Origin of the sequence: Streptomyces sp. x-80 (genome assembly GCF_046549095.1) — a bacterium.
Classification (GTDB): domain Bacteria; phylum Actinomycetota; class Actinomycetes; order Streptomycetales; family Streptomycetaceae; genus Streptomyces; species Streptomyces celluloflavus.
The window spans coordinates 230687-288357 of the sequence record NZ_JAJPWM010000011.1; the positions used below are offsets into that span (position 1 = coordinate 230687).

Below are 57671 nucleotides of genomic sequence, written 5' to 3' on the forward strand. Positions count from 1 at the left end.
GGTCCGCCGCATCGAACTCGGGGCGGCCGAGAACCCCGACCAGATCACCGAGGCGGCGGTCGCGATGGTCCTCCGAGGCGTTCGCGGCTGACTCTGGGGGCTTCCCCCCCGCCCCACCCTCCCCCTCCGACGCTCGTTGGCTACGCAGCCCGCAGCCCGCAGCCCGCAGCCCGCAGCCCGCAGCCCGCAGCCCGCAGCCCGCAGCCCGCAGCCCGCAGCCCGCAGCCCGCAGCCCGCAGCCCGCAGCCCGCAGCCCGCAGCCCGCAGCCCGCAGCCTGCTAGTGCCCCGAGGCTCAGCCACCTCGTTGTGAGGGCACGTGCCACCTCCCACCCAGGGGACGGAATCGATGTGCGCGGAAGCCGTACGAGCGACAGCCGCGGCGAAGAGAGCGGACTTCTCGGAATCGGCCTGACCCACAGCGCCGTGCCGGCCGCACCGGAGAGAGACGGCCGAGAGCCCAGAGCGCAGCGGCGGCCAGAGCGGCCGCGCCCACGAGCGCTGTCGGCGTCGGGACCGTCGGGGACTGGCGGGCTGCGAGAGCCGGCCTGGCTGGACTCGTGGCTCCTGGGGGTTCCGGGATGTCGATGACCGGGAGGAGGCGGGACGGACCGCCTCGGAGCAGGGATGGGGGCAGCAGCGAGAGCGGGTCGAGGTAGGTCTCGCCCCGGAGCAGGCCCCAGTGGAGGCACGGCGCCCGGCAGTGGAACGGACCGCGTTGGAGGACGGCGACCTGCTGCCCCGCCAAGACGCGGTCCCCCTTCCGGGCAGAGGGACTCACCGGTTCGTACGTGGTGCGTAACGGAGGACGGCCCGAGCGGGACAACTCGATGGTGAGGACTCCCTGCCCGGCGACGGTCCCGGCGAAGGTCACCGTGCCGGGCGCGGCTGCGCGCACCGGGGCCCCGACGGAGGCTGCCACGTCTACGCCGCGGTGGCCCGCTGCGTAGGGGGAAGGAGGCGGTTCCCAGCCGCGCAGCACCGTGGGCGGCAGACCCGCCGGCCCGTCCACCGGCCAGGAACGGTCTGCTGCCGGTGTCTCGGTGCCTTCGGCGACGTGTCCCCGTACGTCTCCCGTGATGCGTTCTGTATCCCGTTCCGACGCGTGGCCCGGAAGGTGTGCCGAGGCGGCGGCGGGAGGTGCGGTGAGGGCGAGCGCTGTCGCGGCGCCCAGCATCGGTACCGGTCCCGTGAGGAAGGCCGCGGCGGCCATCGCGACCGTTGCCGGGGCGCGCACCGTGCGTGCCGGGAAGAAGCAGCTCGGGCTATACCAGGACGGTGTCCCGTCGGATGACGGGAGTGACGGTGGGGGCGGCCAGGCGGGAAAGGACGGGCGTGGCTTCGGCCGCCGTCGCCACCAGCCGCGCAGTCGTCCGCCGGCCGGGGACGGCGAACGGGACGAGGCGGCTGTCGCAGACGTGGCGGATGCGGCAGCCGCGGTCGACACGGCTCGTGAGGCAGATGAGGCTCGTGAGGTGGTCTCGCCGGGCGAGGCGCGCAGTGCCCGCGCCGCGCCCATGGCACGCACCAGGGCCGTCATGCCGTGTCGATCACGGATGGCACGCAGGGCACGGGGGTGAAGAGCCGGATCCATACCGGAGACTCGTCGCAGGTGCCGCAGGTGTCGTTGCAGATTTCGTCGCAGGTCTCGTCGCATGTCTCGACGGTGGCGCAGCCGGCCAGGGCGTGGGGATCTTGGTCTGAATCTGTGGGTGACCGGCCATTTGTGGATAACGGTGTCACCTGTCCCGGGCGCAAAAAGGCGCGTGTCGCCCACGGCATCGGCCGTCCCGTACACTTCTTTGTGGCGATCCGGGTCACCGGGTCGACTTCGCACGCCCCGCCATCAGTGCACCAGTCCCCTTCGGGCAGCACGATGGCCGCGCCCCTCGGTCCTCGGACGGTTCCGCAAGGTTCCTTCCCCGGCAGGCGCGTCGGGGCGTCAGGCACCGCGGCCGACCGGTCGCAGTGGAACCGAGAACACAAGGAGTACGGCCATGGCCGTCGTCACGATGCGGGAGCTGCTGGAGAGCGGCGTCCACTTCGGGCACCAGACCCGTCGCTGGAACCCGAAGATGAAGCGCTTCATCTTCACCGAGCGCAACGGCATCTACATCATCGACCTGCTCCAGTCGCTGTCGTACATCGACCGCGCCTACGAGTTCGTCAAGGAGACCGTTGCCCACGGCGGCTCCGTCATGTTCGTCGGTACGAAGAAGCAGGCCCAGGAGGCCATTGCCGAGCAGGCGACTCGCGTGGGCATGCCCTACGTGAACCAGCGCTGGCTCGGCGGCATGCTGACCAACTTCTCGACCGTCTACAAGCGCCTCCAGCGCCTGAAGGAGCTTGAGCAGATCGACTTCGAGGATGTGGCCGCCTCCGGCCTCACCAAGAAGGAGCTGCTCGTCCTCTCCCGCGAGAAGGCCAAGCTGGAGAAGACCCTCGGCGGTATCCGCGAGATGCAGAAGGTGCCCAGCGCCGTCTGGATCGTGGACACCAAGAAGGAGCACATCGCCGTCGGCGAGGCGCGCAAGCTCAACATCCCGGTCGTCGCGATCCTCGACACCAACTGCGACCCGGACGAGGTCGACTACAAGATCCCGGGCAACGACGACGCGATCCGCTCCGTCACCCTGCTCACCCGCGTGATCGCCGACGCCGTCGCCGAGGGCCTCATCGCCCGCTCCGGTGCCGCCACCGGCGACCAGAAGCCCGGCGACAAGGCTGCCGCCGAGCCGCTGGCCGAGTGGGAGCGCGACCTGCTCGAGGGCGAGAAGAAGGCCGACTCCGAGGACGCGGCCGAGAAGCCCGCCGAGGAGGCTGCTGCCCCCGAGGCTGCTGCCGCTGAGGCTGCTGCCCCCGAGGCCGAGAAGCCGGCCACGGACGAGCAGGCCTGACCCTCAGAACCGGTTGACGACGGCGGGGGCGGGCGCCACAAGCGCCGCCCCCGCCGTCCACCCGTAGATCTTTCGACTTTCGAGAAGAGATTCACAGACCATGGCGAACTACACCGCCGCTGACGTCAAGAAGCTCCGCGAGCTCACCGGCGCCGGCATGATGGACTGCAAGAAGGCGATCGACGAGGCCGAGGGCAACGTCGACAAGGCCGTCGAGATCCTCCGCGTCAAGGGCCAGAAGGGCGTCGCCAAGCGCGAGAGCCGTTCGGCCGAGAACGGCGCCGTCGTCTCGCTCATCGCCGACGACAAGTCCTCCGGCGTCCTCCTTGAGCTCAAGTGCGAGACCGACTTCGTAGCCAAGGGTGACAAGTTCCTGGCCGTCGCCGACGCGCTCGCCGCGCACGTCGCCAAGACCTCCCCGGCCGACCTCGAAGCGCTGCTCGCCTCCGAGATCGAGGCCGGCAAGACCGTCCAGGCGTACGTCGACGAGGCCAACGCCACCCTGGGCGAGAAGATCGTCCTGGACCGCTTCGCGCAGTTCTCCGGCGGCTACGTCGCCGCTTACATGCACCGCACCATGCCCGACCTCCCGCCGCAGGTCGGCGTCCTGGTCGAGCTGGACAAGGAGAACGCCCAGGTCGCGAAGGACGTCGCGCAGCACATCGCCGCCTTCTCGCCGAAGTACGTCTCCCGCGAGGACGTCCCGGCCGACGTCGTCGAGAACGAGCGCCGCGTCGCCGAGGCCACCGCGAAGGAGGAGGGCAAGCCCGAGGCCGCCCTTCCGAAGATCGTCGAGGGTCGCGTCAACGGCTTCTTCAAGGAGCACGCGCTGCTGGACCAGGCGTTCGCCAAGGACAACAAGAAGACCGTCCAGAAGATCCTGGACGAGGCGGGTGTCTCGCTGAAGCGCTTCGCGCGCATCCGCGTCGGCGCCTGAGCCTGCCGCGAAGGCAGCGAATGACCTGCGACCCCGCTAGGGTCGTACGCAGTCGGCCGCTCACCGGCCGGCCGCAGATGTGACGAGGAGGCCATTGCCGCACAGGGATCTGACCCAGACCCACGGCAATGGCCTTCTTCGTATGTGCACGAGGAGAGCTCAATGAATCACGGTGCCGACGGCGCGGACACAGACAATGCCGGCCACGGCGGGAGGCGGCGCTTCCTGCTGAAGCTGTCGGGCGAGGCGTTCGCCGGCGGCGGTGGACTCGGCGTGGACCCCGATGTCGTGCACGCCATGGCCCGCGAGATCGCCGCCGTGGTACGCGACGGCTACGAGATCGCCATCGTGATCGGCGGCGGCAACTTCTTCCGCGGTGCCGAACTCCAGCAACGCGGTATGGACCGGGCCCGCTCCGACTACATGGGCATGCTCGGCACGGTCATGAACTGCCTCGCCCTCCAGGACTTCCTGGAGAAGGAAGGCATCGACTCCCGCGTCCAGACCGCCATCACCATGGGCCAGGTCGCGGAGCCGTACATTCCACTGCGCGCGGTGCGCCACCTGGAGAAGGGCCGGGTCGTCATCTTCGGCGCCGGCATGGGCATGCCGTACTTCTCCACCGACACCACCGCCGCCCAGCGCGCCCTGGAGATCGATGCCGAGGCGATGCTGATGGGCAAGAACGGCGTGGACGGGGTCTACGACTCCGACCCCAAGAAGAACCCCGACGCGGTCAAGTTCGACGCCCTCGAATACGGTGAGGTCATCACCCGCGACCTGAAGATCGCCGACGCCACGGCCATCACACTGTGCCGCGACAACAAGCTTCCGATCCTCGTCTTCGAACTGCTCGCCGAGGGCAACATCGCGCGCGCGGTGAAGGGTGAGAAGATCGGCACGCTCGTCAGCGATCAGGGCACCCGGGCCTGACGGCCCCAACTGCCGCGATGGCGTACGGGCATCGGCCTGTACGGGCGGCAGCTCCCGGCCGGGGGTGGACCTCGGCACGGGGATGGACAACCGCCTGCCGGTCGGACACCGTGCAGGAGTAGACGCGCGGCAGGGGCGAGGCTCTGCTTCTTACCGAAAAGACCAGGAGCAAGTGGTGATCGAAGAGATCCTCCTCGAAGCCGAGGAGAAGATGGAGAAGGCCGTCGTCGTCGCCAAGGAGGACTTCGCCGCGATCCGCACCGGGCGTGCGCACCCGGCGATGTTCAACAAGATCGTGGCGGACTACTACGGCGCATTGACGCCGATCAACCAGCTGGCGTCGTTCTCGGTGCCGGAACCGCGGATGGCCGTGGTGACCCCGTTCGACAAGAGCGCGCTGCGCAACATCGAGCAGGCGATCCGCGACTCCGACCTCGGCGTCAACCCGAGCAACGACGGCAACATCATCCGCGTGCACTTCCCGGAGCTCACCGAGGAGCGCCGCCGGGAATACATCAAGGTCGCCAAGACCAAGGCCGAGGACTCGAAGATCTCGATCCGGAGCATCCGCCGCAAGGCCAAGGAAACCCTCGACAAGCTCGTCAAGGACAAGGAGTCCGGCGAGGACGAGGTGCGCCGCGCGGAGAAGGAGCTCGACGACACCACCGCGAAGTACGTCGCGCAGGTGGACGAGCTCCTCAAGCACAAGGAATCCGAGCTCCTAGAGGTCTGATGAACCAGTCATCCTGGGGAGCCCCGCCCGGCGCCGGTCAATGGGGACCACCCGACCAGGGACCGGCCTCCGCGCTCCGCGGGGCGGCGCCCCCCGCCTCGGCAGGCCCCGTGCCCCACGAGGGCGACATGGCGCAGACCCGGCCCATGCCCATCGTGCCCGGCCCAGGCGGACACCAGGACGACCACCGGGACCACCGGGGGGCTGCTCGCCGGAGCGGCCCCCTGTTCCGCGACGAAAAGCCGCAGGAGCCCATGTCCACCTCTTTCCCCGGGCCCGACAGCTCGCAGGACTCAGAGAAGCCGAAGAAGAAGAGCGCGGGACGCAATCTGCGCGCCGCCATAGGGGTCGGCGTCGGCCTCGGCGTGATCATCATCGCCTCGCTCTTCGTCTACAAGCCCGTCTTCATCGGCGTGATAACGATCGCCGTCGTCGTGGGCCTGTGGGAGCTGACCTCGCGGCTGGCGGAGCGCAAGGACATCCAGGTACCCCTGGTGCCGCTCGCCGTCGGCGGCACCGCCATGGTGGTCGCCGGATATGTGCGCGGCACCGAAGGCGCATGGGTGGCGATGGCGCTCACGGCGCTCGCCGTCCTCGTCTGGCGGATGACCGAAGCGCCCGAGAACTATCTGCGGGACGTCACGGCTGGCGTCTTCGCCGCGTTCTACGTGCCGTTCCTCGCGACGTTCGTGGCGCTGATGCTCGCGGCCGAGGCCGACGGACCGCAGCGGGTACTGACATTCCTGCTGCTGACCGTCGTCAGCGACACCGGGGCGTACGCGGTCGGCTGGCGGTTCGGCAAGCACAAGCTCGCGCCACGGATCAGCCCCGGCAAGACCCGTGAGGGCCTGGTCGGCGCGGTGCTGTTCGCGATGGTCGCCGGAGCGCTGTGCATGGAGTTCCTGATCAAGAACGGCGCCTGGTGGCAGGGGCTGCTGCTCGGCCTTGCGGTCGCGGCCAGCGCCACCCTCGGCGACCTGGGCGAATCCATGATCAAGCGTGACCTCGGCATCAAGGACATGGGCACCCTGCTCCCCGGCCACGGCGGCATCATGGACCGGCTCGACTCGCTGCTGCCGACCGCTCCCGTGGTCTGGCTGCTGTTCGTGATCTTCGTGGGCTCGGGCTGAGCCACTGGCCCGCTCGCACGACGGCTCCGCCGCCCCGGGACTCCGCGCGAATTCCCTGCGTACAAGGGGTGCACGACGGCCCAGAGGGGTCTGCCGCATGACGTGGCAGGCCCCTCTTCGCGCGTCTGCGACACTGGTATGACCATGCCTGCACCCGGAGAACTCACTTTTGTCGCGCCGCGCGGGGCCAAGAAGCCCCCGCGGCACCTTGCCGATCTCACCCCCGTAGAGCGCCGCGAAGCGGTGGCCGCGATCGGCGAGAAGCCGTTCCGCGCCAAGCAGCTCTCGCAGCACTACTTCGCCCGTTACGCGCACGACCCGGCGCAATGGACCGACATCCCGGCGGCGGCGCGCGAGAAGCTGGCGGCGGAGCTGCTGCCGGACCTGATGAACGTGGTGCGGCACATCTCCTGTGACAACGACACCACCCGCAAGACTCTGTGGAAGCTGCACGACGGCACGCTCGTCGAGTCGGTGCTGATGCGCTACCCGGACCGGGTCACCATGTGCATCTCCTCGCAGGCCGGCTGCGGAATGAACTGTCCGTTCTGCGCCACCGGACAGGCGGGCCTGGACCGCAACCTCTCCACCGCCGAGATCGTGCACCAGATCGTCGACGGGATGCGCGCGCTGCGCGACGGCGAGGTCCCGGGCGGCCCGGCGCGGCTCTCCAACATCGTCTTCATGGGTATGGGCGAGCCGCTCGCCAACTACAAGCGGGTGGTCGGCGCCATCCGGCGGCTCACCGACCCGGAGCCGGACGGAATCGGCCTGTCGCAGCGCGGTATCACCGTCTCCACGGTCGGCCTGGTGCCCGCGATGCTCCGTTTCGCGGACGAGGGGTTCAAGTGCCGGCTCGCCGTGTCGCTGCACGCGCCCGACGACGAGCTGCGTGACACCCTCGTCCCCGTCAACACCCGCTGGAAGGTCCGCGAGGTCCTGGACGCGGCGTGGGAGTACGCCGAGAAATCCGGCCGTCGCATCTCCATCGAGTACGCCCTGATCCGCGACATCAACGATCAGGCATGGCGCGGTGACCTGCTGGGACGGCTGCTGAAGGGCAGGCGCGTCCATGTGAACCTGATCCCGCTGAACCCGACGCCCGGCTCGAAGTGGACTGCCTCGCGGCCCGAGGACGAGCAGGCGTTCGTACGGGCCATCGAGGCGCACGGCGTGCCGGTGACCGTCCGGGACACTCGTGGTCAGGAGATCGACGGCGCCTGCGGGCAGCTCGCAGCCGCGGAACGCTGACCGTTCGCTGGTACCGTGTGATCGAACAAATGCACATTCCGACAGGGGAGCGCCACAGCGCTGAGAGTGCGGAAGCGTCGTAACGATACGGTGCCCGCAGACCCTTGAACCTCGCCCGGGTCATTCCGGGTAGGAAGTTCGGTCATCACTCATGCTGTTGCGCCCCGCCCGGAATCCGCTCGATGGACGTCGACCGACGTCGACAGCAGCGGCACCGGGCGGGGCCGCGTCTCTTCCTGGCCAGCCAGGAGGAACCAGTGAGCACCACCAGCAGGATCACCGCGACCGCGGTCGCCGCCGCGGTCGGCATGACGGCACTCGCCGCGTGCGGCAGCTCGGACGGTGGGAGCACGGACGCCAAGACCGTCACGCTCGTCAGCCATGATTCGTTCGCCGTCTCCAAGTCGGTGCTCGCCGGCTTCGAGAAGGAGAGCGGTTACCAGGTCAAGGTGGTCCAGAGCGGGGACGCCGGAAAGGCCGTCAACCAGGCGATTCTCTCCAAGGGCAATCCGCAGGGCGACGTCTTCTTCGGCATCGACAACACGCTGCTCTCGCGTGGCCTGAAGGAAGACCTCTTCAGCCCGTACAAGGCCCAGGGGCTGGACAACGTCCCGGCCGAGCTCCAGCTCGACAAGGACCGGCACCGCGTCACACCGCTCGACTACGGAGACACCTGCGTCAACTACGACCGGGCCTACTTCGCGCAGCACAAGATCACGCCGCCGGAGACCTTCGACGACCTGATCAAACCCGAGTACAAGAACCTGCTCGTCACGGAGAATTCCGCGACCTCCTCCCCGGGGCTCGCCTTTCAGCTCGGCACCATCGCGAAATACGGTGAGAGCGGCTGGCGGGACTACTGGAAGAAGCTCAAGGCCAATGGCGTCGAGGTCGTCAACGGCTGGGAGCAGGCATATAACGAGCGGTTCTCCGGCTCGGCGGCAGGCAAGGGCAAGGGGGACAAACCGCTGGTGGTCTCCTACGCGTCCAGTCCGCCCGTCGAGGTGCTGGGCAAGAAGCCGGAGCCCAAGGAGGCACCGACCGGAGTCGCGACCGGGACCTGTTTCCGGCAGATCGAATTCGGCGGTCTGCTCAAGGGCGCGAAGAACGAGAAGGGCGGTAAGGCACTGCTGGACTTCCTGCTGAGCAAGAAGTTCCAGGAGGACGTGCCGCTACAGATGTTCGTCAACCCGGCGCGTACGGATGCCAAGGTGCCGACGCTGTTCACGAAGTACGGCGCGACGATCGACAAGCCGGCGACGGTCGCCCCGGAGACGATCACCAAGAACCGCGAACAGTGGATCAAGCAGTGGTCCTCGCTCGTTCTGAAGTAACCCGCGCCCGGCGCCGACGGTCCCTGCGCGCAACGGCGGTACGGCTCGGCCTGATGGCCCTGCCGTTCGCCTTCTTCGCGCTCTTCTTCGCCTATCCGGTCGCCTCGATCGTCGGACATGGCCTGAAGGACGGCGGACAGTGGCAGCTCGGGCGGATCGGGGCGGTGCTGGCCGATCCGGATGTGCTCCATGTGCTGTGGTTCACCTTCTGGCAGGCGGTGGCCTCGACCGGGCTGACACTGCTGATCGCGTTGCCCGGCGCGTACGTCTTCGCGCGCTTCGACTTTCCCGGTAAACAGCTGCTGCGGGCGCTGGTCGCGGTGCCGTTCGTACTGCCGACGGTCGTCGTCGGCTCGGCCTTCCTGGCACTCGTCGGGCGGGGCGGGTTGCTGGACGACCTGTGGGGTGTACGCCTGGACACCTCGGTGTGGGCGATCCTGCTGGCACACGTCTTCTTCAACTACGCGGTGGTCGTACGGACCGTCGGCGGACTGTGGGGGCAACTCGACCCACGCCAGGAAGAGGCGGCGCGGGTGCTCGGCGCCGGACGGTTCGCCGCCTGGCGGCGGGTGACGCTGCCCGCGCTCGGTCCGGCTGTCGCGGCCGCCGCACTGATGGTCTTCCTCTTCACTTTCACCTCCTTCGGGGTGGTGCAGATCCTGGGCGGGCCGACCTTCTCGACGCTGGAAGTGGAGATCTACCGGCAGACCGCAGACTTCCTGGATCTGCCGACGGCCGCCGTCCTCACCCTCATCCAGTTCACGGCGGTGCTCGGACTGCTGGCGCTGCACGCCTGGACCGTACGCCGACGCGAATCCGCCCTGAAACTGGTGGACCCGGCGCAGACCGCCCGGCGGCCACGCGGACGTGGTCAGTGGGCGCTCTTGTGGACAACGCTCGTCGTCATCGCGCTCCTGCTCGTCCTTCCGCTGGCCGTGCTCGTCGAGCGGTCCTTCGCGGGACCGGACGGCTACGGGCCGGTCTTCTACGAGACTTTGCAGTCCGCCGCCACGGCCGACAGCACCTTCGCCGTCGCACCTCTCGACGCCCTGTGGAACTCGCTCGCCTTCGGGGCCGTGGCGACGGTGATCGCGCTGGTGGTGGGCGGGCTGGCGGCAGCCGCCCTGACCCGCAGGGGCGGCCGTCTGGTCCGTGGCTTCGACGCGCTGTTGATGCTTCCCCTCGGAGTCTCCGCCGTGACCGTCGGCTTCGGTTTCCTGATCACCCTCGACAGACCACCACTCGATCTGCGCTCCTCGTGGTGGCTGGTCCCGCTCGCCCAGGCACTGGTGGGTGTGCCGTTCGTCGTCCGGACGATGCTGCCCGTCCTGCGCGCGGTCGACGGCCGGCTGCGGGAGGCGGCCGCGGTGCTGGGCGCCTCGCCGTGGCGGGTCTGGCGCGAGGTGGACCTGCCGTTGGTGCGACGGGCGCTGCTGATCGCGGCCGGTTTCGCGTTCGCCGTATCGCTCGGTGAGTTCGGGGCGACGGTCTTCATCGCGCGGCCGGACCATCCGACCCTGCCGGTGGCCGTGGCCCGGCTGCTGGGGCGCGCGGGGGAGCTCAACTACGGGCAGGCGATGGCCCTGTCGACCATCTTGATGGTGGTGTGCGCCGGCGCCCTGCTGGTCCTGGAGCGCATCCGTACCGACCACTCCGGGGAGTTCTAGATGACGGCATATGTCGGGACGACGGCGCCGGAGCTGCTGCGGCTGGGCGGGGTCACCGTCCGCTTCGGCAATGCGGAAGGGCGCCCCGCGCTCGACGCGGTGGATCTGACGGTCGCCGCGCACGAGATCGTCTGTGTGCTGGGACCCAGCGGCAGCGGCAAGTCGACGCTGCTGCGGGTGGTGGCCGGACTCCAGCAGACCGACACGGGGCGGGTGCTGCTGGAAGGACGGGACCAGTCGGGGGTGCCCACGCACCGGCGCGGAGTAGGGCTGATGTTCCAGGACCACCAGCTCTTCCCGCAGCGCGATGTCGCGGGAAACGTTGCCTTCGGACTGCGGATGCGAGGCACCTCGCGCGCCGACCAGGAGCATATGGTCGCCCGCCTGCTGGACCTCGTCGGGCTGCCGGACGCACAGGGGCGCGCCGTGGCGTCGCTCTCCGGCGGTGAGCAGCAGCGTGTCGCACTGGCCCGCGCGCTCGCCCCCCGTCCCCGGCTGCTGATGCTCGACGAGCCGTTCGGCCAGCTCGACCGCGGACTGCGTGAACGTCTGGTCGTCGAACTTCGGGAACTCTTCGGCGAGTTGGGCACGACCGTGCTCGCGGTCACGCACGACCAGGGCGAGGCGTTCGCGCTCGCGGACCGGGTTGTGGTGATGCAGGACGGACGGATCGCGCAGACCGGCACCCCGCTGGAGGTCTGGCAACGGCCCGCCACCGAATTCGTCGCCCGTTTTCTCGGCTTCGACAATGTGGTGGAGGCGACTGTGCAAGGGGATGCCGCCGTCACCCCCTGGGGCAAGCTGCCGGTGCCGGACGGCACTCCGGACGGGCCGTGCCGCCTGCTTGTACGTCCGGCCGGCGTCCGCCTGCTGCCCACGCCCGAGGGGCTGCCCTGTACGGTCACGGCCCGGACGTTCCGTGGCACCCATGTCGCCCTGCTGCTCCAGCCGGCCGGCGGACCACAGGTGGAGGCGGCCTGCGCACTGCCGGACGCGCCGGAGACCGGAGAGAAGGTGGGCATTGCCTTCGCGGCGCAGGATGTCGTGGTGCTGGAGGCTGCGGCGGGATGATCGCAGGAAGTGTCGCATCGGTGGCATGAGCCGCTCCTGACTGGTCGGTCACTCCGGTAAGCGGGGGAGGGAAGTCGGCCGTCGGCCTTGCGGGATGACCAGACCCAGCTCATAGGCGAGGATCACCGCCTGGGCGCGGTCGCGGAGGCCCATCTTCGTGAAGAGCCGGTTGATATGTGTCTTGACAGTGTGGTCGGTGATCGTCAGGCGAGCGGCGATCTCGGCGTTGGACAGTCCCTGGGCGATCAGGACGAGCACTTCCACCTCGCGACCGGTGAGCTCCTCGACCGTACGGACCGGAGCTGGCGCCGAGCGTTCCTCGACGTACGCCGCGATCAGCCGCTTGGTCAGCTCGGGGGCGAGCAGGGCATTGCCCTCGGCCACGACCCTTACGGCATGGAGGAGTTCGGGAAACGTCGCGTCCTTGAGGAGGAACCCGCTGGCCCCTGCCGCCAGCGCGTCGTACACATACTCGTCGAGGCCGAACGTCGTCAGCATCAGCGCCTTGGTGGCGCCGTCGGACGCTCTGGTGATCTCGCGGGCGGCCTCGATGCCGTTCTTGTGCGGCATGCGGATGTCCAGCAGCGCCAGGTCGGGGCGCTGAGCTGCGGCGATACGGACCGCCTGGACGCCGTCCGCCGCCTCGCCCACCACCTCGATGTCGTCCTGAGTGCCCAGGAGGTTGACGAATCCGGTGCGGACGACCGCCTGGTCGTCGGCGACGATTGCTCTGATCACCAAGGGATTTCCGCTTCTATGAGAAAGCCGCCGTCGGGGCCGGGGCCGGCGGTCAGTTGCCCGCCGAGCAGCACCGCCCGCTCCTGCATGCCGACCAGGCCATGGCCGGGGTGGACCACGCCCAGCGGGCCCGGTCCGTCGTCCGCGATCCGCACCGCCAGCCGGTCGGACCGGTAGCCGATCTCCACCACCGTACGAGCCCCTGAGGCGTGCCGACGCACGTTGGTCAGCCCCTCCTGCACGATGCGATACGCGGACAGCTCCCAGGCGGTGGGCAGCGCGACCCGTTCACCGCTGAAGCGCAGCTCGACCTCACCGCCCGCCGAGCGGTGCTGCGTTATGAGGTCGTCCAGCGCGTCGAGGGTCGGCTGCGGAGCCGTACCGGCCTTGTCGTCGGCGTCGGCCCGCGGCACGCTCAGCAGCCGCCGCAGCTCCGCCATCGTGGAGCGGGCGGAGGCGGCGATCCGCTGAAAGCCCTCGCGGGCCTGCGGTGAGAGACCCGGTGTGGTGTAGGTGGCGCTCTCCGCCTGGACCGCGATCACCGAAACGGAGTGCGCCACGATGTCGTGCAATTCGCTTACGATTGCCGCCCGTTCGGCCTCGGCGGCCTGCCGCCGCTCCATCGCGATCAGCCGGACCTGGGCGTCCGCCCGCTCGCGCCGAGTCTCCTCGCGGGTGCGTACGGCATCACCCATCGACACCCCGGCCAGGGTCGCCAGGCTCAGCACGAACCACTCGGCGAACAGGCCGGGGGAGCAGGTGTTCTGTCCCCACGTCGAGATGTGCCACAGGTTGACGGCGAGGGCGAGGGCGGAGCCACCGGCGACGAGGACACCGGGATGCAGCACACGATGGCGCCCGAGCGTGTAGCAACTGATCAGTCCGCTCGCGGCCGCCGCGATGTACAGATCGGCTCCGGCCGCGAAGCTCACGAGGACCGCCACTGCTGACACGATCGCGACGGCCGGATGCGCGCGGCGCCACAGCAGCGCAACCGCGGACACGAGCACGCCGAGCGCGATCACCGGTGGATGCCGCGGCATGACCGCCAGCTCCACGGCCGCGAACGCGGTCAGCGCGCCGCCGGTGACCCAGGGATACGCGGGTGCCGCGACCCACGCGCGCAGCCGCGGCTGGAGAGATGTGCTCATGCCGTCATTCTTCGGCTCCGTGGCTACAGCAGCGTCGCCGCACGGGTTGATCCTTCCGGCGAGCGTCATGCCACGGGTTGACACCGAGGTTCGGTTGCTCGGTTGACGCTCTGCGGCGGCGCCTTTCATAGCCTCGTGATCAAGGCGAGGGCGGGAGTCTCATGAACAATCAACAGACGGTCCACGAAGTGGAGTTGAGCAGATCCGAAGTCGCCGCGCTCGAATCGCGTGGTGTGCGCCGCGCGAGTCCGGTGCGGCGGCACGAGGTGCCGGGGCGGGGTGGGTATGCGAGCGTCGCGCTCGGCCTGGGACTCGTATCGGCGCTCGCCCCGCACCGGATATGGGGACTGATCGCAGTGGTCGGATACAGCTGCGCGGCGGTGGCGGTGGCGGCTTTGCGCCGCCGGGGCCCGGGGCGGGGCCATGAACGAAGGCTGTGGCGAGGCGGGTGGCGGGACCGGCGCCGGCTTCGTGCCACAGGGTGGCCACACCTGGCCCGTGCGGTGGCCGTAGCGGGTGCGGTAGTGCTGCCGTTGCTCGTCCTCGCGCTGGCCGACAGGGCGCAGCTGGAGATCGCGGTGGTCGAACGCTCGGCCGACCTGTTGTTGCACGAGGACAGCGCGTACGTTCCCAGTCCCTCCGCGGTGGTGGACTACGACCCCTATCTGCCGGGCATCGCGGCGTTCGGACTGCCGCACGCGCTCTTGGGCGACGGACCGCTGACGGACACCCGTTGGCGGATGGTCGGCGTCTTCCTCCTCAACTTGGCCGGGGCGGCGGCCGCCCTCACGCGCCGCCCACTGTGGGAGAAGGGCCGGGGGAGCGATATCGCGGTATTCGGGCGCGGCAGCGCAGTGCCCTGGCTTGCCGGGGCGACGCTTACGGGCTCGGCTGCCACACTTCCCTTCGCGCTCAATGCCCCTGCTTCCTTCGTTGAGAACGTCCTGGCCCACCCGCTCGGTCCGGGCGCGGCGGCCTCGTCGACACCGAACCCACTGCCGAGGCACCTCCTGGCCGCCTACACAGATGCCGGTGAAGACGGGACGGGACAAGGCCGCACGGGACCGCCTCTTGGTCACCCTCGAAGAACCTGTGCGGCCCCGTCCCCGTCATGGTCTGTGGCTGCGCCCTCAACGTCACAGGGCAGGGCGGCTGTCCTCCCTCGCCAGCAGGAACGCCGAAACCGCCTCCGTGAACGTCTCCGGCGCTGCGCGGTGGATCAGGTGTCCGACGGGGACGGTGGCCACTCGACCGCCGGGGATGCGACGGGCCATTTCGGCGACACCGTCCTGGGGCACGTGGCTGCGTGGGCCGCCGGCCAACACGAGGGTCTCTGCCGTGATCTTGCTGAGCCGCTCCAGCCACCTGGGATCGGGCACGTCGATCTGCCTCCTGATGGCCAGCACCATCGCCCAGTCGAAGGTCAGGTCGCCGTCCGGCCTGGTCGGGGTAGTCCCCTCCCGGGGATGCGGGATGGGAACGTCCTCCAGGATGAGCCGGCGCACCCGCTGCGGATGGTCCTCCGAAAGCAGGTAGGCCACGACCCCGCCCATGGAATGCCCGATCACGTCCACCTGGTCAAGTCCCAGCACGTCCAGAAATCGGAGCACGTCGCCCCGCATGAGTTCGAGCGAGTAGTCCCCCGGCCAGTCGCTTCGGCCGTGACCGCGAAGATCGAGGGCGTAGACCCGTCGGCTACGGGCCAGGACGGGCGCCACCGTCTCCCAGTCGGTGGCGTCTTCGCCCAGCGCGTGCAACAGGACAAGTGGCGGAGCATCCGACGGACCCGACACCTCATAGGCCAGCCGGACCCCTCCCACGTCGACCGAGCGATGTTCAACCATGCCCGGAAGATATGCGGGAAAGTCCTGCCGGAGGATCAACGTTCACCAGCGGCCGAATCCATCATCCCCAGTCAGCAAGCACACCGGGTCCTCGGCCGTACGGCCTCACCCCGATTTCCAAGCGCCGATCACGTCGTTGCTCCCCGTCCCGTCCCGTCTCCCGCACCGGGGCCTGTGGTGTGGCCGTAGCCCGGCGATACGACTGCGACAACGTGTGGTTCGGCGCTACGCCGCAGCTCGGCCTGATGGCAGGGTGCTTGCGCCGGTGAACAGGCATGGAAGGGGTGGTGGCGACAGGCCATGGCAAAGTCACGGCAGGTACGAGGTCTGGTCGGCACGCGTTCTTGCGGCTCGCTCGCTACCGTGCCGGATCGGTGCGTGGACGGATGTGGTGACCCACCTGGGCGTGAGCACAGTGCCCCCATCACGGCTGGGCTCGGTCCCATAGCCGCGCACCGCACAGTCCCGGCTCGCTCCCCGGGGCCGACGCCACCCTGTTCGAGCCGGGGCTTGATCCGTGTCCCGTATGCGGGTCTGATGATCTGGCCGGACGGCGATGATGCCTTGCGCGGCTCCGGCTGGTGCAGCGCAAGGGGCCTGATACGCCGATACGCGCAATGCCGCGGATACGCCGCGGCGTGCTGGATGCCGTGCTGCGGCTCGTCGGCGCTGGCCCCTGCGAACGGAGGGTGAGGCAGCTCGCCTCAGCGGGAAGGAGGGGCCGGAGGTGGTCTTTGCGGGGTCAGCCGCAAGGCGGCCTGCCGTCGATCCGTTCCCCAGCCGACGTCTTCGCCATGCCCTGCCGAACCCGGCGACGCGGCGTGGAGACCGACGGGCTGGGCATCGTCTTCCGGGATGCCGAGGCCGCCGCATCGCCGGTGCTCGTCGACGACTCCGGCGGCGCGCCCGGCGCGGTACGCAACGGCGAGACCGGCCATCCGGTCGATGGGCACAGCCCGCGTGCGGTCGCGGACCGGCTCATCGACATGCTCCAGGACCCGGGTGCCGTCCGCGCGATGGGGGAGAAGGGACGAGCCCGGGACAGAGCGGAAGGGGACTGCGACCGCTCCTGCGAGGAACCGGCTCCTACAAAGAACCGGCTCCTACGAGGAACTGGCGCGGTTGCTGGACAGAGAACGAGCGGGTGACTCGGCAGCCCCGTCCCGGTCCGTCGGCGGATGTGCCGATCCGTTGCCCGGCGCCGGGCCGTCTTCCGCTGCCGTGGCGGCGTCCCGCTCCGCATCGCCCGCGGTGACCGAGCCGTACTCCGGCTCGGGGGCGCCGAACCAGGCGACCGCGACGGCCCCGGCCACGGCCACCAAAAAACCGAGGATGGCGACCCAGGCGAAGCCCGGACGGGAGGCATCGCCCAGCCAGAGCACCCCGAGAATGCCCGGGACCACGGTCTCACCCACCACCAGCGCCGCCGTGGCGCCGTTCACCGAACCGATCTGGAGAGCGACGGTGTGCAGGTACATCCCGCCGATGCCGGCGACGAGGATCGCGTACAGCGCAGGGTCGCCGAGGAAGGAGGAGAGATGGAACGGATCCACACCGTTCAGCACCCGTACGCCGACGCCGAGCGCACCGAAGCCCAGACCGGAGAGGAGACCGGCGAGAATCGCGGCCCGGCCGCCGAGCAGCCGCACGATCAGGATGCCGCCGCCGATGAGCAGGACGGAAGCGGCCAGCAGCCACCAGTGCGTGGTGATCGGCGTGTTACCGCCGCCCTCCGGTCCCGCTGCCGTGGCCAGCAGCACCAGCGCCGAACAGACCACGGCGATGGAGGTCCACTCGGGCCGGGTGAGCCGGATGCCGAGGAGCTTGATGCTCAGCACGGCCGTGATCACGAGGTTGGCGCTGATCACCGTCTGGGAGAGGAACAGCGGCAGCAGCCTGGCAGCCAGCGCGCCGAGCCCGAAGCCTATGAAGTCCAGTATGGTGCCGACCATGAACTCCCAGGTCACGGCCGCCTTGGCGGTGGACGAGAGGCTGGGACCACCGTGCTGGGTGACCTCGGTGGTGGAGGCGGCGGCCGCCTCCCGGCGGGCGGATTTGCGCGATCCCACCGCCTGGAGGACCGAACCCGTGCCGTAGCAGACGGATGCCGCCACGGCTGTCAGAAGGCCGATGATCACCAAGAACTCCGTTCACGCACTGCCTGGATTTACCTGTGCATTACCTGAACTGGCAGACGCGCATTTCGGGACGGGAGTTGCCTCGGGTGGGCAAATGGGTAACCGGATCTTTCGGCCGGGCGCCGGATCGGGGCGGCGGAGCCACGGGCGGGCACCGGACCGGTCAGGGTTCGGCGGTGAGACGGGCCAGTGCCTCCGGTACGTCCGTCACCGAGTCGACCAGGGCGATCCGGTCCGCCATGGGACGGCCCGCCGCGAGCGACCGGAGCAGCGGCCAGGTGGGCAGCCTCTCGGTCCAGTGCTCTCGGTTGACCAGCACCATCGGGGCCGGCTCGCCCGACGACCGGTAGTAGTTCGCAGTCGCGTTGTCGAAGATCTCCTGCACGGTCCCGGCGGCGCCCGGCAGGAACACCACGCCGGCATGGGAGCGGGCCAGCAGGCCGTCCTCGCGCACCGCGTTGACGAAGTACTTCGCGATTTGGGTCGCGAAGGCGTTCGGCGGTTCATGGCCGTAGAACCAGGTGGGGATGCCGACCGACGCGCCACCGCCCGGCCAGCTGCGGCGCACGTCGAAGGCGGCACGTGACCAGTCCGTGACGGAGGGGGTGAAGTGCGATGCCTTGGCGAGGAGTTCGAGCGCCGAGTCGAGCATGGTGTCCTCGAAGGGTGCCGCGTACGCCCCGAGGTTCGCTGCTTCCATCGCTCCGGGCCCGCCGCCGGTGGCGACGGTCAGGCCGGTGCGTGCGAGGCTGCGGCCGAGCCGTGCCGCGCCTGCATAGGCCGCCGAGCCACGCTCCAGTGCGTGCCCGCCCATGATGCCCACCACCTGGGCGCCGGCGAGATGCTCGTCCAGGGCGTCCGAGACGGCGTCGTCATGGATGCTCCGCAGCATCGAGGCGAAGACCTCGCCGTTCGCCCGCGTCTCCTGGTACCAGTGGAACGCGCGGGCGTCCGGCGTCGCTTCGTAACCGGCGTCGGCCAGGCCCTCGAAGAGTTCGTCGGGTCGGTACAGGCTGCTGCGGTACGGGTCGAACGGCAGGCCCGGTATGGGAGGGAAGACCAAGGCGCCCCCGGCGCGCACCTTCGCGGCGGCGTCGGCCTCCATCGCGCAGCCGAGAAAGACGGAATCGGCGGTGTCCGTGCCGAGCAGTGCGAAGGTCCGGTCCGTCAGATCGACCGACCGGATGCGGCGTCCGGCGAGACCGCCCGAGACGGCTGCCCGGTCGAATTCCTCCAGGGAGTCGATCTCGCGGTCGTGGTCCCGGCGGGGCGCTGAGGGCTCTGAAGTCGGCTGCACGCCCGCCATGTTAGGCGCGCAGCGACTCCACCAGTGGCCCGAGATGCCCGTCCTCGGCCGCGGCGTCCAGTGCGGCGCGCAGGGCGCCGTCGTAGGTCGGGCGCGCCTTGCTCTGCACCTCCCGGCCCTCGTCGGTGATCACGCTGTAGACGCCGCGTCGGTCTTTCGGGCACAGGTCCCGGCGCGTGAGGCCGGACGATTCCAGGCGGGAGGCCAGGCGGCTCACGGAGCTCTGGTTCAGGCCGACGAGATCGGCGAGCTCCTGCATACGCAGCTCACCGTCGTCCGCCTCGGCCAGCCGGGCCAGCGCGCGGTACTCCGACAGTCCGATGCTGTGGTGCTGCTGGAGGGCCTTCGCCAGCTCCTGTTCGACGCGTGTGTGCAGCGTTCCGAACCGGTCCCAGTGCTCCGCGTCCATCGCCTTCTGCTCTCTTCCGCCTTTTCCGGCTGGGCTCTTGACAGCAGCGTACATGCACTGGCAACTTATGTATGTGCATGCAAGTGACTGTGTGCAGCAGAGGAACGGGGGAGTCATGCTGATGAGCGGCGTTATGGGGGAACGGGGTGCGCGGGCGATCCAGCGGATCGCGACCACACCGGACTGGTACGAGCCGTACAAGATCTCTCAGGCGATCAGGGCGGGCGGACTGATCCATGTCTCGGGGCAGGCGGGGATCGACGATCGGGGGCGGACCGTCTCGGACGATTTTCTGACGCAGGGGCGGCAGGCGTTCGCGAATGTCCAGCGGGTCCTCGCCGCAGCGGGTGCCTCGTTCGTCGATGTGGTGAAGGTGGGCATCTTCGTCACGGACATGGCCGCCGACCTCGGCCATGTCATCACGCTGCGCGGGGAGTTCCTGTCCGAGCCCTATCCCGCAGACACCCTGCTGGAAGTGTCCTCGCTGGCCCGGCCGGACTGGCGAATAGAGGTGGAAGTCACCGCTCTGGCCCGCTGAGCGGTGAAACACCGCAAGGCGCGTCACGCAAGCCCGTGGGGCGGCGATGCGCTGCCCTGTAGGTCCGTGCCGTCGCCGACGCACCCGTCGCGATGGTGGTCCGCTGCGGCATCACCGCCGGCCAGCGCGCCGGCTCCCTGGTCCCTCTCAGGGCACCAGAGGGAGGGTGGCCATTTCCGCGACGACCCAGGTCAGGGGAGCCAGCACGATCAGCAGTGCCATGGCGCGAAGGGCCGCGGTGTGACGGAGGGCGGAGGCGCGGGCGCCGAGCCGTCGCAGAGCGGCCGTGGTGTGGGTGCGAGCCGATCGGGACTCCAGTACGGCGGCCAGCGCGCTGGCGGTGACACAGGCGAGGACGATCGCCGCGCCGATGGCGGTGAGCGGCCCGAAGTGGCGAGTGGGCGAGGCTTCGTACACGTTCACCGCCGCGTAGGAGCCGGAGACGACCGCGCACAGGACGCCGAGCGGGCGGCCGAGGCGGTGCGCGTCCCGCTGGAGCAGCCGGCCGGACAGCAGCCGCAGAGCTCCCGGCCGGCCCGCGCAGAGGAGCCAACCGCACAGATGAACCAGGCCGGGGCCGGCCAGGACGAGGCCGAAGGCCGACAGCGACCAGCCGGCCAGCACACCAGGAGGGCTCTCGGTCAGCCGGCCGGCCAGGGGGAGCAGTCCGCCGGGGGTGCCGGCGCCGCGGCTGGTGTACGCCTCGATCGCGAGGCCCGCCGCCGTCATGGCGATGCCCCACGGCAGGCCGGACGGCACGGCCGGCTTCGCGTGGGCCTCGGCCTCGGGGGTGGCGGCGGCCTCGGGGCGCGGGCGCAGGGACACGGCGGTCGCGGTGGCGGCGGTCAGCGGTACGGCGGACAGGAGCAGCAGAGCGCCGAGCAGTGGCACCGGATGGCCGGCGCCGAGCAGGTCGGAGGAGGCACCGCCGGAGGAGACGCCGCCGAGGTCACCGCGGAGCCGGAGGAAGACGAGCAGGGAGAGGAGGACGCCCAGTGCACAGGACAGCGCGGTGGAGGCCGCGGCGAGCACGGTGAGCCGGACGGGGCCCAACCCGGCGGCGGCCATGCCCTGTTGGAGGCGGGCGGCGGGATCGGTGCGGGCCACGGACACCGCCAACTGCGCGGTGGCGGCTAGCGGGGCGGTGCACCACAGCAGGCGCACCAGCGAATCGCCGGCCGGCGACGGGTGGCCGACGGCGTGGCCGAGGGTGGACAGCAGGAGGAACCCGGTACCGGCCGAGGCGGCGGCGACGAAGAGGCGGCGCAGCAGAACGAGGGGGTGAGAGCCGCGGGCTAGACGGAGAGCGAGCACGCTGCCCTGCTTTCCGTGTCGGGGGCGCCGCTGGCGGGGGTGGCGTCCGAGTGACGGCCGTCGAGCAGCTCGATGGTCCGGTCGGCGAGCGCGGCGATGTCGGGGTCGTGGGTCGCCAGGACGACGGTGATCTGGTGGGAGCGGGCCGCGGTGGTGAGGGTGCGCAGCACCTGCGTGCCGTCGGCGCGGTGCAGTGGGGCGGTCGGTTCGTCGGCGAAGAGCACCTGGGGGGTGGTCGCGAGGGCGCGGGCGATGGCGGTGCGCTGCCGCTGCGACTGGTCGAGCCGCGCGGGGCGGCGGCGGGCGCACATGCCGACGTCGAGGCGGTCCAGCCATTCGATGGCGGTGTGCTTGGCGGAGCGGTGGCCGACGCCACGCAGCAGGAGCGGGAGGGCGGCGTTCTCCCAGGCGGTGAGTTCGGGGACCAGATGCGGTTCGGTGTCGATCCAGCCGAACCGGTCAAGACGCAGCCGCTCGCGGCTGGGGGAGGAGAGGGTGTGGACGGGGGCGCTGTTGAACCAGACTTCGCCCTCGGTCGGGACGAGTTGACCGGAGAGACACCGGAGGAGGGTGGTCTTGCCACTGCCGCGAGGACCGGTGACGGCAAGGATCTCGCCCTCGCGGACGCCGACGGAGACTCCGGCGAGGGCGGCGGTGCCGCCGTGCATGTGGTGCAGGCCGCGGGCCCAGAGAACGTCGTTGTCAGGCGGGGCCACCATCTGCGCACCTCGTGCTTGTTCGCGTCCGTTCCCCCGACCGGGTGAACGACCATGGAGGGTATCGGTCACTGGCACGGTAAGGACTGGCAGCCCCCGGCATTCGCTGCCCGGCACGCACAACGGCCCAGATTCACCCGTACGGCTGTAACTGGGTGAATCTGAGCCGTTGGATATTCAGTTGTGTACTACCGGAGCGGGAGGTGATGCGAAGGATGCTCCGGCAGGTGTCCTGGGCGTCGCGGACGTCCTGGAGGTCAGAGCTTGGTCCACGCCTCGGTGAGGACGGAGCGCAGGATCTGCTCGATCTCGTCGAAGACCGGCTGGTCGGCGATCAGCGGCGGGGCGAGCTGGATCACCGGGTCGCCACGGTCGTCGGCGCGGCAGTAGAGACCGTTGTCGTACAGGGCCTTGGAGAGGAAGCCGTACAGGACGCGCTCGGTTTCCTCGTCGTTGAAGGACTCCTTGGTGGCCTTGTCCTTCACGAGCTCGATGCCGTAGAAGAAGCCGTTGCCGCGGACGTCGCCGACGATCGGCAGGTCGTGCAGCTTCTGGAGGGTGCCGAGGAACGCGCCCTCGTTGTCGAGGACGTGCTTGTTCAGGCCCTCGCGCTCGAAGATGTCGAGGTTGGCGATACCGACGGCCGCGGAGACCGGGTGGCCGCCGAAGGTGTAGCCGTGCAGGAAGGTGTTGTCGCCCTTGTAGAACGGCTCGGCGAGGCGGTCGGAAATGATGCAGGCACCGATGGGGGAGTAGCCCGAGGTCATGCCCTTGGCGCAGGTGATCATGTCCGGGACGTAGTCGAACTTGTCGCAGGCGAACATCGTGCCGAGGCGGCCGAAGGCGCAGATGACCTCGTCGGAGACGAGCAGCACGTCGTACTGGTCGCAGATCTCGCGAACCCGCTGGAAGTAGCCAGGCGGCGGCGGGAAGCAGCCGCCGGCGTTCTGTACCGGCTCCAGGAAGACCGCGGCGACGGTCTCCGGGCCCTCGAAGAGGATCTGCTGCTCGATCTGGTCGGCGCACCAGCGGCCGAACGCCTCCGGGTCGTCACCGAAGATCGGGGCGCGGTAGATGTTGGTGTTCGGCACCTTGTGCGCGCCGGGGACCAGCGGCTCGAACGGGGCCTTGAGGGCCGGCAGGCCGGTGATGGACAGGGCGCCCTGGGGGGTGCCGTGGTAGGCCACCGCGCGGGATATCACCTTGTGCTTGGTGGGCTTGCCGGTGAGCTTGAAGTACTGCTTGGCCAGCTTCCAGGCGGTCTCGACGGCTTCACCGCCGCCGGTGGTGAAGAAGACCTTGTTGAGGTCGCCGGGGGCGTAGTCGGCCAGGCGCTCGGCGAGCTCGACCGCCTTGGGGTGGGCGTAGGACCACACGGGGAAGAAGGCCAGCTCCTGGGCCTGCTTGAAGGCGGTCTCGGCGAGCTCCACCCGGCCGTGGCCGGCGTTGACCACGAAGAGGCCGGCCAGGCCGTCGATGTAGCGCTTGCCCTTGTCGTCGTAGATGTTGGTGCCCTCGCCGCGCACGATGGTCGGCACGGGGGCGTTCTCGTACGACGACATGCGGGTGAAGTGCATCCACAGGTGGTCGTACGCCGTCTTGGAGAGGTCGGCGCTCATTGCTATCTCGTTCCCCAGGTGTAGGTCTGCTTCCGGAGCTTGAGGTAAACGAAGCTCTCGGTGGTCCGGACGCCGGGCAGCGTGCGGATCCGCTTGTTGATCATTTCCAGCAGGTGGTCGTCGTCCTCGCAGACGATCTCGATGAGGAGATCGAAGGAGCCCGCGGTCATGACGACGTACTCGACCTCTTCCATGGTCGTCAGGGCGTCGGCCACGGGGTCGAGGTCGCCCTCGACGTTGATGCCGACCATCGCCTGCCGTCGGAAGCCGACCGTGAGGGGGTCGGTGACCGCGACGATCTGCATCACGCCTTGGTCGAGCAGTTTCTGTACGCGTTGGCGTACTGCCGCCTCGGACAGGCCGACGGCCTTGCCGATCGCGGCGTACGGACGGCGCCCGTCCTCCTGGAGCTGCTCGATGATCGCCAGGGAGACGGAGTCGATCGACGGAGTGCCGTTTCTGTCACGAGTGGCCACAGCCCTCACTCTGCATGAGCCTCGTCCGTCTCGCAAGGCCAAATCGATGAAATCAGTTGTGTCAAGATGAAAATTTAACTGATTCCGTTGTTCATGGGTGGCGGGTATGTCGAAAGCGTGGCCTCCATGGCTAGGGTGGGCGTTTCCACCACACGACATCTGAATGAAGGGGGCGCACAGTGACCACCGCACTGCGTCGTCTGCGCAACTACATCGACGGGGAGTTCCGGGACGCCGCCGACGGACGGACCACGGAGGTGGTCAACCCGGCGACGGGTGACGCGTACGCCACCGCCCCCCTTTCGGCCGCCGCGGACGTGGACGCGGCGATGGCCGCCGCCGAGGCAGCCTTTCCCGCCTGGCGCGACCTGATCCCGGCCGAGCGCCAGAAGGTCCTGCTCAAGATCGCCGACCGTTTCGAGGAGCGCGCCGAGGAGCTGATCGCGGCCGAGTCCGAGAACTGCGGCAAGCCGCTCGCGCTCGTCCGTTCCGAGGAAATCCCGCCGATGGTGGACCAGATCCGCTTCTTCGCGGGTGCCGCCCGGATGCTGGAGGGCCGCGCGGCCGGCGAGTACATGGACGGCTTCACCTCCATCATCCGCCGCGAGCCGATCGGCGTCTGCGCGCAAGTCGCGCCGTGGAACTACCCGATGATGATGGCCGTGTGGAAGTTCGCGCCGGCGCTGGCCGCGGGCAACACCGTCGTCATCAAGCCGTCCGACACCACCCCCGCCTCGACGGTGCTGATCGGCGAGATCATCGGCGGCGTGCTGGACGAACTGGGCCACTCCCGCGGCGTGTTCAACGTCATCTGCGGTGACCGCGAGACCGGCCGCCTGATGGTCGAGCACAAGGTCCCGGCGATGGCCTCGATCACCGGCTCGGTGCGCGCGGGCATGCAGGTCGCCGAGTCCGCGGCCAAGGACCTCAAGCGGGTCCACCTGGAGCTGGGCGGCAAGGCGCCGGTCGTGGTCTTCGAGGACACCGACATCGCCAAGGCCGTCGAGGAGATCTCGGTCGCCGGTTACTTCAACGCAGGTCAGGACTGCACGGCCGCCACCCGGGTGCTCGTCCACGAGTCCATCCACGACGAGTTCGTCACCGCGCTGGCCAAGGCCGCCGCGGACACCAAGACCGGTGCGGCCGACGACGAGGACGTGCTGTTCGGGCCGCTCAACAACGCCAACCAGCTGGCGCAGGTCAAGGGCTTCATCGAGCGGCTGCCCGCGCACGCCAAGATCGAGGCCGGCGGCCAGCAGGTCGGCGACAAGGGGTACTTCTTCGCCCCGACCGTCGTCTCGGGCCTCAAGCAGGACGACGAGATCATCCAGCAGGAGGTCTTCGGCCCGGTCATCACCGTCCAGTCGTTCCGGGACGAGGAGCAGGCGCTGGAGTGGGCCAACGGCGTCGAGTACGCCCTGGCGTCCTCGGTGTGGACCAAGGACCACGCGCGCGCGATGCGGATGTCCAAGAGCCTCGACTTCGGCTGCGTGTGGATCAACACCCACATCCCGCTGGTCGCCGAGATGCCGCACGGCGGATTCAAGAAGTCCGGTTACGGCAAGGACCTTTCGGCCTACGGCTTCGACGACTACACGCGCATCAAGCACGTGATGACCTCGCTGGGCGGCTGAGCCGCGGACCCACACCGTCGCGCGGCACGGGCCGCTCGACACACCGTCGCGGGCGGAGGCCCGGCAGTTGACGATCTGTCTCTTGCCGCCTCCGCCCGCGGGCGTGAGAGTGCTCGCCATGGCTGATCTTTCGCGGCGTTCGCTGCTAAGAGGCATGGGTGGAATCGGTGCGACCGGGACGCTGGCCGCCCTGACCGGATGCGGGGTGCCGCCGGCGTACGTGAAGGCGGCGGACCGCGGAACGCGCGACCGCTCGGCGCAGGACCGGAGCCTCGTCTTCGCCAACTGGCCCCTCTACATCGACGTCGACGACCACGACAAGCAGCGCCGGCCCACCCTGGACACGTTCCGGCGGCGCACCGGGATCTCCGTCACCTACACCGAGGAGATCAACGACAACGACGAGTTCTTCGGGAAGATCAGCCCCGCGCTGATGAACCACACACGCACCGGCCGCGATCTGATCGTCATCAGCGACTGGATGTGCGCCAGGTTCGTCCGGCTCGGCTGGGTCCAGGAGATGGACCGCGCGGCCCAGCCGCACGTCGCCCGGCACCTGGATCCGCTGCTGCGGTCCCCGCACTTCGACCCGGGTCGCACCCACTCCGTCCCCTGGCAGTCGGGGATCACCGGTATCGCCTACAACCGCAGGAAGCTCGGCAGGGAGATCCGGCACACCGCCGACCTGTGGAAGGACGATCTGCGCGGCCGGGTCACCCTGCTGTCCGGCCTCGACGAATCGTTCGCGATGCTCTTGCAGGGCGACGGTGTGGACATCACCCGCTGGACGGCCGACGACTTCCACCGGATGACCGACCGGATACGCGGACTCGTCCGCAAGGGCCACATCCGGCGGTTCACCGGCAACGACTACATCAAGGACCTGGACTCGGGCGATGTGCTCGCCGCGCAGGCGTACTCCGGCGATGTGATCCAGCTTCAGGCGGACAACCCGGACATCGAGTTCGTGGTGCCGCAGGAGGGCGCCGAGCTGTGGGCGGAGAGCCTGATGATCCCGAACCTCGCGGACCACAAGCGCGATGCCGAGCGACTGATCGACTACTACTACCAGCCGGAGGTCGCCGCCGCTCTGGCGGCCTGGGTCAACTACGTCTGCCCCGTTCCGGCCGCCCGCGAGATCCTGGCCTCCGCCAAGGACAAGGAACGCGCCGCGCTCGCCGAGGATCCGCTGATCTTCCCCGACGGCGCGATGCGCGAGCGCCTGGCCATCGCCCGGGACATCACCGCCAAGGAGCGGGTCGCCTTCGCGAAGGAGTGGAACGCGATCGTGGGGCTGTAGGGGTGCCGGGGCCGGGGCCGAGGGGCTGCCCCGTGTGGCACGAGGCGGCGGACGCGGTCTTGACGACGTGCCGGGTACGGCGGTGTACGTGCCGGTCCTGAGGGGACTTCGGCCACGGGAGCCGGAGCGGGTCCGGCGGGCCGTGGCGGACACCGACGAGCGGGAGGTCGCGGACCCGGTCGCGGTGCGGGCGGCCGTCGGGGCCGCGGCGGCCGCCCACGGGGCCGTACGGGCGGCAGGTCCGCGCTCTTCCGGAGCGCCCGGGACGGCTCCGGCCGGGTGCCCTGGACGGTTGTTCCGGGCCGCACGGCTTCCTCCAGCGCTGGCGGCCGCCGCCCGTGGCTCCACCCCGGGCTCCGCCACCTCGCTGGTCATCGTCATCCCCTTCCTTCGGTGGGCACTTCACTCTGTGGGTGCGTGGACGGCTGCGCCGGGCGGACTGCGGAACCCCGGCGACCGTACGGGGGGCGGCGCACGGCGCGGCCGTCGCCGGGGCGGCCACGGTGGACTCATCTGCGGGGGCCCCGGCGGGCGCGGGGAGGGCCGGGGAGCCGATGGGCAGTGGCGAGCGCTGACCAGCACTGCCGGGTGCTGAGGGGATGCCGGTGGGCTAGGGGGCCGGGCGGCGGTACGGCGGATGACCGGCGACGGCTCCGGGGAGTCGGTCGGGTCGATGTCGTCGTGGGCGAGCGCATCCCCGGTGACGGCCGGAGGAGCGCACTGTGGCGGAATCGGACGTCAACTTCCCTGGTGGGTATGGGTGTTGGGGTTCCAAGGGGCGTGCTTCCGGTGCCCTGGGGTCGCGACGCGCGGGCTTGCGGCGGCCTGGACGAGGGTGGCGGTCGCTGTCGGGAGGCGGGGATCCGCCGGCCGGGACGATCCGGGAACCGGACGCGCGCCTGGGCCGGAAGCGGCCCTGGCGGAGCCGTACAACGAGGCGCGTACGGAAATCTCGTCGCGCGTACGGAAACCTCGTCGCGCATGCGGAAATCTCGTCGCGCGTACGGAGCGCCCGTGGGCCCGGTGGGACGAGGGTGAAGGCCGTCGGGCCCACGGCGGCGGGTCCGGACGCTGTCCGGCGGGCGGGGAGTGTGGCGGCGGTGTGCTGTTCCCGTGGCGCCGGGCGGCGGAGGGCGCGCCGGAGCGGTCTCGGACAGCGGCCCGGACCACCCCCAGGAGGTGGCAGACCGGCCGGTGTGCGGTGGTCAGGGTGCGTACCGCCTCGCGGACGCGCGCCGGTCGAGGCCGCGGGCCGCGCGACCGGCCCCGGCGGTTCGGCGGAGTTTTCCCGGCGGGCCGGGCGAACCCCGACCCGCCGGGCGAGCCCCGGTGGGTCGCCCGGCGGCCGGACGGCCCCGGGCGACACGCATCCGACGCCGACGCATCCGACGCCGACGCATCCGACGCCGACGCATCCGACGCCGACGCATCCGACGCCGACGCATCCGACGCCGCAGAAGTCAGAGGCCACCGAGGCCACAGAAGTCAGAGGCCACAGAGGCCACAGCGGACAACGGGGCGACCGGGGCCGACAGAGAACGGCCGGGTGGGCGTCGTGCCGCCCACCCGGCCGCCCTCCTGCCGTCCTCGCCCGGCCTCAGCGCGTTCTGCCGGTGACCAAGGGGCGTAGTGCTGCGACGCGGTTGGTGGTGATCGCGTCGACCCCGGCGCGCAGCAGGCGGCGCGCCGTGCGCGGGGTGTCGACGGTCCAGGCGGCGCAGGCGTAACCGCCGTCGTGCGCACGGCGGACCCGGTCCTCGGTCACCAGGCCGAAGTGGTAGTTGAGCCACTGCGGTCTGATCCGGTCGAGCAGCACCGGGCGGGGCGGCGCCGCGCGCGCCCAGGAGAAGGCGATCTCGGCGTCCGGGTCCGCGGCCCGTACGGCGAGCATCGCCAGGCCGCCGCCGCAGTAGTACGCGCGGCCGGCGGCGTCCGACTCGTGGACCTCGGTGACGGCGCTGTCCGCGGCCGCCGGATCGGGCAGATCGATCAGTGCACGGGCCCGGGGATAGCCGGCGGTCAGCGCGAGCGCCTCGCGCAGGGTGGGCACGCCGCCTGCCGTCACCTCGCGGACCTCGGCGAACGTCAGCGACGACAGCGGGCGGTCGTGCCCCCACAGCCGGGCGAGGGTCGCGTCGTGGAGCAGCACCGGGATGCCGTCGCGGGTATGGCGGACGTCGATCTCGACGGCGTCCGCCCCTGCCTCCAGCGCTCCGCGCAGCGCGGCGAGAGTGTTCTCACGGTGGGCGTACGGGGCTCCGCGGTGGCCGATGACGGCCACCTTGCGGGTGCCCGCCGGGCTCCGGCCCTCCGCCGTCCCCCGGGCCGGCGCGCCGCCCGCCGCCGCTACCCGCGCCATGACGCCGCGTAGGTGTCGATCTCGGCCGCCAGCCGCGCCTTGGCCGGTGTGTCCATGAAGGAGGCCGTGACGGCGTTCTTGGCGAGGCCGGCCACACCGGTGGCGTCGAGGCCCAACAGCCGGGCGGCGACGCCGTATTCGGTGTTGAGGTCGGTGCCGAACATCGGCGGATCGTCGCTGTTGACGGTGACCAGTACGCCCGCGTCGACCATCTGCCTGATGGGGTGCTCCTCCAGGGTGCGCACCGCCCGGGTGGCGATGTTGGAGGTGGGGCAGACCTCCAACGGGATGCGGTGCTCGGCGAGATGGGCCAGCAGCTCGGGGTCCCTGACGGAGCTGGTGCCGTGACCGATGCGCTCGGCCCGCAGGTGGGTGAGGGCGTCCCAGACGGTCTCCGGGCCGGTGGTCTCACCGGCGTGCGGTACGGAGTGCAGACCGAGCGCGATGGCACGGTCGAAGTACGGCTTGAACTGCGGCCGCGGCACACCGATCTCCGGGCCGCCGAGACCGAAGGAGACAAGGCCCTCGGGCTGGAGTTCGCAGGCGATCCGGGCGGTCTCCTCGGCGGACTCCAGACCGGCCTCACCGGGGATGTCGAAGCACCAGCGCAGCACCACACCCAGTTCGGACTCCGCGGATTTGCGGGCGTCCTCGATGGCCTCGACGAACGCGGCGTCGGGGATGCCGCGGCGGGTCGAGCTGAAGGGGGTGACGGTCAGTTCGGCGTAGCGGATGTTCTGCCGCGCCATGTCGCGGGCGACCTCGTACGTCAGCAGCCGGACGTCCTCGGCGTCGCGGATGAGGTCCACGACGGAGAGGTAGACGTCGATGAAGTGCGCGAAGTCGCGGAAGGTGAAGTAGTCGGCGAGCGCCTCGGGGTCGGTGGGGACGGAGGAATCCGGGTGCCGGGCGGCCAGTTCGGAGACGATCCGCGGCGAGGCCGATCCGACGTGGTGGACGTGCAGCTCCGCCTTCGGCAGGCCCGCGATGAAGGCATCGAGATCGGACAACGGTTCCTCCTGGTCAAGGGGTTGTGCGTCGGTGTGCGGAACGGTGTGGTCATCGTATGCGGGGGCCGGGCGGGCGCCCGGCGCAGGTCTTAACATGACAGGACAGTCGGAGCGGGCGAGAGGGAAGACGAGCCATGGCCGAGGGGCCGGAGCCCGAGCCGGGGAATCCGTGGGCGAGCCCCGCGGGGCCGTCCGGGACCTCGGCGGGCGGCGCACCAGGGCGGTACGCCGTTCCGCCGCCACCGCCCGCGCCGGCTCTACCGGGCGTACCGTGCGCCGGGACGTACGGGCACTCGTACGCTTCGCAGCCCACGCAGCCCACGCAGCCCACGCAGCCCACGCAGCCCACGCAGCCCACGCAGCCCACGCAGCCCACGCAGCCCACGCAGCCCACGCAGCCCCTACAGCCCCCACAGCCCCCGCAGCCGAGCGCCGTGGCACCGTACGCTCCGCCGTCGTACGCGCGGCAGCCGTGCCCCGCGCCGCCGTATCCGCCGCCCCTGTATCCCGGTCCGTGGCGGCCGGACCGGCTCGGCCACCCCGGCTCTCCCCCGTACGGCCCTCGCTCCCCGCACCCCCTGTACACCGGCTGTCCCGACACCGGCTGTCCCGGCGATCTCGGCCGGTATCCGGCGATGGGGCACCCGTTCTGGCTGCCGGTACGGCCGGGCAACGGCTTCGGGACCGCCGCGCTGATCGTCGGTATCACCGGGGCGCTCCTCGGCGTCAGCATCGTTTTCGGCATCCTCCTCGGTGCGCTGGCGGTCGTCCTCGGAGCCGTCGGCCGGGCCAGGGTGACCCGGGGCGAGGCGGACAACGGCGGCACGGCGCTGGCCGGGATCGTCCTGGGCGGGGTGGCACTGCTGATCAGCGCGCTGATGATCGTCCTCATCGCGGTCAACGGCCTCGGCCCCAAGGGCCGTGGACCGGGCGACGGCGGTGACCGCGGCCGGGACGGCGGCTACTCCGACACCTACCAAGCCGCGCCGCCGCACCCTGCGCCGCCGCACCCCGAGGCGTGCACCGCCCGCCCGGCCGGTCGCCCGCCGGCCGCCGGATCCGCTTAGCCTCGCCTGGCCCGTGGCACCTCCACCCCGGCGGACCTCCTCAGGGCCTCCCCGGAGCTTCCCCCGGACTTCCGCGGGGGCTGCCCAGGACAGCCCCGGACTGCCCCAGGGCTATCCCTCCGTGTCGTCCCCGCTGTCCCCGTCGGTTCCCTCCCCCTCGGCCAGCCGCTGCCGGGCCTCCATCAGGGCGAAGCCCAGCAGATTCAGACCCCGCCAGCGCGCCGGGTCCGCCGCGCGCTCGTCGTCGGCGGCCAGTCCGATGCCCCAGACGCGGTCCCGCGGGCTGGCCTCCGCCAGTACCCGGGAGCCCGTGCCGAGCAGGTACTCCCGCAGGGCGGCGTCCCGGCCGAACTTGTGCAGGCTGCCCTCGACCACCAGGCCGAAGCGGTGCCGCTGCCAGACCTCCTCGTCGAAGCCGCGGACCGCCCGGCCGGCGTCCTTGGCCTGCTTGGGGTGGCTTGCGGCTATCGCGCGCCGCTCGGCCGCCGCGTCGTCGAACAGCCGGGCCTTGCCCGCCATCATCCAGTGCTCGGCGGTGGCGTACTCGACCCCGTCGACCGTGAAGGGGGAGGGCCACCACTGGCTGAAACGGCTCGCCCCGAGAGTGCCGTCGCGGCGCGGGGTGTGACCCCAGAAATGGACGTACGTGATCCGCTGCCCTACGGCGGTCGCCGCACGCAGTTCCTCGACCGAGCGCGGTCCGTCCGCGGTGCGCCGGTCCGTGATCCCCGTGGTGTCGTGCATCATGCCGGGATTCTGTCAGCGGGCACTGACAACGTGTCGGGGCGGCGGACCGCGGAAACCGCAGAATTCGTCGCGTGACCAAAAGGCAACAACGGAATCACTTGTTGGGGTCCGGCACCTCTGTCAGTATCAGCCATCGTTTCCGGAAATAGCTACGCCTGGCAGTGCCGCTGCGCGGCTTTGGCGCCCGGCGGAGGAGAGCACCATGGATCAGCGATTCGATGTCACCGAGCGATTCGCCGAGGGCGCGCAGTTCATCGCGGGCGGTCTCCGCAGCGGCAGTTCCGGCCGCACCCAGACCCTTGTCAACCCGGCGACGGGCGAGCCGGTCCACACCTACGAACTGGCGGGCACGGCGGATGTGGACGCCGCCGTCGAGGCCGCGCGCCAAGCCCTCCCCGCATGGGGCGGGGCGACGCCCGGTGAGCGTTCCGACACGCTGCACCGCTTCGCCGCCGCACTCGCCGAGGACGCCGCCGACCTCGCCTACGCCGAGTCGCTGAACTGCGGAAAGCCGATCAAGCTCAGCAGCGAGTTCGACGTGCCCGGTTCGATCGACAACGCCGCGTTCTTCGCGGGTGCCGCCCGCCACCTGGAGGGCAAGGCGACCGGCGAGTACAGCGCCGACCACACCTCGTCCGTCCGCCGCGAGCCCATCGGCGTCATCGGCTCCATCGCGCCCTGGAACTACCCGCTCCAGATGGCCGCGTGGAAGGTGCTGCCGGCCATCGCCGCGGGCAACACCATCGTCCTCAAGCCCGCCGAGATCACCCCGCTGACCTCGCTCATGTTCGCCCAGGCCGCACAGCGCGCGGGCCTGCCCGACGGCGTGCTCAACATCGTCTCCGGGGCCGGCCGGGACGCCGGGGAACACCTCGTCGGCCACCCCGCCGTCGCCATGACGTCCTTCACCGGCTCGACCGGCGTCGGCAGGCGCGTCGCCGAGATCGCCACCGGCACCGTCAAGCGGCTGCACCTCGAACTCGGCGGCAAGGCCCCGTTCGTGGTCTTCGACGACGCGGACCTGGAGGCCGCCGTCCACGGAGCGGTGGCCGGTTCGCTGATCAACACCGGCCAGGACTGCACCGCCGCCACCCGCGCCTATGTGCAGCGACCGCTCTACGACGCCTTCGTCAGCGGCGTCGCCGACCTGATGGCGACCGTACGGCTCGGCGACCCGTTCGATCCGGCCACCGACCTCGGCCCGCTGATCTCGCACGCCCAGCGCGACCGGGTGGCCGGTTTCGTCGACCGGGCGCGGAGCTACGCGACGGTGGTGACCGGCGGTGCGGCACCCTCCGCCGACCGGGACGGCGCGCTCGCCAAGGGCGCCTACTACCGCCCCACCCTGATCGCCGGCGCGGCCCAGGACAGCGAGATCGTGCAGTCCGAGATCTTCGGCCCGGTACTGGTCGTGCTGCCCTTCGACAGCGACGACGAGGGCCTCGCGCTCGCCAACGACACCCCCTACGGGCTCGCCGCCTCCGCCTGGAGCCGGGACGTCTACCGCACCGGCCGCGCCACCCGGGAGATCAAGGCGGGCTGCGTCTGGGTCAACGACCACATCCCGATCATCAGCGAGATGCCGCACGGCGGCGCTCGGGCGTCCGGTTTCGGCAAGGACATGTCGGCCTACTCCTTCGAGGAGTACACCCAGATCAAGCACGTCATGTACGACAACACCGCGGTCGCCAGGAAGGACTGGCACCGTACGGTCTTCGGGGACCGCCCGTAAGGGACCTCGGCAACGGGACGGTCCGTGACGGGACGGCCGGCGGCCGGCACCGTCCACCAGGGACCGACCTCAGGGGCGCCGCCCGGCCACGCCGGGACACCCCCACCCTCTGCGGCCAGCGCCGCGCGGCACCGTCACCACCGGCCGAGCGCCGGGTTCACCCTGAAAGGGCACCGCGCATGGAGCACCACCAGCAGCCCGAACCTCTGTCCCCGGCCGAACTCGCCGCGCTGCGCCGCAGCATGACCGACGGCCGGCTCGCCATGACCCGGCGGTCGCTGCTGCGCGCCGGCGGCGCCGCGGCGGCCGTCATCGGCGGCACCGGCGCCCTGTCGGCCTGCGGTATCCCGCCCGCGGGCCGTACCGACGCCGCCGGTTCGGCCGATCACTCCGCGGCGGAGAAGCGTGTCACCTTCTCCAACTGGACCGAGTACATGGACGTCAGCGACGACGGCAAACACCGGCCGACGCTGGAGACCTTCACCCGGCGCACCGGCATCGAGGTCAAGTACACCGAGGACATCAACGACAACGACGAGTTCTTCGGCAAGGTCCAGGCCCAGCTCGCGGCCGGCCAGGACACCGGGCGCGATCTGATCGTGCTCACCGACTGGATGTGCGCGCGGATGATCTCCTTCGGCTGGATCCAGCCCCTGGACCAGGCCAACCTGCCGCACGCCTACGCCCAGCTCTCGGCGCAGTTCCGCAGCCCCGCCTGGGACCCGGGCCGCGCGCACTCCTACCCCTGGCAGGGCATCCCCGCGATCATCGCCTACAACAAGAAGGCGACCGGCGGCCGGAAGGTCGAGTCGATCACCCAGCTGCTGGAGGATCCGCAGCTCAAGGGCCGGGTCGGCTTTCTCTCCGAAATGCGCGACAGCGTCGGGCTGACCCTCCTGGACATGGGCAAACGCCCCGAGGACGTCACCGCGGACGAGTACGACGCGGCCATCGCCCGGATCCAGAAGGGCGTGGACACCAAGCAGATCCGCCGCTTCACCGGCAACGACTACACCAACGACCTGGACAAGGGCGATATCGCCGCCTGCGTCGCCTGGGCCGGCGACATCGTCCAGCTCCAGCACGACAACCCGGCCATCGCCTACACCATCCCCAAGGCCGGATACATGACGTCCACCGACAACCTGATGGTGCCGAACAGAGCGCGCCACAAGAAGAACGCCGAACGGCTCATCGACTTCTTCTACGAGCCGAAGAACGCGGCCCGGCTCGCGGCGTACATCAACTACACCTGCCCCGTCGACGGCGTACGCGAGGAACTCGCCAAGATCGACAAGGCGTTGGCGGACAACCCGCTGATCCTTCCCGACGAGGAGATGGCCGCCAGGTCCCACTCCTTCCGTGCGCTCTCCGGCAAGGAGAGCAAGGAGTTCACCCAGAAGTACTCCGACCTCACCGGCGCCTGAGCACCACCCCCGCCCCGGGCCCGTATGAGCTGTTCCGACCTCCGACACACGGGACGAGAGACATGACCCAGACCGCGACCCCGCAGAGCGGCGGCGGCGACGTCCGCCTCCAGGGGATCAGCAAGACCTACGGCTCCTTCACCGCCGTCCACCCGCTCGACCTCACCATCCCCGCGGCCTCCTTCTTCGCGCTGCTGGGCGCCTCGGGCTGCGGTAAGACCACCACCCTGCGGATGATCGCCGGGCTGGAGGACCCCACCACCGGGACCGTCGCCCTGGGCGGCCAGGACGTCACCGCCCTGCCGCCCTACAAACGCCACGTCAACACCGTCTTCCAGAGCTATGCGCTCTTCCCGCACCTGGACATCTTCGAGAACGTCGCCTTCGGGCTGCGCCGCCGCGGCGTCAAATCCGTCAAGAAGCAGGTCGAGGAGATGCTCGACCTCGTCCAGCTCGGCCCGATGGCGCGCCGCAGACCGCAGCAGCTCTCCGGCGGCCAGCAGCAGCGCGTCGCGCTCGCCCGCGCCCTGATCAACAAGCCGCAGGTGCTGCTGCTGGACGAGCCGCTGGGCGCCCTCGACCTCAAACTCCGCCGCCAGATGCAGCTGGAGCTCAAACGCATCCAGACCGAGGTCGGCATCACCTTCGTGCACGTCACCCACGACCAGGAGGAGGCCATGACGATGGCCGACACCGTGGCCGTGATGAACGGCGGCCGGGTCGAACAGCTCGGTGCCCCCGCCGACCTCTACGAGAACCCCGCCACCACCTTCGTCGCCAACTTCCTGGGCACCTCCAACCTCATCGAGGCCGAGATCACCGAGGCGGGCGGCGAACACCTGCTGCTCACGGCGGGCGGCACCACCCTGCGGCTGCCGTCGCGCCGGTGCCGCGCCGCCCCGGCCGCCCGTACCGGGGGGAAGGTGCTGGCCGGCGTACGGCCCGAGAAGATGGCCCTGATCCACGCCGATCGCGCCGACGCCGTCCCCGAGGGCCACAACCGCCTGCCGGGACGCATCAAGGACGCCAGTTTCATCGGTGTCTCCACGCAGTACGTCATCGACGCCCACGGCCTGGGCGAACTCGCCGTCTACGAGCAGAACATCGAGCGCGACGGCCGCCTCGTCCCCGGCGCCGAGGTCGTCCTGCACTGGAACCCGGCGCACACCTTCGGACTCGACGCGGCCCAGTCCCCGCTCGCCGGTACGGACCTCGACGAGGAGGCCGCGTGAGCACCACCGAGGCGCCCGCGCCCGTACCGGAGGAGGCCGCGCCGCTCCCGGTCCGCAGGCCCCCCGCGCGCAAACGGCTCGTCCCCTACTGGCTGCTGCTGCCCGGCATCCTGTGGCTGGTCGTCTTCTTCGCCGCCCCGCTCGTCTACCAGGCGTCCACCTCCCTCCAGACCGGATCCCTCGAAGAGGGCTTCAAGGTCACCTGGCACTTCGCCACCTACTGGGACGCGTTCGGCACGTACTGGCCGCAGTTCGTCCGGTCCGTGCTGTACGCGGCCACCGCGACGGTGCTCTGCCTGCTGCTCGGCTACCCGCTGGCCTATCTCATCGCCTTCAAGGCCGGCCGCTGGCGCAACCTCGTGATGATCCTCGTCATCGCCCCGTTCTTCACCAGCTTCCTGATCCGCACGCTGGCCTGGAAGACGATCCTGGCGGACGGCGGCGCGGTCGTCGGCCTGCTCAATTCGCTGCACGTCCTGGACGTCACCAGCTGGCTGGGCCTCACCGAGGGCCATCGGGTGCTGGCCACCCCGCTCGCGGTGGTCTGCGGGCTGACCTACAACTTCCTGCCGTTCATGGTGCTGCCGCTCTACACCTCGCTGGAGCGCATCGACCCCCGGCTGCACGAGGCCGCCGGCGACCTCTACGCCCGCCCGGCCACCACCTTCCGCCGGGTGACCTTCCCGCTGTCCATGCCCGGTGTCGTCGCCGGCACCCTGCTGACCTTCATCCCCGCCGCCGGCGACTACATCAACGCCGAACTGCTCGGCTCCACGGACCAGAAGATGATCGGCAACGTCATCCAGTCCCAGTTCCTGCGGGTCCTGGACTACCCGACCGCCGCCGCCCTCTCCTTCATCCTCATGGCGGCCATCCTCGCGATGGTCACCGTCTACATCCGCAAATCCGGGACGGAGGACCTGGTCTGATGGCCGTCAGCGAGACCCGCCCACCCGTGGGGGAGACGCGCCCCGCGGCGGACGCGAGCCGCCCGCCCGCCCGCGCGTCCGCACCGCGCAGGGCCCTGCGCCTGCTCCGCCGCCACCTCGTCACGATCGCCGGCCTGGGCACACTGGGCTATCTGATCCTGCCCAACATCGTCGTGCTGGTCTTCTCCTTCAACAAGCCCAACGGCCGCTTCAACTACCAGTGGCAGCGCTTCTCGACGGACGCCTGGAGCGATCCGTGCGGCGTCGCCGACCTGTGCGGTTCGCTGGGCCTGAGCCTCCAGATAGCCGTCTGGGCCACCCTCGGCGCCACCGCCCTGGGCACGATGATCGCCTTCGCGCTGGCCCGCTACCGCTTCCGCGCCCGGTCCTCCGTCAACACCCTGATCTTCCTGCCGATGGCGATGCCCGAGGTCGTGATGGCCGCCTCGCTGGCGACGCTCTTCCTCAACATGGGCATCCAGTTCGGCTTCTGGACGATCCTCATCGCGCACATCATGTTCTGCCTGAGCTTCGTCGTCACCGCCGTCAAGGCGCGCGTGATGAGCATGGACCCGCGCCTGGAACAGGCCGCCCAGGACCTCTACGCCTCGCCGGTGCAGACCTTCCTGCGGGTGACGCTGCCGATCGCCGCCCCCGGTATCGCGGCCGGCGCGCTGCTCTCCTTCGCGCTGTCCTTCGACGACTTCATCATCACCAACTTCAACGCCGGCTCCACCGTGACCTTTCCCATGTTCGTCTGGGGATCGGCACAGCGGGGCACACCCGTTCAGATCAATGTCATCGGAACGGCGATGTTCCTGATCGCCGTGTTGTGCGTACTCGTCGGCCAGCTGGCCGGCAAACGCCGCAAGAGGAGCTGAGATCCATGGCACGAGCTGCCATGCCGCACCGGACCGGGGCGACGTCCCCGGCCGTCCGCGCGCTCGCGGACGCCATCCCCACCCCCTTCTGGCTGGACGACCCGGACCGCCCGGACGCACAGTCCGCCCTCGTCGGCGACGAGACCTGCGATCTGCTGGTCGTCGGCGGCGGCTACTCCGGGCTGTGGACCGCGCTGCTCGCCAAGGAACGCGACCCGCGGCGCGATGTCGTGCTCATCGAGGGCGCCGAGATCGGCTGGGCCGCCTCCGGACGCAACGGCGGCTTCTGCGCCGCCTCCCTCACCCATGGCCTCGGCAACGGCCTGGCCCGCTGGCCGGACGAGCTCGCCCGGCTCGAAGAGCTCGGCATCCGCAACCTCGACGCCATCGAGGACGCCGTCGCCCGCTACGGGATCGACTGCGCCTTCGAGCGCACCGGCGAGATCGACATCGCCACCGAACCGCACCAGGTCGCCGAACTGGAGGAGGCCGCCCGGGACGCCGCCCGGCTCGGCCTGGACCGCCACCGCTTCCTCGACCGGGACGCGCTGCGCGCCGAGGTCGACTCACCGACCTTCCGCGCCGGACTGTGGGACCGCGACGGCGTCGCCATGCTCAACCCGGCCCGCCTCGCCTGGGGCCTGAAGCGGGCCTGCCTCGGGCTCGGCGTCCGCGTCTACGAACGCACCCGCGCCACCGCGCTGGCCTCCCGGGGCGCCGGTATGGCCGTCCGCACCCCCTACGGCCGGGTCTTCGCCCGCCGGGTCGCGCTCGGCACCAACGCCTTCCCGTCCCTGGTGCGCCGCGTACGCCCGTACATCGTCCCGGTCTACGACCACGCCCTGATGACCGAACCGCTGACCGACGACCAGCTCGCCGCCATCGGCTGGCGCAACCGCCAGGGCCTGTCCGACAGCAACAACCACTTCCACTACTTCCGTATCACCGCCGACCAACGCATCCTGTGGGGCGGCTACGACATCGTCTACCGCTACGGCGGCGGGGTGCGCGCCGAGTTCGACCACCACCCGGCCACCTACGAGAAGCTCGCCCGGCACTTCTTCCGCTGCTTCCCGCAGCTGGAGGGCCTGCGTTTCAGCCACTCCTGGGGCGGCGCCATCGACACCTGCGCCCGCTTCTCCGCCTTCTTCGGCACCGCGCACACCCGCCGGGTCGCGTACGCCGCGGGCTACACGGGGCTGGGCGTGGGCGCCACCCGCTTCGGCGCGGAGGTGATGCTCGACCTGCTCGACGGCGAGCGCACCGAGCGCACGGAGCTGGAGATGGTGCGCAGCAAACCGCTGCCGTTCCCGCCCGAGCCCCTGCGCTGGGCGGGCATCGGCATCACCCAGTGGTCGATGACCCGCGCCGATACGCATGCCGGGCGCCGCAATCTGTGGCTGAAGGGCATGGACCGGATCGGCCTCGGCTTCGACAGCTGACGGCCGACGGCTGACGGGGGCGGGCGGCGGGCGGTCCGGCCACCGCCGCACCCGGCAGTCCCGGCCTCGCCCCGCCTCCCCGCATGTGGGGAAAATCCCTCGCCAATCCGTGTAAGGATGCGGCCCCCGTCGTCTCTCCCCGGGGAGACCACGGCCCGTCCGGGCCGGGAGAGCGAGGGTGACATGAGCGCCGCGGGGGCGAGCAAGGCAGTGGACTGGCTGGTATCGGTGGCTTCCGACCCGGAAGCGTGCCGGTGGGAATGGGAGCGCAACCCGCTCGGGGTGGCGCTCCTGCCGGCCGGCCGGCGCTGGGACGTACTGATCGTCGAGGGCCGGCTCGGTGCCCCGACCCTCGATGTACTGGCCGAGGTCGCCGTCCGGCCGGGCCCGGTCCTGGCCGACTTCGGCGACACCCGGACGGGCTTCTTCGTCCCGCCGGGCACGGCCGGCCGCTGGCTGGGCACCGGCGTACGGGGCGCCGGGCGCGGCACCTGGATCGTGGTGCCCTATCCGGGCCGGTACACCGGCGGTGTCCGCTGGCTCGTCCCGCCGGACGGCACCGGCCACCTCACCGACCCGGGCCTGCTGGAACTCGCGATGCACGAGGCGGCGGCGCTGGCCGGCAGACGCGAGCGGTGAACGGCGCGCGGCGGGGGTGCGAGAAGGGGGCGCGGCGAGGAGGGGCCGGGGGAGAGCTGTGCGGCGGCGGCCCGCGCGGCCGCGTACGGTCCGCCGCGCGTCACGGCGCCGGGGTGCCGGGCTCCTGACCCGGGCCCACGTCGCGGCCCGGCCCCGAGGGGTCCGGGTCCGGCCGTGAGTCCCGGCCTGGCTGTGGGTCCGGGCCTGGCCGTGGGTCCGGGCCCGCATCAGGTCCCGGAGCCGGACCCGGGCCGGGGGCCGGCCGCGCGGTCCGGCCGCCGGTCGCACACCGCGCACCACACAGCCAGCAGCACCCCGGCCAGACACCAGCTGCCGAGCACGTCCAGTGGCCAGTGATAGCCCTGGCGCACCAGGCCGATGCCGACACCGGCGTTGAGCAGGGCGATACCGGCCGCGAGCAGGAGGCGGCCGGTGCGTCGGCGGCCGTGCGTCAGCAGCAGGGCGGCCACCCCGTAGGCGACGGCGGCCGTGGCGCCATGGCCCGACGGATAGAAGCCGTCGTGCGCGCCGCCCGCCATCCGGGGCGGGCCCGGCCGGGCGAGCCACAGCTTGAGCGGGACGACCAGCGCGGGCACCGTGGCCAGGGCGAGCGCGGCGGCCAGCGGCGGCAGCCACCGGCGCGCCGGGCCGGTGACGGGGGCGCCACGGCTGCCGCGGTAGCTCCGCCACACGGCCCACCCGATGGCCACCAGCAGTACCGGCAGGGCGACGGAGGTGTTGCCGAGGTCGGCGAAGAACTGGGCGAGCCCGGAGGGGACGGCGCTCGCGGAGACGGCGCGGCCGAGCCGCTCGTCGAGGGTGCGGAGCGGGCCGTGGTCCGCCACCTGCCAGGTGATCAGGGCGAAGAGCAGCGCGCTGACCGCTCCGGCCACGGCGGCCGGGGTGCGGAGCCGGCGCCGGCCGGGACGACCTGGGGGACTGGACGGACCAGACGGACCGGACCTACTGGAGGGGCCGGAAAAGCCCGAGGAACCCGAGGAACCTGAGGAACCCGAGAGACGGGAGAAACGCGAGAGACCGCGAAGGCGGGAAAAAGAGGTCGGCCGCCTCGGAACAGGGGGGGTGGTTCCGAGGCGGCCGGGCTGATCGGTGTACCGCGCGCCCCGGGGGGTGTGGGGCGGGCGGCCATCCGATCGGTGAGGATTCCCGGAGCCCAGGGCTCCGGTGGTGTGCGCGAGGGCACGGCCTGGCCGGTGCCGGGGAAGCGCCGACCTGGCGTCGCCCGCAGTCCCCTGCGGGCGGGGTGTTTCTCTCATCTGCCGAAACCGTACGGCACGGCGAGCGGACCCGACAGCCGGATCACCCGGCCGCCATCGCCCCCGCACATCTTCTTCACGCCGTGCCTCCAGCTACGCGCGTCGCGGCGTGCCGGGGCCCCGCGACCACGTGTGGGGACCGGGAGCGCGCCGGGACAGGAAGCACCACGCGGGTTCACCTGCCGCCGGCTGCGCACCGTTCGCCGTTCGCCGTTCGCCGTTCGCCGTTCGCCGCTCAGAGCGTGGCGAACGCCGCCTCGATGATGTCCAGACCCTCGTTGAGCAGGTCCTCGCCGATGACCAGCGGCGGCAGGAAGCGCAGCACATTGCCGTACGTCCCGGTGGTCAGCACCAGCAGACCCTCCTGGTGGCACGCCTTGGCGAGCGCCCCGGTGGCCTGCGCGTTGGGCTCCTTGGTGCCGGACTGCACCAGCTCGATCGCGATCATCGCGCCGCGGCCGCGGACCTCGCCGATGATGTCGTACTTCTCCGCCATCGCCGCCAGACGCGGCTTCATGATCTCGCCGATCCGCCGGGCCTTGGCGTTCAGGTCCAGCTCGCGCATGGTCTCGATCGAGCCCAGGGCCGCGGCGCAGGCGACGGGGTTGCCGCCGTAGGTGCCGCCCAGGCCGCCCGCGTGCGCGGCGTCCATGATCTCGGCGCGGCCGGTGACCGCGGCCAGCGGCAGCCCGCCCGCGATGCCCTTGGCCGTCGTGATCACGTCCGGGACGATGTTCTCGTCCTCGCACGCGAACCACTGGCCGGTGCGGCAGAAGCCGGACTGGATCTCGTCCGCGACGAAGACGATGCCGTTCTCCTTCGCGAAGTTCGCGATGGCGGGCAGGAAGCCCTTGGCGGGCTCGATGAAGCCGCCCTCGCCGAGCACCGGCTCGATGATGATCGCCGCGACGTTGTCCGCGCCGATCTGCTTGGTGATCTGCTCGATCGCCTGGTCGGCGGCCTCCTGCGCGCAGTTCTCCGGACCGGTCAGCCAGCGGTAGGGGTAGGCGACCGGCACCCGGTAGACCTCGGGCGCGAACGGGCCGAAGCCGTTCTTGTACGGCATGTTCTTCGAGGTGAGCGCCATCGTCAGGTTCGTCCGGCCGTGGTAGCCGTGGTCGAAGACGACGACCGCCGGGCGCTTGGTGTACGCGCGGGCCACCTTGACGGCGTTCTCCACGGCCTCCGCGCCGGAGTTGAAGAGCGCGGACTTCTTGGCGTGGTCACCCGGGGTCAGCTCGGCGAGCAGCTCACAGACCTCGACATACGGCTCGTACGGCGTGACCATCGCACAGGTGTGGGTGAAGTCGGCGAGCTGCGCGGTGGCGCGGCGCACCACGGCCTCGGCACTGTTGCCGACCGAGGCCACCGCGATGCCGGAACCGAAGTCGATGAACGAGTTGCCGTCCACGTCCTCCAGGACACCGCCGCCCGCGCGCTTGGCGAAGACGGGCAGCACGGCGCCGACGCCGTTGGCGACGGTGGCCTGCTTACGGGCCCACAGTTCCTGGGACTTGGGGCCGGGGATCGCGGTGACGACGCGACGCTCCTGGGGGAGGGCGGGGCCGCCGGTCAGTTCGGTCATGGCAGTCTCCTGGGGGTGGCACGGGACCTGACAAGGGTTTGTTCTCGCAGGCTAGGGGCGGGCGGCGGGGTCTGGCATGTTCCGTTCGGGAGAAGTGCGCGTGTTGCGTTGTCCGCGCCGGACATAGCACCCGTGTACGGCCAGTAGATTGTGCGGCGGCGCGCCCGGCCGTGGCCGGTACGGGGCGCGCGCAGGCGGCAACGACCCAGCGGGTCTTGGCTCAAGGGGGACAAGGGGCACCGGATGGACACCGAGGGCAGGCACGACGCACCGCACACCGCTTCCCGGCCGCCGGCCGGCGCGGACCGACCCGACCCCGCCGCACCGGACCCCGCGGCACCGCCCGCGCCGCCGCCCGTCCCGGCGCCCGCCGCGCCGGTGGCCGTCCCGCCGCCGCCCGCCGCCCCGCCCGCCATGCCTGTGCCGCCGCCCGCCAAACCCGCGACGCCGCCCGGCGCGCCGGAGCCGCCGCTGCTGGGCTGGCTGCGCGCCCCGCGCCCGGCCGCCCCGCCCGGCGTCTGGACGTACGGGCACCGCCCCCGGGCCGCCGAGCAGCCCGACCGGGTGCCCGCACGGCAGCTGATCAGCGGTGCGGTGATCAGCTTCCTCTGCGGCTGGCTGCTGTGGTCACTGCTGTGGAACGGCTATCTGGGCCCCTACTGGACCTGGCCGGTCAGCGTCCTCGCCCCCGACGCGTGGGTGGCCGGGGAGACCCCCGGCGACCGGATCGCCTTCGCCATCACCTCCCAGCTCTACTACGCCCTGTGGATCGGCGGCATCGCCGTCGTCTTCGGCCGTATCGGCCGCTGGCCCGAGCTGGGCCGCCGCTTCCTGATGCCGCTCGTCCGGCGCGCCCGCGACCGCGTACCGGCCCCGGAACCCGCGTCGGCCGTGGACCCGGCACAGTGGCCCGAGCTGCGCGCCCACGGTGCGCCGGACGCCGCCGACCGGCTCGCCGCGGAGGCCCGCACGGGCCGGATGAACGATGTGGACGTGGCCCGGATCGGGCGCGCCTGGCAGTCGGTGCGGTCCGGCCGGCACTCCCTCGCCTCCTTCACCGACACCGTGCTGCGCAACGGCGCGGCGGCCTGCGCGCACCCCTCGGGGCGGCGCGATCTGGTCCGCCGGACTGCCCACCACGACCTGCTCGCCCACCAGGTCCGGATCGGCACCGCCGCCGACCACCCGCGCAACCCGTACCAGCACCGCGGCGCCGGCTGCGCCCTGGAGCCGGGCCTGCTGGGCACCTCCCTGCTGGCCGTCGGCCCCTCCGGGAGCGGCAAGACGACCCGGCTGGTGCGGCCGGTCGTGGAGTCGATGTGCCTCCAGTCGCTCGCCGGCCGGTGCGCGGTCGTCGCCGTCGGACCGGCCGGTGCCGACCTCGGCCCGGACGACGCCTTCGACCGGGTGGTCAGGATCGGCCGCCCCGGCCCGGAGTACGACCTCGACCTGTACGGCGGCACCACCGACCCGGACGAGGCGGCCGGCATCCTGGCCGAGGCCCTGGTCGGCGACCTCGCCGAGCAGCTGCCCGGCGGCGACAGCCGGCGCGCGGCGACCGCCCTCGCCCAGCTCCTGGGCCCCTTCCGGGGGGCGCACGACCGCTTCCCCTCGGTGCCGGAGCTGCGTGAACTGCTGGACGGCGCGCCGGAGGCGGTGGCCGCGCTGCGTACCGCCCTGGAGAGTGCCGGCGCACTCACCCTGGTGCGCGAACTCGACGCCCGCACCCGGCAGTCGGCGCGGGCCGGTGATGTCGGTGTGCTGCTCGCCGACCGCATCGCCCTGCTGGACCGGCCCGCCTTTGCCGCCTTCTTCGATCCCGAGGGGGGCACTCGGCAGGTCTCGCTGCGCGATCTGGACCGCCCGCTGCGGATCCGTATCGAGCTGCCCGAGCGCGGCCACGCCGAAGCCTCGCGGATGCTCGCGCGGCTGGTCCTCGCGCAGTTCACCGAGAGCGTGGTGGCCCGCGGCGACCGCTCGCTCTTCGCCTGTCTGGTCCTCGACGAGGCCGCGCACACCATCACCGCCGAGGCGCTGCGCGGCCTCCAGCGGCTGCGCTCGGCGAACGCCGGAGCGGTGCTGACGCTGCGTTCCCTGGACGACGTCCCCGACGCGCTGCGCAGTGCGCTGCTCGGCGCGGTCGGCTGCCGGATGGCGTTCGCGGGCGTGACGACCTGGGACGGCGCGCGGTTCGCCGAGGTGTGGGGCAAGGAGTGGGTGGAGACCCGCGATGTGACGGACCGGCAGATCATCGCGGTGGGCGCCGGGATGAAGGCGTTCCACCTCTTCCGCCACCTGGTCACCGGCAAGGCGGCCACCGCCAAGGCCGTCACCGTCCGCACCGTCGAACGCGAACGCTGGTCCGCCTCCGACCTCGCCAACTCCGTACCGGCCGGGCACGCGGTGCTGTCGGTGACCTCGGTCCGGGGTGAGCACGCACCGCCGGTGCTGGTGGACCTGCGGCCGTGAGCGGGACCGGCCCCCTCGGGGGCCGCCCCGCCCCGCGAAGCGCCCGGCCACCCCGTCCGTACCCCTCCCGTTCCCCCGGATTCCCCGGTGCCGTACCCCGGATTCCTCCGTTGAGGCAGAATCGACAGCAGTCGTTCATACGGGACGGCGCAATCATCCCGGCAGTGCCGCCGCCCGCCCCACCGGGCGGCGCCCGCCGCCCTGACGTCGTCATCGAAGGTCCCATGCCGCACACGCTCGCTTCCCTGGTCAACCACACCGCGCTCAAGCTGACGGTGCTCGCGGGCGAGGACCGGCTGGACGTCCCGGTGCGCTGGGCACATGCCAGCGAGCTGATCGATCCGGTGCCCTACATGGAGGGGGGCGAGCTGCTGCTCATCACCGCGCTCAAGCTGGACGCCGAGGACCCGGACGTGACCCGCAGATATGTCCGGCGGGTCGCGGAGGCCGGTGTCGTCGGGCTCGGCTTCGCGATCGGCGTGAACTACGAGGACGCGCCGGACGCGCTGGTCACGGCCGCCCGGGAAGCGGGCCTGCCGCTGCTCGGGGTGCCCCGCCGGACCCCGTTCATCGCGATCAGCAAGGCCGTCTCGGCCGCCGTCGCCGCCGATCAGTACCGCGCGGTGACCGCCGGATTCGAGGCGCAGCGGGAGCTGACCCGGGCGGCGCTGAGCGCCGAGGGCCCGGCCGAGCTGCTGGCCCGGCTCGCCGCCCACCTCGACGGCTGGGCCGCCCTCTACGACGCCTCGGGCGCCGTACTCGCCGCCGCCCCCGACTGGGCGGCCCGCCGCGCCGCCCGGTTCGCCGACGACGTCGGCCGGCTGCGCGAGCGGCCCGCCCCGGCCAGCTCCGTCGTCAGTGACGTGGCCGGCGACGACCGCGTCGAACTCCAGGCGCTGGGCACCGGCCGCCGGGCGCGCGGTGTCCTCGCGGTCGGTACCGGCGCCCCGCTCGGCACCGCGGAGCGCTACGCCGTGCACTCCGCCGTCGCGCTGCTCACCCTCACCACCGAGCGCTCCAAGGCGTTGCAGGACGCCGAGCAGCGGCTCGGCGCGGCGGTGCTGACGATGCTGCTGGCGGGGCAGCCGGACCATGCGCGGGCGGTGGCCGGCCAGCTGTACGGCGGGCTGCTCGACGCCCCGTTCCGGATGGTGGTGGCCGAATCGACCACCGCCGAGGACGCGGCCGCCCCGGCCCCGGCCGCCGCCCCGCCGGCCGTGCTGGACGCGCTCGGCGACGCGATGGACTCCGCGGCGGCGCGGACCGGCGAGGCGGTGCTCGCCGTCCCGGACGGCACCCGGCTGATCGCGCTGGTCGCGGACGGCGGGGCCGCCGCGCACGCCTGCGCCGAGTACGCGGCCGCCGCCGAGGCCCGCTTCGAGGCGCCGTCGCGGGCCCGCGGGCGCGCGACGCGGGCCGGGGCGGGGCGCGGCGGCCCGCCGATCGCCGTCGGCCTGTCCGCGCCGACCGGCCCGGCCGCCGCCGCGCACGCCTACCGCCAGGCCGAACAGGCGCTGTCGGTCGCCCGCCGCCGGGGCCGCGCACTGGTCGAGCACGAGGACGTGGCGGCCGGTTCCGTGCTGCCGCTGCTCGCCGACGACGCGGTACGCGCCTTCGCCGACGGGCTGCTGCGGGCGCTGCGCGAGCACGACGCGACCGGCCGCGGCGATCTCGTCGCCTCGCTGCGCGCCTGGCTGTCCCGGCACGGCCAGTGGGACGCGGCCGCCGCCGACCTGGGCGTGCACCGCCACACCCTGCGCTACCGGATGCGGCGGGTCGAGGAGATCCTCGGCCGCTCGCTGGACGACGCGGACGTCCGGATGGAGCTGTGGCTGGCGCTCAAGGCGACGTCGGTGCCACCGGGGGAGTGAGGCGCGGACCGGCCCCGAGGCGCCCGGCACCCTGCGCGCAGGCCGTCCCCGCGCCCGCGTCCCGCGCGCGCGGCGGGCCCCTCCACCGCGGAGAGACCCGCGGTCCGATTACTACGCTTCGGACAAACGCCAGGGCGCCGCCGCACCCCTACGGTGGGGGCAGCAGAGCTGCCGCCGCAGTGCCATGCGTACCACCCCACCACTTCTGAAGGGCCGGGATCCACTGTGCCGATCCACGATGATGCAGCCCCCACCGCCTTCTGGCTGGCCGGCCGCCAGGCCACCGGCGAGGCCACCTTCGATGTCACCTCTCCCTGGGACGGACGTCTCGTCGGCACGGTGAGCGTTCCCACCGAGGCCCAGGTCGAGGATGCCGTCGCCGCCTCCGTCGCGGTCCAGGACGAGTTCGCCGCGACCCCCGCGCACGTCCGCGCCGCGGCCCTGGACCACGTACAGCGCCGCCTGGTGGAGCGCACCGAGGAGATCGCCCAGCTGATCTCCGCCGAGAACGGCAAGCCCATCAAGTGGGCGCGCGGCGAGGTCGGCCGGGCCGTCTCCGTCTTCCGCTTCGCGGCCGAGGAGGCCCGCCGCTTCAACGGCGGTGAGGCGCAGCGCCTGGACACCGACGCGGGCGGCGCCGGCCGGCTCGCGCTGACCCGCCGCTTCCCGCGCGGCACGGTCCTGGGCATCGCCCCGTTCAACTTCCCGCTCAACCTCTGCGCCCACAAGATCGCCCCGGCCATCGCGGCCGGCGCCCCGATCCTCCTCAAGCCGGCCCCGGCCACACCGCTGTCCGGCCTGATCCTGGGCGAGCTGCTGGCCGAGACCGAGCTGCCGGCCGGTTCCTGGTCGATCCTGCCGGTGCCCAACGACCGGATGGCGGCGCTGGTCCAGGACGAGCGGCTGCCGGTGGTCTCCTTCACCGGCTCCGAGCAGGTCGGCTACGCGATCCTGGACTCGGTGCCACGCAAGCACTGCACCCTGGAGCTGGGCGGCAACGGCGCGGCCGTCGTCCTGCCGGACTTCTCCTCCGAGGCCGATCTGGACTGGGCGGCACAGCGCATCGCCACCTTCTCCAACTACCAGGGCGGCCAGTCCTGCATCTCGGTGCAGCGGGTGATCGCCGACGCCGCCGTCTACGACCGGCTGCTGCCGAAGATCGTGGCCGCCGTCGAGGCGCAGGTCACCGGCGACCCGTCGGACGACGCGACCGAGGTCGGCCCGCTGGTCAGCGAGGCCGCCGCGCAGCGCGTCGAGAGCTGGGTGGACGAGGCCGTGCAGCGCGGCGCGAAGCTGCTCGCGGGCGGTGAGCGGGACGGCGCCTCGTACGCGCCGACCGTGCTCGCGGACGTGCCCGCCGACGCGACGCTCGCCTGCGAGGAGATCTTCGGCCCGGTGCTCACCGTCCGGAAGGTCGAGGGCGAGGCGGCCGCGTTCGAGGCCGTCAACGACTCCAAGTACGGCCTCCAGGCAGGGGTGTTCACCCACGACGTGCAGGCCGCCTTCCGCGCCCACCGCGCACTGGAGGTCGGCGGCGTGATCATCGGCGATGTGCCGTCCTACCGCGCCGACCAGATGCCGTACGGCGGCGCCAAGCAGTCCGGCGTGGGCCGCGAGGGCGTCCGCTTCGCGATGGAGGACTACACCTACGAGCGGGTCCTGGTCCTGACCGGCCTGGCGCTCTGAGTCCCACCGCCACCCGACCGGCCCGGCCCGGTGGACAGCGACGGGCCGCCGTGCCGGCGGCCCGTCCCCGGCCCGGCCCCCTCGCGGCGCGCTTCGGAACATCGTTCCGGAGCGCGCCGCGCCGCGTTGCCGGCCGCTGTGGTCCGCCGGGCGGTGCCACGGGCGGGCGCGCCGCCGCCGGCCCGCTCCGGTCCGTCCCGCCGCACCACTGGTGCAACCCCCGCGAATCGGGTAACCCTCACAAGTAGCAGAGTCCGGCGCCGACCGGCCCGCCGGCACAGACGGCCGATCACCCGATCCGCGGCGAGGTGAGCTCACGATGACCGCTCCGACCACCCGCAACGTTTCCGAGCACGAGGCCCGGCAGGTCGCCGAGGCGGCCCGGGAACGGGGCTGGCGCAAGCCCAGTTTCGCCAAGGAGCTGTTCCTGGGGCGCTTCCGGCTCGACCTCATCCACCCGCACCCGGCCCCCGCGGCGGAGGACGTACGGCGCGGGGAGGCGTTCCTGGCCGCGCTCCGGACCTTCTGCGAGACGCAGATCGACGGCGCCCGGATCGAGCGCGAGGGACAGATCCCGGACGAGACCGTGCGCGGGCTCAAGGAGCTCGGCGCGCTCGGCATGAAGATCGACACGAAATACGGCGGCCTCGGGCTCACCCAGGTCTACTACAACCGGGCCCTCGCGCTGGTCGGCTCCGTCAGCCCCGCGACCGGCGCACTGCTCTCCGCGCATCAGTCGATCGGCGTACCGCAGCCGCTGAAGCTCTTCGGCACCCAGGAGCAGAAGGACACGTTCCTGCCGCGCTGCGCCCGTACGGACATCTCGGCGTTCCTGCTGACCGAACCGGACGTCGGCTCCGACCCGGCCCGGCTGGCGACCAGCGCCGTCCCGGACGGCGAGGACTACGTCCTGGACGGCGTGAAGCTGTGGACGACCAACGGCGTAGTCGCCGACCTCCTGGTGGTGATGGCCAGGGTGCCGGCGTCCGAGGGCCACAAGGGCGGGATCACCGCCTTCGTGGTCGAGGCCGACTCGCCGGGCATCACCGTCGAGCACCGCAACGCCTTCATGGGCCTGCGCGGCCTGGAGAACGGCGTCACCCGCTTCCACCGGGTCCGCGTCCCCGCCGCGCACCGCATCGGCCCCGAGGGCGCCGGCCTGAAGATCGCCCTGACCACGCTCAACACCGGCCGGCTCTCGCTGCCCGCGATGTGCGTCGGCTCCGGCAAGTGGTGCCTGAAGATCGCCCGTGAGTGGTCCGCGGCCCGCGAGCAGTGGGGCCGCCCGATCGCCGAGCACGAGGCCGTCGGCGGCAAGATCTCGTTCATCGCCGCGACGACGTTCGCCCTGGAGGCCGTGGTCGAGCTCTCCTCCCAGATGGCCGACGAGAACCGCAACGACATCCGCATCGAGGCGGCGCTGGCCAAGCTCTACGGCTCCGAGATGGGCTGCCTGATGGCCGACGAACTGGTCCAGATCCGCGGCGGCCGCGGCTTCGAGACCGCCGCCTCGCTCGCCGCCCGCGGTGAACGCGCCGTCCCGGCCGAGCAGATGCTGCGCGATATGCGTATCAACCGCATCTTCGAGGGCTCGACGGAGATCATGCATCTGCTGATCGCCCGCGAGGCGGTGGACGCGCATCTGTCGGTCGCCGGCGACCTCATCGACCCCCGCGCGTCCCTCGCCGACAAGGGCCGGGCCGCGGCGAAGGCGGGCGGTTTCTACGCCCGCTGGCTGCCCACGCTCGTCACCGGCCCCGGCCAACTCCCGCGTACCTACCAGGAGTTCGGGCAGCTCGCCGGTCATCTGCGGTACGTCGAACGCGCCGCCCGCAAGCTCGCCCGCGCCACCTTCTACGCGATGTCCCGCTGGCAGGGCCGGATGGAGACCAAACAGGGCTTCCTCGGCCGGATCGTCGACATCGGCGCCGAACTCTTCGCGATGAGCGCGGTCTGCGTACGCGCCGAGCACCTGCGGGTCACGGGCGACCACGGCCGCGCGGCCCGGCAGCTCGCCGACGCGTTCTGCCGCCAGTCGCGGATCCGCGTCGACGAACTCTTCGGCCGGCTGTGGACCAACACCGACGACCTCGACCGCAAGGTCGTCGCCGGGGTCCTCGGCGGCGGCTACACCTGGCTGGAGGAGGGCATCCTCGACCCCAGCGACGACGGCCCCTGGATCGCCGACGCCACCCCCGGCCCCAGCGACAAGGACTCCGTACGCCGCCCGATCCGCTGAGCAAACGGCCGGACCGGCGGCCCGTACGCACGGCCGACGGGTCACCCGCGGGGGTCGCCGGACCCGCCCCGGACCGGCCGTGCGGCCCGCCCCGCCGGCCCCGGACCGCCGGCCGGCCGACGCGGTGCCCCCGGCACCGTGCCGACCGGCCACAATGGACCGCATGACGGACTCCCTCGCCCACCCGCACCTGCGCTTCGAGCCGGCTCCCAGCGAGCCGGGCACGCCGCGCACCCTCGTGATCCTCGGGTCGACCGGTTCGATCGGCACCCAGGCGATCGACATCGTGCTGCGCCACCCCGACCGCTTCCGGGTGACCGCGCTCTCGGCGGCCGGCGGCCAGGTGGAGCTGCTCGCCCGGCAGGCGCACCAGCTGCGGGTGCGTACCGTCGCGGTGGCCCGCCCGGAGGCGGTACCGGCGCTGCGCGAGGCGCTCACGGCGCAGTACGGCGCGGGCGAGCCGCGGCCGGAGATCCTGGCGGGCCCCGACGCGGCCACCGAACTGGCCGCCTCCCCCTGCCACACCGTCCTCAACGGCATCACCGGCTCCATCGGACTCGCCCCCACCCTCGCCGCCCTCAAGGCGGGCCGGGTGCTCGCACTGGCCAACAAGGAGTCGCTGATCGTCGGCGGACCGCTGGTCAAGGCCGTCGCCGCGCCGGGCCAGATCATCCCCGTCGACTCCGAGCACTCCGCGCTCTTCCAGGCCCTGACGGGCGGCGCCCGCGCCGAGGTCCGCAAGCTCGTCGTCACCGCCTCCGGCGGCCCGTTCCGGGGCCGTACGAAGCGGGAGCTGGCCGGGGTCACCCGCGAACAGGCGCTGGCGCACCCCACCTGGTCCATGGGCCCGGTCGTCACCATCAACTCCGCGACCCTGGTCAACAAGGGCCTGGAGGTCATCGAGGCGCATCTGCTGTTCGACGTCCCGTTCGACCGCATCGAGGTCGTCGTCCATCCGCAGTCCTACATCCACTCGATGGTGGAGTTCACCGACGGCTCCACCCTCGCCCAGGCCAGCCCGCCCGATATGCGGATGCCGATCGCGCTCGGGCTGGGCTGGCCGCAGCGTGTCCCGGCCGCCGCACCCGGTGTGGACTGGACGAAGGCCCACACCTGGGAGTTCTTCCCGCTCGACGAGGCGGCCTTCCCGTCCGTCCCGCTGGCCTGCCACGTCGGCACTCTGGGCGGCACCGCCCCCGCCGTCTTCAACGCGGCGAACGAGGAATGCGTGGCCGCCTTCCTGGCCGACGGGCTGCCGTTCACAGGGATTGTGGATACGGTCGCCGAAGTGGTCGCCGAGCACGGGACACCCGCGCGGGGAACCTCCCTCACGGTCGCGGACGTCTTGGAGGCGGAGACCTGGGCGCGTGCCCGCGCCCGCGAACTGGCCGCCCGAGCGGCACGTACACCTTCGGAGGCACGCGCATGACGGCATGGATGACCATTCTGGGCATAGTCGTCTTCGTCGTCGGGCTGCTGTTCTCCATCGCCTGGCACGAGCTCGGCCATCTCTCCACGGCCAAGCTGTTCGGTATCCGGGTGCCGCAGTACATGGTGGGCTTCGGACCGACGCTCTTCTCCCGGAAGAAGGGCGACACCGAGTACGGCATCAAGGCCGTCCCGCTCGGCGGCTACATCCGCATGATCGGCATGTTCCCGCCGGGCGATGACGGCAGGCTCCAGGCCCGCTCCACCTCGCCGTGGCGCGGCATGATCGAGGACGCCCGCTCGGCGGCCTTCGAGGAGCTCCAGCCGGGCGACGAGAAGCGGCTGTTCTACACGCGCAAGCCCTGGAAGCGCGTCATCGTGATGTTCGCCGGACCGTTCATGAACCTGATCCTCGCGGTCGCGATCTTCATGAGCGTGCTGATGGGCTTCGGCATCAACACCCAGACGACCCAGGTCGGCTCGGTCTCGGACTGCGTCATCGCGGCCTCCGCCAAGACCGACAAGTGCCCCGCGGGCGCCAAGGACTCCCCGGCCAGGGCCGCGGGCCTGAAGGCCGGCGACAAGATCGTCTCGTTCAACGGCCGGGCCGTCCCCGACTGGGGCACCCTCCAGGACGAGATCCGCGACACGACCGGGCCCGCGACGCTCGTCGTCGAGCGCGACGGCGCGCGCACCACACTCCACGCCGACCTCATCGAGAACAAGGTCGCCAAGACCGACGGCCGCGGCGGCTACGTCCCCGGCCAGTACGTCTCCGCCGGATTCCTCGGCTTCACCCCGGCCAGCGGCGTCGTCCAGCAGTCCTTCGGCCAGTCCGTGGACCGCATGACCGGTATGGTCCAGCAGGGCGTCGCATCACTGGTCCACCTCCCCGGCAAGGTCCCGGACCTGTGGAACGCCGCCTTCAACGGCGGCGAGCGCAAACAGGACTCCCCGATGGGCGTGGTCGGCGCGGCCCGGGTCGGCGGCGAGGTCTTCTCCCTCGACATCCCGCCGCAGCAGCGGGTGGCGACCATGCTCTTCCTGGTGGCCGGATTCAACCTCTCGCTCTTCCTGTTCAACATGCTGCCGCTGCTGCCGCTGGACGGCGGGCACATCGCCGGTGCCCTCTGGGAGTCCCTCCGCCGCTTCCTGGCCCGGGTGGTCCGGCGTCCCGACCCCGGCCCCTTCGACGTGGCCAAACTGATGCCGGTCGCCTACGTCGTGGCGGGGATCTTCATCTGCTTCACCCTGCTGGTGCTGGTCGCCGACGTGGTCAATCCGGTGAAGCTGACCGGCTAGCGCACCGCTGGCCGAAACCCGCTGGTCCGTCGGTGTGACGGCCGGGCGGCCCACGGGTGACCGCGGGGTGTCCGGCCGCGGTTCTCCCGTGGCGGCGGGGCACGATGTGCCGGGGACAACCCCGGTGACGTAATCTCGATGGCCGGAGCCCGCCGTTCTCGGGACCATGATCCACACCTTGGGGTTGCTCGCCAGATGACTGCCATTTCGCTGGGAATGCCGGACGTACCGACCAAGCTCGCCGACCGCCGGGTCAGCCGCAAGATCCAGGTCGGAACGGTCGCCGTGGGCGGAGACGCACCGGTCTCGGTGCAGTCGATGACGACGACGCGGACCTCTGATGTGGGGGCGACGCTTCAGCAGATCGCGGAGCTGACGGCGTCGGGGTGTCAGATCGTGCGGGTGGCGTGTCCGACGCAGGATGATGCGGATGCGCTGGCGGTGATTGCGCGGAAGTCGCAGATTCCGGTGATCGCGGATATTCACTTCCAGCCGAAGTATGTTTTTGCGGCGATCGATGCGGGGTGTGCGGCGGTCCGGGTGAATCCGGGGAACATCAAGCAGTTCGACGACAAGGTCCGGGAGATCGCGAAGGCGGCGTCCGAGGCGGGTACGCCGATCCGGATCGGTGTGAACGCGGGTTCGCTGGACGCGCGGCTGCTGGCGAAGTACGGGAAGGCGACGCCGGAGGCGCTGGTGGAGTCGGCGCTGTGGGAGGCGTCGCTCTTCGAGGAGCACGGTTTCCGGGACATCAAGATCTCGGTGAAGCACAATGACCCGGTCGTGATGGTCAATGCCTACCGTCAGCTCGCCGCGCGCTGTGACTATCCCCTGCACCTGGGTGTCACGGAGGCGGGCCCGGCCTTCCAGGGCACCATCAAGTCGGCGGTGGCGTTCGGTGCGCTGCTGAGTGAGGGGATCGGTGACACGATCCGGGTGTCGCTGTCGGCGCCGCCCGCCGAGGAGGTCAAGGTCGGCCTTCAGATCCTGGAGTCGCTCAATCTCAAGCAGCGCCGCCTGGAGATCGTCTCGTGCCCGTCGTGCGGCCGTGCGCAGGTGGATGTGTACAAGCTCGCGGACCAGGTCACGGCCGGTCTGGAGGGCATGGAGGTGCCGCTGCGGGTCGCCGTGATGGGCTGTGTCGTCAACGGCCCCGGTGAGGCCCGGGAAGCGGATCTGGGCGTGGCGTCCGGCAACGGCAAGGGGCAGATCTTCGTCAAGGGTGAGGTCATCAAGACCGTCCCCGAGTCGAAGATCGTCGAGACCCTCATCGAAGAGGCCATGAAGATCGCCGAGCAGATGGAGAAGGACGGCGTGGCCTCCGGCGCCCCGGTCGTCACGGCCGCCGGCGACCCGGTCGCCGTGTGAGCCGCTGACGCCCCGGCGCCACCCCGCGTCCCCGAGCCCCGCCGCCCCACCCGGGCCGCGGGGCTCACGCGTACCGCGACGCGTCGCAGAACGCCCGCCCGGAACCGCGGTGTGCGCCGTCACGCAGCGGGCCGGGTGCTCCCGCGCACGGAGAGGTAAAGTGCCAGGACCTGCTCCCGCCTGACCTCCCAGGCCCGCACCGGTGAGGCTTTCCGACACGTGCTGACGACCACCACCATCAAGGTCCTGGAGCCCGGGGAGCTCGACGAGGCCCTCGCGGTCCTGGACCGCGACCCGGTCGCCAACGCCTTCGTCGCCGCCCGCGTCCAGATCGCCGGGCTCGACCCCTGGCGGCTGGGCGGCGAGATGTGGGGCTGGTACGCCGACGGCCGGCTGCGGTCCCTGTGCTACGCCGGAGCCAACCTCGTCCCCGTCTGCGCCACCACCGAGGCCGTCCGCGGCTTCGCCGAGCGCGCCCGCCGCCAGGGCCGCCGCTGCTCCTCCATCGTCGGCCCGGCCGGCCCCACCGCCGCACTGTGGTCACTGCTGGAACCCACCTGGGGCCCGGCCCGCGAGGTCCGCGCCCACCAGCCCCTGATGGTCACCCGCACCCCGTCCACCGAGATCGCGCCCGACCCGTACGTACGGCGGATCCGCAAGGACGAGATGGACGTGATCATGCCCGCGTGCGTGGCCATGTTCACCGAAGAGGTCGGCATCTCGCCGCTGGCCGGCGACGGCGGACTCCTCTATCAGGCCAGGGTCGCCGAACTCGTCGGCGCCGGCCGGTCCTTCGCCCGCATCGAGGACGGCCGGGTCGTCTTCAAGGCCGAGATCGGTGCCGCCACCCAGCAGGCATGCCAGATCCAGGGCGTCTGGGTCGCCCCCGAACGCCGCGGTCAGGGCCTGTCGGAGACCGGCATGGCCGCCGTGCTGCGCTACGCCCTCAGCGATGTCGCCCCGATCGCCAGCCTCTACGTCAACGACTTCAACACCGCCGCCCGCGCCTCCTACCGCCGGGTGGGCTTCGAAGAGGTCGGCGCGTTCATGAGCGTGCTGTTCTGAGCCATCGGCGTACGGTCCCCGGCCGCCTCCTTGTACGCTCCCGACCATGGATGACGTCGTGGTCGGCCCCCTTGATCTCGTTGCCCGGGTGGATGACGCGCTCGCCGTCCAGGCGCTCGCCTTCGGCCTGACCGACGACGAGATCGCCGTCCGCCGGCACATCGTGCTGCGCCACCTCACCTGCCCCGGCGCCCGCGCCCTGGGCGCCACCACCCCGGCCGGCCGGCTCGTCGGCTTCGTCTACGGCATGCCCAACGACCGCGCCCACTGGTGGTCCACCGTCGTCGAGCCCTACCTGCGCAGCGAGGGCCTGGACCACTGGCTCGACGACTCCTTCGTCATCACCGAACTGCACGTCCACCCCGCCCACCAGCAGCACGGCATCGGCCGGACACTGATCACCCGCATCACCGACGAGGCCCGCGAACCCCGCAGCATCCTCTCCGCCGTCGACACCGAGAGCCCGGCCCGCGGGCTCTACCGCTCCCTGGGCTACCGCGACCTCGCCCGCCGGGTGCTCTTCCCCAGCGCCCCGACGCCGTACGCCGTGATGGGCGCGCCGCTGCCGCTCCGGCGTCCCTGAGCGCGCGCCGCCCGGCCGGTGCGGCGGAGAACGCATTTCCGTGCGCCACATCCCTGCGGCTAACCTCCAGGGAGTCACCTTTCTTACGCAGGAGAAACTCCCATGGCCCACGCCGCGCAGGTCCAGCGCATGTCCCGCTTGATGATCAAGACGTTGCGCGACGACCCGGCCGACGCCGAGACCGCCAGCCACAAGCTGC

General features: G+C 71.4%; 47 protein-coding genes, 1 pseudogene and 1 riboswitch (2 of these 49 running past the window's edge). Of the genes and pseudogenes, 32 read left to right on the forward strand and 16 right to left on the reverse strand.

The window, feature by feature from the left end; all coding sequences use genetic code 11:
• A protein-coding gene (locus ACLJWH_RS23425; protein ID WP_411143776.1) for a TetR/AcrR family transcriptional regulator crosses the window boundary here: on the forward strand, positions 1-91 show its final stretch. 449 nt of this gene lie to the left of the window's left edge; the window shows 91 of its 540 coding nt (coding positions 450-540); the start codon falls outside the window, past its left edge; it ends in the stop codon at positions 89-91.
• A gap of 202 nt (positions 92-293) precedes the next feature.
• Here ACLJWH_RS23425 and ACLJWH_RS23430 read toward each other — a convergent pair whose 3' ends face one another.
• A complete protein-coding gene (locus ACLJWH_RS23430; RefSeq protein WP_411143691.1) occupies positions 294-1655 on the reverse strand; it encodes a peptidoglycan DD-metalloendopeptidase family protein in 1362 nt (453 codons plus the stop codon).
• 340 nt (positions 1656-1995) lie between these two features.
• Between ACLJWH_RS23430 and rpsB the strand changes: the two genes are divergently transcribed.
• The 9 genes from rpsB to ACLJWH_RS23475 all read left to right on the forward strand — a co-directional run bounded on the left by rpsB (position 1996) and on the right by ACLJWH_RS23475 (position 11951).
• Entirely contained in the window at positions 1996-2895 is a 900-nt protein-coding gene (rpsB, locus tag ACLJWH_RS23435) for a 30S ribosomal protein S2 (protein WP_052860598.1), read from the forward strand.
• 100 nt (positions 2896-2995) lie between these two features.
• The gene (gene tsf / locus ACLJWH_RS23440) at positions 2996-3832 is read left to right on the forward strand and encodes a translation elongation factor Ts (RefSeq protein ID WP_411143692.1); all 837 of its coding nucleotides are present in this window, start codon (positions 2996-2998) and stop codon (positions 3830-3832) included.
• 162 nt (positions 3833-3994) lie between these two features.
• Positions 3995-4765 carry a UMP kinase gene (pyrH, locus tag ACLJWH_RS23445; protein WP_052860600.1) on the forward strand — a complete coding sequence of 257 codons (771 nt, stop codon included), beginning with the start codon at positions 3995-3997 and terminating at the stop codon, positions 4763-4765.
• Positions 4766-4940: 175 nt separating this feature from the next.
• Complete coding sequence (gene frr, locus ACLJWH_RS23450; RefSeq protein ID WP_052860601.1) at positions 4941-5498, forward strand: ribosome recycling factor; 558 nt, start codon at positions 4941-4943, stop codon at positions 5496-5498.
• On the forward strand, positions 5498-6628 hold the full coding sequence (locus ACLJWH_RS23455; RefSeq protein WP_411143693.1) for a phosphatidate cytidylyltransferase: 1131 nt from the start codon (positions 5498-5500) through the stop codon (positions 6626-6628). Before frr ends, ACLJWH_RS23455 begins: the two co-directional genes overlap by 1 nt.
• 144 nt (positions 6629-6772) lie before the next feature.
• Entirely contained in the window at positions 6773-7879 is a 1107-nt protein-coding gene (gene rlmN, locus ACLJWH_RS23460) for a 23S rRNA (adenine(2503)-C(2))-methyltransferase RlmN (RefSeq protein WP_411143694.1), read from the forward strand.
• A 33-nt stretch (positions 7880-7912) separates the two neighbouring features.
• Positions 7913-8033: riboswitch (TPP riboswitch) on the forward strand.
• Positions 8034-8136: 103 nt separating this feature from the next.
• Positions 8137-9213: a thiamine ABC transporter substrate binding subunit gene (locus ACLJWH_RS23465; RefSeq protein ID WP_411143695.1), complete on the forward strand. Its 1077-nt coding sequence runs from the start codon at positions 8137-8139 to the stop codon at positions 9211-9213.
• Between the two features lie 53 nt (positions 9214-9266).
• Positions 9267-10880, forward strand: coding sequence for an ABC transporter permease (locus tag ACLJWH_RS23470; RefSeq protein WP_411143696.1), 1614 nt, complete (start codon positions 9267-9269; stop codon positions 10878-10880).
• Positions 10881-11951 (forward strand): ABC transporter ATP-binding protein, encoded by a 1071-nt coding sequence (locus ACLJWH_RS23475; RefSeq protein ID WP_411143697.1) that lies wholly within the window; start codon positions 10881-10883, stop codon positions 11949-11951.
• Between the two features lie 48 nt (positions 11952-11999).
• Here ACLJWH_RS23475 and ACLJWH_RS23480 read toward each other — a convergent pair whose 3' ends face one another.
• The 3 genes from ACLJWH_RS23480 to ACLJWH_RS23490 form a co-directional block, all read right to left on the reverse strand.
• Positions 12000-12692, reverse strand: a complete 693-nt coding sequence (locus ACLJWH_RS23480; RefSeq protein WP_411143698.1) for a response regulator — start codon at positions 12690-12692, stop codon at positions 12000-12002.
• Positions 12686-13840: a sensor histidine kinase gene (locus ACLJWH_RS23485; RefSeq protein WP_411143699.1), complete on the reverse strand. Its 1155-nt coding sequence runs from the start codon at positions 13838-13840 to the stop codon at positions 12686-12688. The genes ACLJWH_RS23480 and ACLJWH_RS23485 overlap by 7 nt, the downstream gene beginning before the upstream one ends.
• A 1136-nt stretch (positions 13841-14976) precedes the next feature.
• The gene (locus ACLJWH_RS23490) at positions 14977-15684 is read right to left on the reverse strand and encodes an alpha/beta fold hydrolase (RefSeq protein WP_411143700.1); all 708 of its coding nucleotides are present in this window, start codon (positions 15682-15684) and stop codon (positions 14977-14979) included.
• Positions 15685-16259: 575 nt separating this feature from the next.
• Here ACLJWH_RS23490 and ACLJWH_RS23495 point away from each other — a divergent pair.
• A pseudogene (locus ACLJWH_RS23495) lies at positions 16260-16832 on the forward strand (glycosyltransferase); the annotation flags it as partial.
• Here ACLJWH_RS23495 and ACLJWH_RS23500 read toward each other — a convergent pair.
• From ACLJWH_RS23500 to ACLJWH_RS23510, 3 genes are all read right to left on the reverse strand, one after another.
• Entirely contained in the window at positions 16788-17822 is a 1035-nt protein-coding gene (locus ACLJWH_RS23500; protein ID WP_411143701.1) for a hypothetical protein, read from the reverse strand. The pseudogene ACLJWH_RS23495 and the gene ACLJWH_RS23500 overlap by 45 nt on opposite strands.
• Positions 17823-17985: 163 nt before the next feature.
• Entirely contained in the window at positions 17986-19128 is a 1143-nt protein-coding gene (locus ACLJWH_RS23505; protein WP_411143702.1) for an LOG family protein, read from the reverse strand.
• A gap of 1 nt (position 19129) precedes the next feature.
• Positions 19130-19537: a MarR family winged helix-turn-helix transcriptional regulator gene (locus ACLJWH_RS23510; protein ID WP_411143777.1), complete on the reverse strand. Its 408-nt coding sequence runs from the start codon at positions 19535-19537 to the stop codon at positions 19130-19132.
• 121 nt (positions 19538-19658) lie between these two features.
• On the opposite strand from ACLJWH_RS23510, the gene ACLJWH_RS23515 reads away from it, so the two are divergent.
• Positions 19659-20075 carry a RidA family protein gene (locus tag ACLJWH_RS23515; protein WP_411143703.1) on the forward strand — a complete coding sequence of 139 codons (417 nt, stop codon included), beginning with the start codon at positions 19659-19661 and terminating at the stop codon, positions 20073-20075.
• 147 nt (positions 20076-20222) lie between these two features.
• Here the strand turns inward: ACLJWH_RS23515 and ACLJWH_RS23520 are convergent, their stop codons facing one another.
• From ACLJWH_RS23520 to ACLJWH_RS23535, 4 genes are all read right to left on the reverse strand, one after another.
• Entirely contained in the window at positions 20223-21389 is a 1167-nt protein-coding gene (locus ACLJWH_RS23520) for a hypothetical protein (RefSeq protein WP_411143704.1), read from the reverse strand.
• Positions 21371-22108, reverse strand: coding sequence for an ABC transporter ATP-binding protein (locus ACLJWH_RS23525; protein WP_411143705.1), 738 nt, complete (start codon positions 22106-22108; stop codon positions 21371-21373). The genes ACLJWH_RS23520 and ACLJWH_RS23525 overlap by 19 nt, the downstream gene beginning before the upstream one ends.
• Before the next feature lie 254 nt (positions 22109-22362).
• A complete protein-coding gene (locus ACLJWH_RS23530; protein WP_411143706.1) occupies positions 22363-23724 on the reverse strand; it encodes an aspartate aminotransferase family protein in 1362 nt (453 codons plus the stop codon).
• A gap of 2 nt (positions 23725-23726) precedes the next feature.
• Complete coding sequence (locus tag ACLJWH_RS23535) at positions 23727-24200, reverse strand: Lrp/AsnC family transcriptional regulator (protein ID WP_052860613.1); 474 nt, start codon at positions 24198-24200, stop codon at positions 23727-23729.
• A gap of 179 nt (positions 24201-24379) precedes the next feature.
• Between ACLJWH_RS23535 and ACLJWH_RS23540 the strand changes: the two genes are divergently transcribed.
• Together ACLJWH_RS23540 and ACLJWH_RS23545 are read left to right on the forward strand one after the other, a co-directional pair.
• Entirely contained in the window at positions 24380-25834 is a 1455-nt protein-coding gene (locus ACLJWH_RS23540; RefSeq protein WP_052860614.1) for a gamma-aminobutyraldehyde dehydrogenase, read from the forward strand.
• A gap of 118 nt (positions 25835-25952) precedes the next feature.
• Positions 25953-27134, forward strand: coding sequence for an ABC transporter substrate-binding protein (locus tag ACLJWH_RS23545; protein WP_411143707.1), 1182 nt, complete (start codon positions 25953-25955; stop codon positions 27132-27134).
• A 1597-nt stretch (positions 27135-28731) separates the two neighbouring features.
• Here the strand turns inward: ACLJWH_RS23545 and ACLJWH_RS23550 are convergent.
• Together ACLJWH_RS23550 and ACLJWH_RS23555 are read right to left on the reverse strand one after the other, a co-directional pair.
• Positions 28732-29493 carry a glycerophosphodiester phosphodiesterase gene (locus ACLJWH_RS23550; protein WP_411143708.1) on the reverse strand — a complete coding sequence of 254 codons (762 nt, stop codon included), beginning with the start codon at positions 29491-29493 and terminating at the stop codon, positions 28732-28734.
• Positions 29481-30599, reverse strand: coding sequence for an adenosine deaminase (locus ACLJWH_RS23555; RefSeq protein ID WP_411143709.1), 1119 nt, complete (start codon positions 30597-30599; stop codon positions 29481-29483). Before ACLJWH_RS23555 ends, ACLJWH_RS23550 begins: the two co-directional genes overlap by 13 nt.
• A gap of 539 nt (positions 30600-31138) precedes the next feature.
• Between ACLJWH_RS23555 and ACLJWH_RS23560 the strand changes: the two genes are divergently transcribed.
• On the forward strand, positions 31139-31570 hold the full coding sequence (locus ACLJWH_RS23560; protein ID WP_411143710.1) for a DUF4190 domain-containing protein: 432 nt from the start codon (positions 31139-31141) through the stop codon (positions 31568-31570).
• Between the two features lie 111 nt (positions 31571-31681).
• Here ACLJWH_RS23560 and ACLJWH_RS23565 read toward each other — a convergent pair whose 3' ends face one another.
• Positions 31682-32317: an NADAR family protein gene (locus ACLJWH_RS23565; RefSeq protein WP_411143711.1), complete on the reverse strand. Its 636-nt coding sequence runs from the start codon at positions 32315-32317 to the stop codon at positions 31682-31684.
• A 202-nt stretch (positions 32318-32519) separates the two neighbouring features.
• Here ACLJWH_RS23565 and ACLJWH_RS23570 point away from each other — a divergent pair, with 202 nt between their 5' ends.
• From ACLJWH_RS23570 to ACLJWH_RS23600, 7 genes are all read left to right on the forward strand, one after another.
• Positions 32520-34049: a gamma-aminobutyraldehyde dehydrogenase gene (locus tag ACLJWH_RS23570; RefSeq protein WP_411143712.1), complete on the forward strand. Its 1530-nt coding sequence runs from the start codon at positions 32520-32522 to the stop codon at positions 34047-34049.
• A 179-nt stretch (positions 34050-34228) separates the two neighbouring features.
• Positions 34229-35476, forward strand: a complete 1248-nt coding sequence (locus ACLJWH_RS23575; protein ID WP_411143713.1) for an ABC transporter substrate-binding protein — start codon at positions 34229-34231, stop codon at positions 35474-35476.
• 62 nt (positions 35477-35538) lie between these two features.
• Entirely contained in the window at positions 35539-36708 is a 1170-nt protein-coding gene (locus tag ACLJWH_RS23580) for an ABC transporter ATP-binding protein (protein WP_411143714.1), read from the forward strand.
• Positions 36705-37637 (forward strand): ABC transporter permease, encoded by a 933-nt coding sequence (locus ACLJWH_RS23585; protein ID WP_411143715.1) that lies wholly within the window; start codon positions 36705-36707, stop codon positions 37635-37637. The genes ACLJWH_RS23580 and ACLJWH_RS23585 overlap by 4 nt, the downstream gene beginning before the upstream one ends.
• Positions 37637-38518, forward strand: a complete 882-nt coding sequence (locus ACLJWH_RS23590; RefSeq protein WP_411143716.1) for an ABC transporter permease — start codon at positions 37637-37639, stop codon at positions 38516-38518. Before ACLJWH_RS23585 ends, ACLJWH_RS23590 begins: the two co-directional genes overlap by 1 nt.
• Positions 38519-38523: 5 nt before the next feature.
• A complete protein-coding gene (locus ACLJWH_RS23595) occupies positions 38524-39960 on the forward strand; it encodes an NAD(P)/FAD-dependent oxidoreductase (RefSeq protein WP_411143717.1) in 1437 nt (478 codons plus the stop codon).
• Between the two features lie 183 nt (positions 39961-40143).
• Positions 40144-40599, forward strand: coding sequence for a hypothetical protein (locus ACLJWH_RS23600; RefSeq protein ID WP_411143718.1), 456 nt, complete (start codon positions 40144-40146; stop codon positions 40597-40599).
• A gap of 227 nt (positions 40600-40826) precedes the next feature.
• Here ACLJWH_RS23600 and ACLJWH_RS23605 read toward each other — a convergent pair whose 3' ends face one another.
• Positions 40827-41492, reverse strand: a complete 666-nt coding sequence (locus ACLJWH_RS23605) for a phosphatase PAP2 family protein (RefSeq protein ID WP_411143719.1) — start codon at positions 41490-41492, stop codon at positions 40827-40829.
• A gap of 619 nt (positions 41493-42111) precedes the next feature.
• On the reverse strand, positions 42112-43461 hold the full coding sequence (gene gabT, locus ACLJWH_RS23610; RefSeq protein ID WP_411143720.1) for a 4-aminobutyrate--2-oxoglutarate transaminase: 1350 nt from the start codon (positions 43459-43461) through the stop codon (positions 42112-42114).
• Between the two features lie 243 nt (positions 43462-43704).
• Between gabT and ACLJWH_RS23615 the strand changes: the two genes are divergently transcribed.
• From ACLJWH_RS23615 to ACLJWH_RS23660, 10 genes are all read left to right on the forward strand, one after another.
• Complete coding sequence (locus tag ACLJWH_RS23615; RefSeq protein ID WP_411143721.1) at positions 43705-45930, forward strand: ATP-binding protein; 2226 nt, start codon at positions 43705-43707, stop codon at positions 45928-45930.
• A gap of 224 nt (positions 45931-46154) precedes the next feature.
• Positions 46155-47801 (forward strand): PucR family transcriptional regulator, encoded by a 1647-nt coding sequence (locus tag ACLJWH_RS23620; RefSeq protein WP_411143722.1) that lies wholly within the window; start codon positions 46155-46157, stop codon positions 47799-47801.
• A 225-nt stretch (positions 47802-48026) separates the two neighbouring features.
• Complete coding sequence (locus ACLJWH_RS23625; RefSeq protein WP_411143723.1) at positions 48027-49487, forward strand: aldehyde dehydrogenase family protein; 1461 nt, start codon at positions 48027-48029, stop codon at positions 49485-49487.
• 319 nt (positions 49488-49806) lie between these two features.
• On the forward strand, positions 49807-51726 hold the full coding sequence (locus ACLJWH_RS23630) for an acyl-CoA dehydrogenase family protein (protein ID WP_411143724.1): 1920 nt from the start codon (positions 49807-49809) through the stop codon (positions 51724-51726).
• Positions 51727-51889: 163 nt separating this feature from the next.
• Complete coding sequence (gene dxr, locus ACLJWH_RS23635; protein WP_411143725.1) at positions 51890-53155, forward strand: 1-deoxy-D-xylulose-5-phosphate reductoisomerase; 1266 nt, start codon at positions 51890-51892, stop codon at positions 53153-53155.
• Positions 53152-54456, forward strand: a complete 1305-nt coding sequence (locus ACLJWH_RS23640; protein ID WP_411143726.1) for a M50 family metallopeptidase — start codon at positions 53152-53154, stop codon at positions 54454-54456. The genes dxr and ACLJWH_RS23640 overlap by 4 nt, the downstream gene beginning before the upstream one ends.
• A gap of 195 nt (positions 54457-54651) precedes the next feature.
• Positions 54652-55824, forward strand: a complete 1173-nt coding sequence (ispG, locus tag ACLJWH_RS23645; protein WP_411143727.1) for a flavodoxin-dependent (E)-4-hydroxy-3-methylbut-2-enyl-diphosphate synthase — start codon at positions 54652-54654, stop codon at positions 55822-55824.
• Positions 55825-56043: 219 nt separating this feature from the next.
• On the forward strand, positions 56044-56889 hold the full coding sequence (locus ACLJWH_RS23650; protein ID WP_411143728.1) for a GNAT family N-acetyltransferase: 846 nt from the start codon (positions 56044-56046) through the stop codon (positions 56887-56889).
• A 46-nt stretch (positions 56890-56935) separates the two neighbouring features.
• Entirely contained in the window at positions 56936-57472 is a 537-nt protein-coding gene (locus ACLJWH_RS23655; RefSeq protein ID WP_411143729.1) for a GNAT family N-acetyltransferase, read from the forward strand.
• A gap of 102 nt (positions 57473-57574) precedes the next feature.
• On the forward strand, positions 57575-57671 hold the 5' portion of the coding sequence (locus tag ACLJWH_RS23660) for a proline--tRNA ligase (RefSeq protein WP_411143730.1). 1613 nt of this gene lie beyond the right edge of the window; only the first 97 of its 1710 coding nucleotides appear in the window; the start codon lies at positions 57575-57577; its stop codon lies off the right edge, out of view.

Excerpts from the sequence above, each read along its gene's own strand:
- ACLJWH_RS23430 (WP_411143691.1), bottom strand. The coding sequence starts at position 1,655 with ATGCGACGAGACCTGCGACGAAATCTGCAACGACACCTGCGGCACCTG.
- rpsB (WP_052860598.1), top strand. The coding sequence starts at position 1,996 with ATGGCCGTCGTCACGATGCGGGAGCTGCTGGAGAGCGGCGTCCACTTC.
- tsf (WP_411143692.1), top strand. The coding sequence starts at position 2,996 with ATGGCGAACTACACCGCCGCTGACGTCAAGAAGCTCCGCGAGCTCACC.
- pyrH (WP_052860600.1), top strand. The coding sequence starts at position 3,995 with ATGAATCACGGTGCCGACGGCGCGGACACAGACAATGCCGGCCACGGC.
- ACLJWH_RS23455 (WP_411143693.1), top strand. The coding sequence starts at position 5,498 with ATGAACCAGTCATCCTGGGGAGCCCCGCCCGGCGCCGGTCAATGGGGA.
- rlmN (WP_411143694.1), top strand. The coding sequence starts at position 6,773 with ATGCCTGCACCCGGAGAACTCACTTTTGTCGCGCCGCGCGGGGCCAAG.
- ACLJWH_RS23470 (WP_411143696.1), top strand. The coding sequence starts at position 9,267 with ATGGCCCTGCCGTTCGCCTTCTTCGCGCTCTTCTTCGCCTATCCGGTC.
- ACLJWH_RS23475 (WP_411143697.1), top strand. The coding sequence starts at position 10,881 with ATGACGGCATATGTCGGGACGACGGCGCCGGAGCTGCTGCGGCTGGGC.
- ACLJWH_RS23485 (WP_411143699.1), bottom strand. The coding sequence starts at position 13,840 with ATGAGCACATCTCTCCAGCCGCGGCTGCGCGCGTGGGTCGCGGCACCC.
- ACLJWH_RS23490 (WP_411143700.1), bottom strand. The coding sequence starts at position 15,684 with ATGGTTGAACATCGCTCGGTCGACGTGGGAGGGGTCCGGCTGGCCTAT.
- ACLJWH_RS23505 (WP_411143702.1), bottom strand. The coding sequence starts at position 19,128 with ATGGCGGGCGTGCAGCCGACTTCAGAGCCCTCAGCGCCCCGCCGGGAC.
- ACLJWH_RS23510 (WP_411143777.1), bottom strand. The coding sequence starts at position 19,537 with ATGGACGCGGAGCACTGGGACCGGTTCGGAACGCTGCACACACGCGTC.
- ACLJWH_RS23515 (WP_411143703.1), top strand. The coding sequence starts at position 19,659 with ATGAGCGGCGTTATGGGGGAACGGGGTGCGCGGGCGATCCAGCGGATC.
- ACLJWH_RS23525 (WP_411143705.1), bottom strand. The coding sequence starts at position 22,108 with ATGGTGGCCCCGCCTGACAACGACGTTCTCTGGGCCCGCGGCCTGCAC.
- ACLJWH_RS23530 (WP_411143706.1), bottom strand. The coding sequence starts at position 23,724 with ATGAGCGCCGACCTCTCCAAGACGGCGTACGACCACCTGTGGATGCAC.
- ACLJWH_RS23545 (WP_411143707.1), top strand. The coding sequence starts at position 25,953 with ATGGCTGATCTTTCGCGGCGTTCGCTGCTAAGAGGCATGGGTGGAATC.
- ACLJWH_RS23550 (WP_411143708.1), bottom strand. The coding sequence starts at position 29,493 with ATGGCGCGGGTAGCGGCGGCGGGCGGCGCGCCGGCCCGGGGGACGGCG.
- ACLJWH_RS23555 (WP_411143709.1), bottom strand. The coding sequence starts at position 30,599 with ATGTTAAGACCTGCGCCGGGCGCCCGCCCGGCCCCCGCATACGATGAC.
- ACLJWH_RS23560 (WP_411143710.1), top strand. The coding sequence starts at position 31,139 with ATGGGGCACCCGTTCTGGCTGCCGGTACGGCCGGGCAACGGCTTCGGG.
- ACLJWH_RS23565 (WP_411143711.1), bottom strand. The coding sequence starts at position 32,317 with ATGATGCACGACACCACGGGGATCACGGACCGGCGCACCGCGGACGGA.
- ACLJWH_RS23570 (WP_411143712.1), top strand. The coding sequence starts at position 32,520 with ATGGATCAGCGATTCGATGTCACCGAGCGATTCGCCGAGGGCGCGCAG.
- ACLJWH_RS23575 (WP_411143713.1), top strand. The coding sequence starts at position 34,229 with ATGGAGCACCACCAGCAGCCCGAACCTCTGTCCCCGGCCGAACTCGCC.
- ACLJWH_RS23580 (WP_411143714.1), top strand. The coding sequence starts at position 35,539 with ATGACCCAGACCGCGACCCCGCAGAGCGGCGGCGGCGACGTCCGCCTC.
- ACLJWH_RS23590 (WP_411143716.1), top strand. The coding sequence starts at position 37,637 with ATGGCCGTCAGCGAGACCCGCCCACCCGTGGGGGAGACGCGCCCCGCG.
- ACLJWH_RS23595 (WP_411143717.1), top strand. The coding sequence starts at position 38,524 with ATGGCACGAGCTGCCATGCCGCACCGGACCGGGGCGACGTCCCCGGCC.
- ACLJWH_RS23600 (WP_411143718.1), top strand. The coding sequence starts at position 40,144 with ATGAGCGCCGCGGGGGCGAGCAAGGCAGTGGACTGGCTGGTATCGGTG.
- gabT (WP_411143720.1), bottom strand. The coding sequence starts at position 43,461 with ATGACCGAACTGACCGGCGGCCCCGCCCTCCCCCAGGAGCGTCGCGTC.
- ACLJWH_RS23615 (WP_411143721.1), top strand. The coding sequence starts at position 43,705 with ATGGACACCGAGGGCAGGCACGACGCACCGCACACCGCTTCCCGGCCG.
- ACLJWH_RS23620 (WP_411143722.1), top strand. The coding sequence starts at position 46,155 with ATGCCGCACACGCTCGCTTCCCTGGTCAACCACACCGCGCTCAAGCTG.
- ACLJWH_RS23630 (WP_411143724.1), top strand. The coding sequence starts at position 49,807 with ATGACCGCTCCGACCACCCGCAACGTTTCCGAGCACGAGGCCCGGCAG.
- dxr (WP_411143725.1), top strand. The coding sequence starts at position 51,890 with ATGACGGACTCCCTCGCCCACCCGCACCTGCGCTTCGAGCCGGCTCCC.
- ACLJWH_RS23640 (WP_411143726.1), top strand. The coding sequence starts at position 53,152 with ATGACGGCATGGATGACCATTCTGGGCATAGTCGTCTTCGTCGTCGGG.
- ispG (WP_411143727.1), top strand. The coding sequence starts at position 54,652 with ATGACTGCCATTTCGCTGGGAATGCCGGACGTACCGACCAAGCTCGCC.
- ACLJWH_RS23655 (WP_411143729.1), top strand. The coding sequence starts at position 56,936 with ATGGATGACGTCGTGGTCGGCCCCCTTGATCTCGTTGCCCGGGTGGAT.